51 protein-coding genes (2 of these 51 cut by a window edge) are annotated in these 57,041 nt (G+C 71.4%); 25 read left to right on the forward strand and 26 right to left on the reverse strand.

The genetic code is table 11. From position 1 onward, the window contains the following. Positions 1–97 carry the final stretch of a helix-turn-helix transcriptional regulator gene (locus tag STRBO_RS0130095; RefSeq protein WP_005478384.1) on the forward strand. The gene continues 893 nt to the left of window position 1, outside the view, so 97 of the gene's 990 nt are visible here — the last part of the coding sequence; the start codon falls outside the window, past its left edge; its stop codon occupies positions 95–97. 84 nt (positions 98–181) lie between these two features. Further along, complete coding sequence (locus STRBO_RS0130100; protein WP_020115285.1) at positions 182–706, forward strand: DUF4240 domain-containing protein; 525 nt, start codon at positions 182–184, stop codon at positions 704–706. Between the two features lie 30 nt (positions 707–736). Here STRBO_RS0130100 and STRBO_RS0130105 read toward each other — a convergent pair whose 3' ends face one another. Both STRBO_RS0130105 and STRBO_RS0130110 read right to left on the reverse strand, forming a co-directional pair. Then, the gene (locus tag STRBO_RS0130105; RefSeq protein WP_005478387.1) at positions 737–1,036 is read right to left on the reverse strand and encodes a hypothetical protein; all 300 of its coding nucleotides are present in this window, start codon (positions 1,034–1,036) and stop codon (positions 737–739) included. Between the two features lie 103 nt (positions 1,037–1,139). Then, a complete protein-coding gene (locus STRBO_RS0130110; protein WP_005478389.1) occupies positions 1,140–1,883 on the reverse strand; it encodes a peptidoglycan recognition protein family protein in 744 nt (247 codons plus the stop codon). Between the two features lie 328 nt (positions 1,884–2,211). Between STRBO_RS0130110 and STRBO_RS0130115 the strand changes: the two genes are divergently transcribed. Next, positions 2,212–3,396, forward strand: a complete 1,185-nt coding sequence (locus tag STRBO_RS0130115) for a MarP family serine protease (protein WP_005478393.1) — start codon at positions 2,212–2,214, stop codon at positions 3,394–3,396. 75 nt (positions 3,397–3,471) lie between these two features. Here STRBO_RS0130115 and STRBO_RS0130120 read toward each other — a convergent pair whose 3' ends face one another. Next, positions 3,472–3,969: a GNAT family N-acetyltransferase gene (locus STRBO_RS0130120; protein WP_005478395.1), complete on the reverse strand. Its 498-nt coding sequence runs from the start codon at positions 3,967–3,969 to the stop codon at positions 3,472–3,474. Positions 3,970–4,053: 84 nt separating this feature from the next. On the opposite strand from STRBO_RS0130120, the gene STRBO_RS0130125 reads away from it, so the two are divergent. Both STRBO_RS0130125 and STRBO_RS0130130 read left to right on the forward strand, forming a co-directional pair. Further along, positions 4,054–4,974 carry a TIGR01777 family oxidoreductase gene (locus tag STRBO_RS0130125; protein ID WP_005478397.1) on the forward strand — a complete coding sequence of 307 codons (921 nt, stop codon included), beginning with the start codon at positions 4,054–4,056 and terminating at the stop codon, positions 4,972–4,974. A gap of 571 nt (positions 4,975–5,545) precedes the next feature. Next, complete coding sequence (locus tag STRBO_RS0130130) at positions 5,546–6,943, forward strand: NAD(P)/FAD-dependent oxidoreductase (protein WP_005478399.1); 1,398 nt, start codon at positions 5,546–5,548, stop codon at positions 6,941–6,943. A gap of 113 nt (positions 6,944–7,056) precedes the next feature. Here the strand turns inward: STRBO_RS0130130 and STRBO_RS0130135 are convergent, their stop codons facing one another. Further along, on the reverse strand, positions 7,057–8,496 hold the full coding sequence (locus STRBO_RS0130135) for an NsdA family TPR-like regulatory protein (protein ID WP_005478400.1): 1,440 nt from the start codon (positions 8,494–8,496) through the stop codon (positions 7,057–7,059). A gap of 403 nt (positions 8,497–8,899) precedes the next feature. Here STRBO_RS0130135 and lipB point away from each other — a divergent pair, with 403 nt between their 5' ends. The 4 genes from lipB to STRBO_RS0130155 all read left to right on the forward strand — a co-directional run bounded on the left by lipB (position 8,900) and on the right by STRBO_RS0130155 (position 12,186). Continuing rightward, positions 8,900–9,691: a lipoyl(octanoyl) transferase LipB gene (gene lipB, locus STRBO_RS0130140; RefSeq protein ID WP_063743183.1), complete on the forward strand. Its 792-nt coding sequence runs from the start codon at positions 8,900–8,902 to the stop codon at positions 9,689–9,691. 168 nt (positions 9,692–9,859) lie between these two features. Then, a complete protein-coding gene (gene lipA / locus STRBO_RS0130145; RefSeq protein WP_005478403.1) occupies positions 9,860–10,825 on the forward strand; it encodes a lipoyl synthase in 966 nt (321 codons plus the stop codon). 293 nt (positions 10,826–11,118) lie between these two features. Further along, entirely contained in the window at positions 11,119–11,322 is a 204-nt protein-coding gene (locus tag STRBO_RS0130150; protein WP_005478404.1) for an SCO2195 family GlnR-regulated protein, read from the forward strand. A 162-nt stretch (positions 11,323–11,484) separates the two neighbouring features. Further along, positions 11,485–12,186, forward strand: a complete 702-nt coding sequence (locus tag STRBO_RS0130155; protein ID WP_005478405.1) for a DUF4191 domain-containing protein — start codon at positions 11,485–11,487, stop codon at positions 12,184–12,186. A gap of 119 nt (positions 12,187–12,305) precedes the next feature. Here STRBO_RS0130155 and STRBO_RS0130160 read toward each other — a convergent pair whose 3' ends face one another. Beyond that, positions 12,306–12,773, reverse strand: coding sequence for an RDD family protein (locus STRBO_RS0130160; RefSeq protein ID WP_005478406.1), 468 nt, complete (start codon positions 12,771–12,773; stop codon positions 12,306–12,308). Positions 12,774–12,971: 198 nt separating this feature from the next. Here STRBO_RS0130160 and glnA point away from each other — a divergent pair, with 198 nt between their 5' ends. After that, positions 12,972–14,381: a type I glutamate--ammonia ligase gene (gene glnA, locus STRBO_RS0130165; protein ID WP_005478407.1), complete on the forward strand. Its 1,410-nt coding sequence runs from the start codon at positions 12,972–12,974 to the stop codon at positions 14,379–14,381. Between the two features lie 147 nt (positions 14,382–14,528). Next, complete coding sequence (locus STRBO_RS0130170; protein WP_005478408.1) at positions 14,529–14,786, forward strand: SCO2583/SCO2584 N-terminal domain-containing protein; 258 nt, start codon at positions 14,529–14,531, stop codon at positions 14,784–14,786. A 39-nt stretch (positions 14,787–14,825) separates the two neighbouring features. Here STRBO_RS0130170 and STRBO_RS0130175 read toward each other — a convergent pair whose 3' ends face one another. Continuing rightward, positions 14,826–15,119: a hypothetical protein gene (locus STRBO_RS0130175; RefSeq protein WP_005478409.1), complete on the reverse strand. Its 294-nt coding sequence runs from the start codon at positions 15,117–15,119 to the stop codon at positions 14,826–14,828. Positions 15,120–15,316: 197 nt separating this feature from the next. On the opposite strand from STRBO_RS0130175, the gene STRBO_RS0130180 reads away from it, so the two are divergent. After that, positions 15,317–16,258: a phosphotransferase family protein gene (locus tag STRBO_RS0130180; RefSeq protein ID WP_202498795.1), complete on the forward strand. Its 942-nt coding sequence runs from the start codon at positions 15,317–15,319 to the stop codon at positions 16,256–16,258. 57 nt (positions 16,259–16,315) lie between these two features. Here the strand turns inward: STRBO_RS0130180 and STRBO_RS0130185 are convergent, their stop codons facing one another. Further along, positions 16,316–17,539, reverse strand: a complete 1,224-nt coding sequence (locus STRBO_RS0130185) for an RNA-guided endonuclease InsQ/TnpB family protein (RefSeq protein WP_028796924.1) — start codon at positions 17,537–17,539, stop codon at positions 16,316–16,318. Between the two features lie 25 nt (positions 17,540–17,564). Here STRBO_RS0130185 and tnpA point away from each other — a divergent pair, with 25 nt between their 5' ends. After that, positions 17,565–17,981: an IS200/IS605 family transposase gene (gene tnpA / locus STRBO_RS0130190; protein WP_005478412.1), complete on the forward strand. Its 417-nt coding sequence runs from the start codon at positions 17,565–17,567 to the stop codon at positions 17,979–17,981. A 230-nt stretch (positions 17,982–18,211) separates the two neighbouring features. After that, positions 18,212–19,396: a winged helix DNA-binding domain-containing protein gene (locus STRBO_RS0130195; protein ID WP_020115288.1), complete on the forward strand. Its 1,185-nt coding sequence runs from the start codon at positions 18,212–18,214 to the stop codon at positions 19,394–19,396. 250 nt (positions 19,397–19,646) lie between these two features. Here STRBO_RS0130195 and STRBO_RS0130200 read toward each other — a convergent pair whose 3' ends face one another. Both STRBO_RS0130200 and STRBO_RS0130205 read right to left on the reverse strand, forming a co-directional pair. Continuing rightward, positions 19,647–20,294 (reverse strand): DUF4360 domain-containing protein, encoded by a 648-nt coding sequence (locus tag STRBO_RS0130200; RefSeq protein WP_005478415.1) that lies wholly within the window; start codon positions 20,292–20,294, stop codon positions 19,647–19,649. 274 nt (positions 20,295–20,568) lie between these two features. After that, the gene (locus STRBO_RS0130205) at positions 20,569–20,883 is read right to left on the reverse strand and encodes a hypothetical protein (protein ID WP_028796925.1); all 315 of its coding nucleotides are present in this window, start codon (positions 20,881–20,883) and stop codon (positions 20,569–20,571) included. Between the two features lie 176 nt (positions 20,884–21,059). Between STRBO_RS0130205 and STRBO_RS0130210 the strand changes: the two genes are divergently transcribed. The 6 genes from STRBO_RS0130210 to STRBO_RS0130235 all read left to right on the forward strand — a co-directional run bounded on the left by STRBO_RS0130210 (position 21,060) and on the right by STRBO_RS0130235 (position 27,738). Next, on the forward strand, positions 21,060–21,419 hold the full coding sequence (locus tag STRBO_RS0130210) for an arsenate reductase family protein (RefSeq protein ID WP_020115289.1): 360 nt from the start codon (positions 21,060–21,062) through the stop codon (positions 21,417–21,419). 160 nt (positions 21,420–21,579) lie between these two features. Then, positions 21,580–22,284, forward strand: coding sequence for an RlpA-like double-psi beta-barrel domain-containing protein (locus tag STRBO_RS0130215; protein WP_020115290.1), 705 nt, complete (start codon positions 21,580–21,582; stop codon positions 22,282–22,284). A gap of 326 nt (positions 22,285–22,610) precedes the next feature. Beyond that, a complete protein-coding gene (glnII, locus tag STRBO_RS0130220) occupies positions 22,611–23,639 on the forward strand; it encodes a glutamine synthetase (RefSeq protein ID WP_005478423.1) in 1,029 nt (342 codons plus the stop codon). A 444-nt stretch (positions 23,640–24,083) separates the two neighbouring features. Then, positions 24,084–24,743 (forward strand): winged helix-turn-helix domain-containing protein, encoded by a 660-nt coding sequence (locus STRBO_RS0130225; RefSeq protein WP_005478426.1) that lies wholly within the window; start codon positions 24,084–24,086, stop codon positions 24,741–24,743. A 127-nt stretch (positions 24,744–24,870) separates the two neighbouring features. Then, positions 24,871–25,884 carry an SDR family oxidoreductase gene (locus STRBO_RS0130230; RefSeq protein WP_202498797.1) on the forward strand — a complete coding sequence of 338 codons (1,014 nt, stop codon included), beginning with the start codon at positions 24,871–24,873 and terminating at the stop codon, positions 25,882–25,884. A 279-nt stretch (positions 25,885–26,163) separates the two neighbouring features. Then, entirely contained in the window at positions 26,164–27,738 is a 1,575-nt protein-coding gene (locus tag STRBO_RS0130235) for a DUF1996 domain-containing protein (RefSeq protein ID WP_020115291.1), read from the forward strand. Between the two features lie 126 nt (positions 27,739–27,864). Here STRBO_RS0130235 and STRBO_RS0130240 read toward each other — a convergent pair whose 3' ends face one another. Then, on the reverse strand, positions 27,865–28,317 hold the full coding sequence (locus STRBO_RS0130240; RefSeq protein WP_028796926.1) for a hypothetical protein: 453 nt from the start codon (positions 28,315–28,317) through the stop codon (positions 27,865–27,867). A 115-nt stretch (positions 28,318–28,432) separates the two neighbouring features. Here STRBO_RS0130240 and STRBO_RS0130245 point away from each other — a divergent pair, with 115 nt between their 5' ends. The 3 genes from STRBO_RS0130245 (at position 28,433) to STRBO_RS0130255 (ending at position 34,451) form a co-directional block, all read left to right on the forward strand. After that, positions 28,433–31,561 carry an alpha-N-acetylglucosaminidase gene (locus STRBO_RS0130245; protein WP_005478435.1) on the forward strand — a complete coding sequence of 1,043 codons (3,129 nt, stop codon included), beginning with the start codon at positions 28,433–28,435 and terminating at the stop codon, positions 31,559–31,561. A 179-nt stretch (positions 31,562–31,740) separates the two neighbouring features. Then, on the forward strand, positions 31,741–33,687 hold the full coding sequence (locus STRBO_RS0130250) for a hypothetical protein (protein WP_005478437.1): 1,947 nt from the start codon (positions 31,741–31,743) through the stop codon (positions 33,685–33,687). A 71-nt stretch (positions 33,688–33,758) separates the two neighbouring features. Next, entirely contained in the window at positions 33,759–34,451 is a 693-nt protein-coding gene (locus tag STRBO_RS0130255; RefSeq protein WP_028796927.1) for a TetR/AcrR family transcriptional regulator, read from the forward strand. Positions 34,452–34,499: 48 nt separating this feature from the next. Here the strand turns inward: STRBO_RS0130255 and STRBO_RS0130260 are convergent, their stop codons facing one another. From STRBO_RS0130260 to STRBO_RS0130325, 14 genes are all read right to left on the reverse strand, one after another. Beyond that, the gene (locus STRBO_RS0130260) at positions 34,500–34,850 is read right to left on the reverse strand and encodes a 5-carboxymethyl-2-hydroxymuconate Delta-isomerase (protein ID WP_028796928.1); all 351 of its coding nucleotides are present in this window, start codon (positions 34,848–34,850) and stop codon (positions 34,500–34,502) included. 5 nt (positions 34,851–34,855) lie between these two features. Continuing rightward, complete coding sequence (locus STRBO_RS0130265) at positions 34,856–36,463, reverse strand: fused response regulator/phosphatase (protein ID WP_005478440.1); 1,608 nt, start codon at positions 36,461–36,463, stop codon at positions 34,856–34,858. Positions 36,464–36,546: 83 nt separating this feature from the next. Then, a complete protein-coding gene (gene pulA, locus STRBO_RS0130270) occupies positions 36,547–41,970 on the reverse strand; it encodes a pullulanase-type alpha-1,6-glucosidase (protein WP_005478441.1) in 5,424 nt (1,807 codons plus the stop codon). 113 nt (positions 41,971–42,083) lie between these two features. Next, entirely contained in the window at positions 42,084–43,466 is a 1,383-nt protein-coding gene (locus STRBO_RS0130275) for an alpha-amylase (RefSeq protein ID WP_005478443.1), read from the reverse strand. Positions 43,467–44,034: 568 nt separating this feature from the next. After that, positions 44,035–44,940, reverse strand: coding sequence for a S8 family serine peptidase (locus tag STRBO_RS0130280; RefSeq protein ID WP_005478457.1), 906 nt, complete (start codon positions 44,938–44,940; stop codon positions 44,035–44,037). Between the two features lie 35 nt (positions 44,941–44,975). Then, on the reverse strand, positions 44,976–45,203 hold the full coding sequence (locus STRBO_RS0130285) for a hypothetical protein (RefSeq protein ID WP_005478463.1): 228 nt from the start codon (positions 45,201–45,203) through the stop codon (positions 44,976–44,978). Continuing rightward, positions 45,200–45,400, reverse strand: coding sequence for a hypothetical protein (locus tag STRBO_RS0130290; RefSeq protein WP_020115295.1), 201 nt, complete (start codon positions 45,398–45,400; stop codon positions 45,200–45,202). The genes STRBO_RS0130285 and STRBO_RS0130290 overlap by 4 nt, the downstream gene beginning before the upstream one ends. A gap of 195 nt (positions 45,401–45,595) precedes the next feature. Continuing rightward, positions 45,596–45,787, reverse strand: a complete 192-nt coding sequence (locus STRBO_RS0130295) for a hypothetical protein (RefSeq protein ID WP_020115296.1) — start codon at positions 45,785–45,787, stop codon at positions 45,596–45,598. 141 nt (positions 45,788–45,928) lie between these two features. Next, the gene (locus STRBO_RS0130300; protein WP_005478466.1) at positions 45,929–46,924 is read right to left on the reverse strand and encodes a cyanobactin maturation protease PatG family protein; all 996 of its coding nucleotides are present in this window, start codon (positions 46,922–46,924) and stop codon (positions 45,929–45,931) included. Positions 46,925–47,015: 91 nt separating this feature from the next. Then, on the reverse strand, positions 47,016–47,273 hold the full coding sequence (locus tag STRBO_RS0130305; RefSeq protein ID WP_005478467.1) for a hypothetical protein: 258 nt from the start codon (positions 47,271–47,273) through the stop codon (positions 47,016–47,018). A gap of 179 nt (positions 47,274–47,452) precedes the next feature. After that, a complete protein-coding gene (locus tag STRBO_RS0130310) occupies positions 47,453–49,129 on the reverse strand; it encodes a glycoside hydrolase family 13 protein (protein ID WP_005478469.1) in 1,677 nt (558 codons plus the stop codon). Between the two features lie 197 nt (positions 49,130–49,326). After that, on the reverse strand, positions 49,327–50,238 hold the full coding sequence (locus STRBO_RS0130315; protein WP_005478470.1) for a sugar ABC transporter permease: 912 nt from the start codon (positions 50,236–50,238) through the stop codon (positions 49,327–49,329). A gap of 13 nt (positions 50,239–50,251) precedes the next feature. After that, entirely contained in the window at positions 50,252–51,256 is a 1,005-nt protein-coding gene (locus tag STRBO_RS0130320; protein WP_005478471.1) for a carbohydrate ABC transporter permease, read from the reverse strand. 122 nt (positions 51,257–51,378) lie between these two features. Continuing rightward, positions 51,379–52,650: an extracellular solute-binding protein gene (locus STRBO_RS0130325; protein ID WP_005478473.1), complete on the reverse strand. Its 1,272-nt coding sequence runs from the start codon at positions 52,648–52,650 to the stop codon at positions 51,379–51,381. A 472-nt stretch (positions 52,651–53,122) separates the two neighbouring features. Between STRBO_RS0130325 and STRBO_RS0130330 the strand changes: the two genes are divergently transcribed. Both STRBO_RS0130330 and STRBO_RS0130335 read left to right on the forward strand, forming a co-directional pair. Beyond that, positions 53,123–54,157 carry a LacI family DNA-binding transcriptional regulator gene (locus STRBO_RS0130330; protein ID WP_020115298.1) on the forward strand — a complete coding sequence of 345 codons (1,035 nt, stop codon included), beginning with the start codon at positions 53,123–53,125 and terminating at the stop codon, positions 54,155–54,157. A 132-nt stretch (positions 54,158–54,289) separates the two neighbouring features. Continuing rightward, positions 54,290–55,153: a phosphatase PAP2 family protein gene (locus STRBO_RS0130335; protein ID WP_005478475.1), complete on the forward strand. Its 864-nt coding sequence runs from the start codon at positions 54,290–54,292 to the stop codon at positions 55,151–55,153. Between the two features lie 72 nt (positions 55,154–55,225). On the opposite strand, the gene STRBO_RS40680 is transcribed toward STRBO_RS0130335, so the two are convergent. After that, positions 55,226–55,957: a LysR substrate-binding domain-containing protein gene (locus STRBO_RS40680; protein ID WP_005478476.1), complete on the reverse strand. Its 732-nt coding sequence runs from the start codon at positions 55,955–55,957 to the stop codon at positions 55,226–55,228. Positions 55,958–56,001: 44 nt separating this feature from the next. Beyond that, positions 56,002–57,041, reverse strand: partial view of a bifunctional [glutamine synthetase] adenylyltransferase/[glutamine synthetase]-adenylyl-L-tyrosine phosphorylase gene (locus STRBO_RS0130345; protein ID WP_005478477.1) — the final stretch only. Its footprint extends 1,972 nt past the window's final position; the window shows 1,040 of its 3,012 coding nt (coding positions 1,973–3,012); its start codon lies off the right edge, out of view — the gene reads right to left on this strand; it ends in the stop codon at positions 56,002–56,004.

Genomic DNA, 57,041 nt, shown 5'->3' on the forward strand with positions numbered 1-57,041 from the left:
GCTGGGGGCGCAGGCCGAGGTGCTGGCGCCCGCGGGCCTGCGGGAGCGCTTCGCGGGCGACGCGCGCCGGCTCGCCGAGCTGTACGCGACCCCGTGAGGCCCTGCGGACACCGTGGCGGACATAACAATCCGCCGTTCTCCACGTGCGTCGCACCCGCCCAGGCACGATGCTGGACCCGTGATGGACGAGACGGAGTTCTGGGAGCTGGTGGACACGGCCCGCGAGGATGCCGAGGGCGACCCCGAGGACCAGGCCGACCTGCTCGTGGAACGGCTCGGCCGGCTGGACCCGGAGGCGGTGCTGGACTTCGCCCGGCACTTCGAGTCCCGCTACAACCGCGCCTACACCTGGGACCTTTGGGGCGCCGCGTGGGTGCTGCTCGACGGTGCCAGTGACGACGCGTTCGACTTCTTCCGGTGCTGGCTGATCGGTCAGGGCCGGGAGGTCTTCGAGGGCGCGGTCCACGACCCCGACTCGCTCGCCGGTCTGCTGGACGACTTCGACGACGAGATCGACGGGGACGGTGAGGAGCTGGGCTACGCCGCGGACGAGGCGTACGAGCAGCTCACCGGTGTGGTCGCCCCGGACCTCGGTATCCCGCCCCCGCCCCGCGAACCGGAGGGCACCCCGCTCGACTTCGAGGACGAGACGGCGCTCGCGGAGCGCTACCCGAAGCTCTGGGAGCGTTTCCGGGGCGAGGGCTGAGCCGGGCCGGTTCCGGCGGGGCGGGGTCTCTCAGGCCCGCGAGCCACGACCCGGCGTGCGCGGCAGGTAGGCGTACTGCTCGGTGGTGGAGGGCTGGGCGTGGTGGCGTCGTTCCTGCCCCGGGGCGGGGTGCCCGGGGGCGTGGGCCCCGTGCAGGGGCGCGGCGTTGGCGCGGTCCAGCGCGGACGCGGTGACGGCGGACGGGCCGAGCACGACGACGGCGGTCGCGCAGGCCACCGTCCAGGGGCTCCGCAGGGTCGAGGACCAGGACCTCCGCCGGTCGCGGGACGCGTCGTTCTTCGTACGGCTGCCGAGCATCTTCCCCACCACTTTCCCCATCTCCGGTCGGCGTGACATCACGAAGGTAGGGCGCGGATCTTGGAGTGGTCTGTGAGGCCCCGGCACGCTGTCTGTGAACCTGATGAGATCCGGGTCAGCGCCGGCCCTGCAGGCGGGCCGCCAGCTCCCTGATCGCGGGCAGGCGTTCCGCGAGGGCCGCGCCCGGACAGCTGGTCATGTAGCCGTCGCTGTGGCCCGCGAGGGTGGGCAGCAGGACGGTGGTGCCGGAGGCGTAGCGGCTGAGGCTGTTGCTGGAGGTGAGCCGGACGCTGCCGCGCGGGTCGGTGTCGGAGAGGCCGAGTTTCCAGGCGGCGAGGGCGGCGATCGCGTCGGTCATGGCCTGCGGGACCGGGACGCCGGCGGTGAAGGTGCCGAGGGCGGCGATGCCGGTGGTGCGGTGGTTGAAGCCCTGGGTGTGGGCGCCGGTGACGGCACGGTCGATACCGCCCGCGCGGCCCTCGTAGATGGTGCCGCAGCGGTCGACGAGGAAGTTGTAGCCGATGTCGTCCCAGTCCTTGGCGCCGGTCTGGCCGGCGTAGAGGTAGCGGATGATGCGGGGCGCGTCGGCGCAGTCGTAGCCGTTGGGCGAGTCCGTGTGGTGGATGAAGACGGCGGCGACCTCGTCGTCGTAGCGGGCGGGTGGCTGGCTGGGCGCGTCCTTCTCCAGCCAGCGGGTCCTCGGCACGATGGGCGGCCGGGGTGCCTGGTGCGGCAGCGCGGGCCGGGCCGCGGCGGGCCGGGCCGGGCGTTGCCCCGTACGGTCCACGCCGAACACCAGCATGACCAGCGCGAGGACGGCCGCCAGGCCGGGCAGGGAGGCCAGCAGCAGCAGGAGCACCCGCCGGGGCGGATCCGCACGCTCCCACGCCAGGCGCACGCGGTCACGCGACCGGCGCAGGTGCCGCCGTATTCGCGCCCCCCGCGACCTCCGGAACACACGCATGTCCCCAGAGTCACCCGGATGCGCCCCCGCCGCGATGTGGGGTGGGCCACCCGGTGGAAGCGGAAGGAACCAACGTCGTGGTCCGGGGCGTTTTCACTGTTCCAGGGCGGATGTGGCGCGGTGGTGGCCGGTTCGCGCGGACCGGCGGGGTGCCGCGGGGGCGCAGCTGATCACTGCGGCCGCCGCGCGCGTACTACAGGGTCCCTAGAGAGAGGCGGCTGGAGTGGACGTGCTCGACATCCTGCTGATGCTGGTGATCCTGGCCTACGCGGCGTCGGGTTACCGTCGCGGCCTGGTGGCGGGATGTGTGTCCCTCGCCGGTTTCGTGGGCGGTGCGGCGACCGGCGTCTGGGTGCTGCCCTGGATGATGGAGCTGGTGGAGGCGGGCACGCCCACGGCGACGGTCACGGCGGTGCTGACCGTCCTGGTGCCGGGGGTGATCGGGCACGAGCTGGCGGGCAGGCTGGCGCTGCGGCTGCGCCGGGAGATCGACCGCAGCCCGCTGCGGGTGGCCGACGGCATCGGCGGGGCGGCGGCCAACACCCTCGCCGTGCTCATCGTGGCGTGGGTGGCCGCGAGCGTCCTCGGGGCGTCCTCGTCGGCGGTGGTGACCAACTCGATCCGGAACTCGGCGCTGCTGGGCGCCGTGCAGAACACCATGCCGGACACCACCCCGGCCTGGTTCTCGGACGCCACCTCGGCGCTCACCGAGGCGGGCTTCCCGCAGGTCTTCAACCCGTTCGAGAACGAGGCGACAGCCGAGGTCGCCAAGCCCTCGGGCGACAGCGTCACCGCGGCCGCGACCGGCGCCGCCAAGCGGAGCACCGTGAAGATCGAGGGCGTCGCGGGCACCCAGGGCCGCGAGGGCAGCGGCTTCGTGTACGCCGGTGAGCATGTGATGACCAACGCCCATGTGGTGGCGGGCATCGACGACCCGAGCGTGCGCGTGGGCGGCGTGGGCAGGGCGTACGAGGCGAAGGTCGTGCTCTTCGACTCCGACAAGGACGTGGCGGTCCTCTACGTCCCGGGGCTCAAGGCCCCGCTGCTGCGCTTCGACGACAGCGCCGAGCGCGGGGACGCGTCGGTCGTGGCCGGTTATCCGGAGGACGGCGGCCTGGACCTCCAGGCGGCCACGGTCGCCAGCCGGATCGACGCGACCGGCCGGAACATCTACAACACCGACTCGGTGACCCGCGACATCTACTCCATCCGCTCCACCGTCCGCCCCGGCAACTCCGGCGGGCCCCTCCTCACCACCGACGGCCGGGTCTTCGGCGTCGTCTTCGCCCGCTCCACCTCGGACGCCGAGACGGGTTACGTCCTCACGGTCGACGAGGTCCTCCCGGACGCGAAGCGCGCGGCGAACGCGACGACCCCGGTGGACACGGGTGACCTGGTGACCTCATGACCCGATGGCCGGGCGACCTGGTGAGGTGAGGGCCGGGCGACCTGGTGAGGTGAGGGCCGGTGACGGGCGGTCGGGTCAGAGCCGACGGCCCATCAGCACGTCGTCCACGTACGCCCCGTCGAGCAGGAACTCCTCCGGCAGGATCCCCTCCACCACGAAGCCCTCGGACTCGTAGAGCCTCCTGGCCGCGGTGTTGTGGCCGAGGACCCGCAGGGTCAGCCGGCGGGCGCCGCGGCGGCGTGCCTCGTCCTGGACGGCGCGCAGCAGCGCCCGTGCGACGCCCGCCCCGCGCGCCCGGTCGGCGACGGCGAGGCCCTGGATCTGACGGACGTGCGTGTGGCAGGCGAGGCCGGAGGACAGGGCGAGGCGGACGTACCCGACGACGGTGCCGCCGAGTTCGGCGACCAGGTGGTCCCGGGGGCCGTAGCGCTCGCTGAAGAACGGCGCGTACGGCTGGGTGGGGCGTTCCTGGACGGAGTGCAGCGTGGACCAGGTGTCGCGGTCGAGTCGGCCGAGCGTGTCCTCGTCCTCCGAGGTGGCGAGGCGTATGTGCGGTGCGGGCATGGCGGCCACTGTACGACGGCCGCACCGGCGAATCGCCGCCGGATCGTGCACCCCGGACCCGCCGTCCCGCCGTGCGACGGGCAGGATGGAGACATGACCGTCGAATCGCCCGTTCCGCCCGGTTCTCGTATCGCGATCGCCGGTGCGTCCGGCCTGATCGGTTCCGCGCTGGCCCGCTCGCTCACCGAGGACGGTCACGAGGTGCTCCGGCTCGTGCGGCGGGCGCCCCGGGCGCCGGGTGAGGTGCGCTGGGACCCGGAGGCGGGGCGGGTCGACACGGCCGGCCTCGCGGGGTGCGCGGCCGTCGTCAACCTCGCCGGCGCGGGGGTCGCCTCCCGCCGCTGGACGGACGCGTACAAGGCGACGATCCGCAGGAGCCGGGTGCTCGGCACCAGGACGCTCGCCGAGGCCGCCGCCTCCCTCGACACCCCGCCGAACGTGTTGGTCAACGGCAGCGCCGTCGGCTTCTACGGCTTCACGGGCGACCGGGTCGTGGACGAGTCGGCGGAGCCGGGCTCGGAGTTCCTGTCCGGGCTGTGCGTGGAGTGGGAGGGGGCGACCGAGGCGGCGCGGGAGGCCGGGATCCGTACCGCGTTCGCCCGTACGGGGCTGGTGGTGGCGCGGGGCGGGGGCGCCTGGGGTCCGCTGTTCCCGCTGTTCAAGGCCGGGTTGGGCGGGCGGATGGGCGACGGCCGCCAGTACTGGAGCTTCATCTCCCTGCACGACGAGGTCGCGGCGCTGCGGCATCTGCTGTTCACGCCGTCGCTGTCGGGTCCGTTCAACCTGACCGCGCCGGCCCCGCGCACCAACCGTGAGATCACCGCTGCGATGGGCCGGGTGCTGCGCCGGCCCACCCTGTTCACGGTGCCCGCGCCGGCGCTGCGGCTCGCGCTCGGCGAGGTCGCGGGCGACGTGCTCGGCAGTACGCGGGCCGTTCCGACGCGGTTGCTGGAGTCGGGGTTCACGTTCACGTATCCGGAGATCGACGACGCGATCCGAGCTGCGCTCGGCTGAGGGGGCGGGTGCGTCGTCGGTGCGGGTGCGGTGTCGGGCGCGGGCCCGGTGGGGCTTCTCGCGCAGTTCCCCGCGCCCCTGAGAAGCAGGGGCTGCGCCCACTGCTTTTCACCCGGCGCAGCCGTCGCTCCTCACCCCGCGCAGCCGTCGCTTTTCGGCCCGCACAGACGTCGCTTCCCGGGCCAGCCGCCGCCTTCACCCCCACAGCCGTCGCCTTTCGGCCCACGAGGCCATCGCTTCTCACCCCGCGCAGCCGTCGCCTTTCGGCCCAGGAGGCCGGTCGCCTCTCAGGGTTGCGACGGCCCGACCCGGGTCTTTTCAGGCCCGCAAGGGCCTGGGCATTCAGGGGCGCGGGGAACCGCGCGAGAAGCCCCACCCGGCCCGCGGCCGCCCGACAACCGCCACCCCCCGAACGCCCGGCGCACACTCGCCCCGTCCATGCCCCCGTGCGAGGCCACACGCTCCTTCCCCGGTACCGGCGCCCGCCTTCACTCTCATGCCGAACTCAGGTATTTCAGAAGGATGTTGGGGGCATAACGTCCCCGCAGCCGCGCGACCTCGGGAGGGGCACGTGCTTGAGTCGGTGCACCAGTCGGCGTTCCCGGCGGACACGGAGGACGTGGACGTCATCGTGGTAGGAGCCGGTGTGGCCGGCCTCGCCGCAGCCGCACATCTGACCAGGGCGGGGCTGAGGACCACCGTCCTGGAGGCCGCCCCCGCCGTCGGCGGCCGCATGTCCACCGAGAAGATCGACGGCTTCCGCCTGGACCGGACGACGCGGCTGCTCTCCACGTCGTACCCGGAACTGCGCCGTACGCCCGGCCTGGACCGGCTCCCCCTGCGTGCGTTCGCCCCCGGCATCCTGCTGCACGCCGACGGCCGTCATCAGCGCGCCGGCGCCGCCCCGGTCCTGCGGAGCGCGAGGGGCGCACTCACGGCTGCGCGCGCCCTGGCAAGCGCCCCCAGGCTCCCCCGAAACCAGGGGCGTTCCCCGGCCCGTTCCTCGGGCACGCGGCCCGGTCGGCTGGGCGCTCCCGCCGACCAGTCCCGGCTGGCCATGGCCCTGGCCCGGCTCGCCGCGACCGCGCCCGAGCGGCTCCTCACCCGGGTGGAGGTACCGGCCGCCCAGGCACTGACGGCCCGGGGTTTCCCGCCCCGGACGATCGACGGCTTCGTACGCCCCCTGCTGGCCGCCCTGCTCGCCGACCCGGCGCTGGAGACCTCCAGCCGCTGTGCCGACCTGGCGCTGCACACCTTCGCGACGGGCCGGCTGTGCATCCCGGAGGGCGGCGCCGACACGCTTCCGGAGCTGCTCGCGGCCGCGCTGCCGCCGGGCTCGGTCCGCACGGGGGTCCAGGTCACCGCGATCAGCACGACCTCGGTGACCACGGCCCACCACGGTGAACTCACCTGCCGTGCCGTGGTGCTGGCCACCGACGCCCGGTCCGCCGCCGAACTGCTGCCCGGCCTGCGGGTGCCGAGGTTCCACCCGGTGACGGTTCTGCACCACGCCACCGACGAGCCCCCGTTGACCGAACCGGCGCTGCTCCTCGACGCCGACCGCAGCGGGCCCGTCTCGCACACGGCGGTCGTCAGCCAGGTCGACCCGAGCCGGGCGCCGGCCGGCCGCGCGCTGATCACCTCCACGGTCCTCGGCACTCCTCCGGACCCCGCGCACCTCGACGCCACGGTCCGCGCCCAACTGGCCCGCCTCTACCGGACGTCCACGACCCGCTGGGAGCTCCTCGCCGCGCACCACGTCCCCGAGGCGGTCCCCGCGATGCCCGCCCCGCACGACCTGCGCCGTCCGGTGCGCCTCCTGGCGGGCCTCTACGTCTGCGGCGACCACCGCGACACCAGCACCGTCCAGGGCGCCCTGCACTCCGCCCGACGGGCCGCACACGCCGTCCTGACCGACCTGGACATCCGCCCGTTGCTCTCCGCGGAGCCGCTGGAGACGGCCGCGTGAGGCTCCCCGGGAGACGTCTCAGGGGCGCCCGGCGCCGTGCCGGGCGCCCCTGAGACGGGTACTACGGGTACTACGGGTACTACGGGTCCTACGGGTCCTACGGGGTCGCGCGCCTACCCCAGCGCCGCCACCTTGTCCCGGTACCCCCGCACCGGGGCCGCGTCGCGGTAGGGCTCCAGGCGGCGTTCGAAGTCGCGGACGTACTCCACGGCCCGTACGGACCGCATCTCGGAGGCCTGCCCGGCGGCCTCCGCGCCCAACTGGCAGGCCTGGTCGAGCTCTCCGAGGCCCAGGCGGGCGGAGGCGAGGACGACGCGGCAGAAGAGGCGGCTGCGGGCGTAGGCCGGTGCCCGCAGCTGCAGGGAGCGCTCGGCGTGCTGGGCGGCTGCCCGGTACTGCTGGAGGTCACGGTGGCTGTGCCCGAACTCGTCGGCGAGCTGGGCCTCGTCGAAGAACCGCGCCCAGTACGGGACCTCGTCCCCGGGGCGGGCCGTCTCCAGGGCGCGTTCGGCCCGGACCAGCGCGGCGGTGGAGGCCCGCACCTCGCCGAGCACCGCGTGCCCCCGCGCCTCGACGGAGTGCAGCAGCGACTGCACCACCGGCGGCACGGCCGACCCGACGCCCTGCTGGGCGACGCGGGCGAGCTGCACGGCCTCGCGCCCATGCCCCAGATAGACCGCCTGACGGCTCATCGTGACGAGCACGTACGCCCCGTACGCCCGGTCCCCCGCCGCCTGCGCCAGCCTCAGCGCCTGCACGAAGTACCGCTGCGCGAGTCCGTGGGCGCCGATGTCGTACGAGGTCCAGCCTGCCAGCCGGGTCAGGTCGGCGGCGGCCGCGAAGAGCCGCCGGCCGACCTGCTCGCCGTAGGCGCCGCGCAGCATCGGCTCGGCCTCGTGCTCCAGGTAGCGCACGAGGGCCTGGCGGGCGTGACCGCCGCCGTACGCGTCGTCGAGGGCGCGGAACAGCTCCCCCACCGAGCGGAGGGCGGCGATGTCCCCGCCGGTGACCTTCTGGCCGGGGCCGCGCTCGGTCTGACTGCGCTGCCGGGGCACGACCGGACGGCCCTGCGGGGGGACCCGGGTCGCGCCCGGGTCACCCCGGCCCACCCGGTCGTCGGCGCGGCCGATCAGCCAGTCCCGGCTGGGGACGACCAGCCCGGCGGGCGTGAACGCGATCTTGCGGAGTTCGGCGTGGCTGCCGGAGTCCTTGCGCCACAGGCCGCCGACGATGTCGATGGCCTCCTCGGGGGTCGCGGCGAACTCCAGGCCCGCGTAGACGGGGGCGCAGGCGTCCAGGCCGAGGTCCTGGGCGGTGAGCCGGCGGCCGAGGCGGCGGGTGAACACCTCGGCGATGAGTGCGGGTGTCGTCCCCCGGGGCTGCTGACCACGCAGCCAGCGGGTGACCGACGTCTTGTCGTATCTGAGGTCGAGGCCGTGTTCGAGACCGAGCTGGTCCACACGGCGCGCTAGTCCCGCGTTCGAGAACCCCGCTTCTGCGATGAGGGCGGCGAGCTGGCGGTTGGGGGTGCGCTGCGCGGGTCGTTCCGTCATCTGCGGTGCGGTCTCCTGCCTTCCGGGTGTCGGCGGGGTTTCCCGGATTGCCTGGTGAGAAGCCTTTTGCGGCCTTGTGAACGGCGCGAATGTAGCGGAGAGTAAGCGTCCGATCGCACACTTCCGCAACCATTCATCCGATCGTGTGAGGATTTACCGCACGGCTGACGTGGTCGGCCTCCGTCACGCGCCGGCTGGGCATCTCGTACGCCCGGCGGCCGGGGCGTACGACGAGCGTCGGGCTCCGCTTCCGCGCCCTGTACGACGATCTCCGGCGCCGGCGCCCCGGACCGCTCGAACACCGCCCGGCCGCGCGGTCGTACAGTGGCTTGGGCGCGTCACGCGCCTGACAGGGCTATCGCGGTCCCGCCGCCCGGTGGTACCGCCGAGGGAGGCGCTTGCCGTGAGTGGATTGCGGTTCGTCCGCATGGGGTTCGGCGCGGAGGCCGTCGAGTACCAGGAGGCGTGGGACGAGCAGCGCCGGGTGCACGCGGCGCGCTTCGCCGACGAGGTCCCCGACACCGTGCTGCTCCTGGAGCACCCGCCGGTCTACACGGCCGGCCGGCGCACGGCCGACAACGAGCGTCCCCTCGACGGCACCCCCGTCATCGACGTCGACCGCGGCGGCAAGATCACCTGGCACGGTCCGGGGCAGCTGGTGGGCTACCCGATCCAGAAGCTTCCCCGGCCGGTGGACGTGGTGGCCCACGTACGGCGCCTGGAGGATGCCCTGATCCGTACGTGCGCGGAGTTCGGGGTGGAGACCACGCGGGTCGAGGGCCGCAGCGGGGTGTGGGTGCTCGGCGATCCGGTCGAGCAGCGGCTCGGCGGGCTCTCGCTGGACCTCGACCCCCGGATGACCGACGACGAGTTCGATCCGCGGATGAACGGGCCGGAGTACGCGCCCTCCAACGCCGGGCAGCGGCGCGAGGACCGCAAGATCGCGGCGATCGGGATCCGGGTGGCGAAGGGGGTCACGATGCATGGCTTCGCGCTCAACGTGAACCCCGACAACAAGTGGTTCGACCGGATCATCCCGTGCGGGATCCGTGACGCGGGGGTCGCCTCCCTCGCGGGGGAACTGGGCCGGGACATCGGCATCGCGGAGGTCCTTCCCGTGGTCGAGCGGCATCTGCGGGACGTGCTGGAGAACGCGGAGTTGCAGCCGCGGGTGGTTCTGCGCACAGCGGTGTAGCGGCCGGGGTTCGCGGGCGAGCGCGGGCCCGCACCCGCAAGACGCACCCCCTCGCGGGGCCGGCGCGGGGAATGGCACCGCGAAGGTGAAGGTTGCCCACCCCGGAGAGCGAGAACCGTACGGGCGTACCCTGGGGGACGCCGAAGAATCGAAGCACAGGGAGCCGATGTGTCCGCAGTCGCACCCGACGGACGCAAGATGCTGCGCCTGGAGGTCCGGAACAGCCAGACCCCCATCGAGCGCAAGCCCGAGTGGATCAAGACCCGGGCGAAAATGGGCCCCGAGTACACGAAGATGCAGAGCCTCGTGAAGAGCGAGGGCCTGCACACGGTCTGCCAGGAGGCGGGCTGCCCCAACATCTACGAGTGCTGGGAGGACCGCGAGGCCACGTTCCTCATCGGCGGCGACCAGTGCACCCGCCGCTGCGACTTCTGCCAGATCGACACCGGCAAGCCCGAGGCGCTGGACCGCGACGAGCCCCGCCGTGTCGGCGAGTCCGTGGTCACCATGGACCTGAACTACGCCACCATCACCGGCGTCGCCCGCGACGACCTGGAGGACGGCGGCGCCTGGCTGTACGCCGAGACGGTCCGCCAGATCCACCGGCAGACCGCCGAGCGTGAGACCGGCCACACCAAGGTCGAGCTGCTCGCCCCCGACTTCAACGCCGTGCCGGAGCTGCTCCAGCAGGTCTTCGAGTCCCGCCCCGAGGTCTTCGCGCACAACGTCGAGACGGTCCCGAGGATCTTCAAGCGCATCCGCCCCGGTTTCCGCTACGAGCGCTCCCTGAAGGTCATCACCGAGGCCCGCGACTACGGTCTGGTCACGAAGTCGAACCTGATCCTCGGCATGGGCGAGACCCGCGAAGAGGTCAGCGAGGCGCTGAAGCAGCTGCACGACGCCGGCTGCGAGCTGGTGACCATCACCCAGTACCTGCGGCCGAGCGTCCGCCACCACCCCGTGGAGCGCTGGGTCAAGCCGCAGGAGTTCGTCGAGCTGAAGCAGGAGGCCGACGAGATCGGCTTCTCCGGCGTGATGTCCGGCCCGCTGGTCCGCTCCTCGTACCGCGCCGGCCGCCTGTACCAGATGGCCGTCGAGAAGCGGGGCTCGTACATCGCCTCGCAGGCCGTCTGACCCCTCCACCAGCCCCTCCGCCGACCACTCCGCCAAATGGCACGCAGTGCCATCAGGTCGTGTGAATCCCAGCACAAGAGGCTACTCGCCAGTAATGGCCGATTGACCGCGGTCCTGACCGTCCTCGCAGATGAGGGCCCTGTCAGGGCCGCGTCGAGGTTTGAGGGCCCCCCATCAAGGCTTCACCCTCGTTTGACCGGTCGGTCATGCCCTGGTAACACCAATGAGTGACCCTGGTTTCACACCCGGTACAGGGCCCTAGCCAGAGCAGCCATCCCGAGGGGGGACCTCCCATGCAGGCAGCACCCGTCCGCGCCACACCGATCCCGTCGTTCACCGATGCACTGCGTGCCGTCGAGTCGCTTCTGCTGAGCAGCGGCCAGCGCACCGCCCGTCGCAACGCCTGGACCTCCGTGCTGGAGGACCGCCGCCGCGCCAAGGACCGTGTCGAGGCCGAGCGCGTCCTGGAGGCGGCCGTCTCCTCGCGCACCTCGTAGTCGGATCCCTCCGCACGACCCCGCTCGTCGCACGACCCCGTCCGCAGCACGACCGCCGGCACCGCCGCCGCCCGGCGCCGCTTCCCCGGCGCAGCCGCCGGATCCCGGTCCCCACCGGCACCGCCGTCGTCCTCGCTTCCCCGGACACGTAGACTTCGTGCCATGGCGAGGAAGGAACCCGCAGCGGACGCTGCGAACCCCGGGCGACTCAAGCAGATCGCTCTCACGTACAAGATGACCCGCAGGGCCGACAAGAAGATCGGTCTTGTACTCGCGGCTGTCGGAATCATCACCTTCGGTGTCTTCCTCGCGATCGGTTTCTTGATCGGTCACCCCATCTATCTCGGCATTCTGGGCCTCCTGCTCGCTTTCCTCGCGACGGCGATCGTCTTCGGACGGCGGGCCGAGCGCGCGGCGTTCGGGCAGATGGAGGGCCAGCCCGGCGCGGCGGCCGCGGTGCTCGACAACGTGGGCCGTGGCTGGACCACGACCCCCGCGGTGGCGATGAACCGCAGCCAGGACGTGGTGCACCGGGCCGTGGGCAAGGCCGGCATCGTCCTGATCGCCGAGGGCAACCCGAACCGGGTCAAGAGCCTGCTGGCCGCCGAGAAGCGGAAGATGGCCCGCATCGTGGCGGACGTCCCGGTGCACGACCTGGTCGTGGGCACCGGCGAGGGCCAGACCGAGCTGAAGAAGCTCCGCACGACCATGCTCAAGCTGCCGCGCGTGCTCTCCGGCCCCCAGGTGACCGCCACCAACGACCGGCTGCGCGCGATGGGCGACCTGATGAGCAACATGCCGCTCCCCAAGGGTCCGATGCCCAAGGGCATGCGCATGCCGAGGGGCGGCCCGAAGGCCCGCTGACGGGGCCGTACCGACGCGACGAGACACGTACGACGATGGGGCGCCCGGATCACTCCGGGCGCCCCATCGCCGTACGCCTCGTACGAGCCCTCGTCCCAGCGCTAGATCCGCACCTCGCGCTAGATCCGCACCTCCACCGTGCGCGCCAGCCGGTCGTGCAGGCCGCGGCCGTCGCGGTCCCAGACCAGGGCCGGGATGGCGAGGCAGAGCAGGACCGTACGGACGAGCGCGCGCCACGGGTTGACGGTGCCGACGTCCTGGGCGACCACACGGAGGCCGAAGAGGCGCTTGCCCGGGGTGAAGCCGACCGTGCCCAGGGTGAGGGCGTGGAGCAGGAAGAAGATGAGCAGGGCCCAGTTGCTCGTGGCCTGGTCGTAGCCGTCGGTGATCAGGCCGTATGCGATCAAGAGGCACAGGCCCCAGTCGACGGCGAGGGCGCCGAGACGGCGGCCGGGGCGGGCGATGGAGCCGGGTCCCTCCTCCGGCAGACCGAGCTGTTCTCCCCTGTATCCGAAGTCGACCCCGGCGTCCTCCGCCGCGCTGCGGGGGCCGGAGAGCCACGATCCGAGTGCTTGCCTCTTGTCCACGCGTCCACCGTACTGCGAGCGTTTTGCCATACGGACAGGTGGGGTGCGGGGCGGGATGTCCGGTTAACTTGTGCGAAACAAATGGGTCACGTACGAGAAATCACCCGTCCCTAGTGTCGAGAACAGCGTGTGCCACCGCACTGGCAGCACGAACGAACTACCACCCCGGCAGGTGACGTCGGGAGTAGGAGGAGCTGGATGTTCCAGAACGCCGACGAGGCCAAGAAGTACATCGCGGACGAGGACGTCAAGTTCGTCGATGTCCGCTTCTGCGACCTGCCGGGTGTGATGCAGCACTTCACGATCCCGGCCGAGGCCTTCGACCCGGCCGAGGAGCTCGCGTTCGACGGCTCCTCGATCCGCGGCTTCCAGGCCATCCACGAGTCCGACATGGCGCTCCGCGCCGACCTGTCCACCGCGCGCGTCGACCCCTTCCGCCGCGACAAGACGGTCAACATCAACTTCTTCATCCACGACCCGATCACGGGCGAGCAGTACTCCCGTGACCCGCGCAACGTGGCGAAGAAGGCCGAGGCGTACCTCGCGTCCACCGGCATCGCCGACACCGCGTACTTCGGCCCCGAGGCCGAGTTCTACGTCTTCGACAGCGTGCGCTTCAAGACCTCGGAGAACGAGTCCTTCTACCACATCGACTCCGAGGCGGGCGCCTGGAACACCGGTGCGCTGGAGGACAACCGCGGTTACAAGGTCCGCTACAAGGGCGGTTACTTCCCGACCCCGCCGGTCGACCACTTCGCCGACCTGCGTGCCGAGATCTCCCTGGAGCTGGCCAAGTCCGGCCTCCAGGTCGAGCGCCAGCACCACGAGGTGGGCACCGCCGGCCAGGCCGAGATCAACTACAAGTTCAACACGCTGCTCGCCGCGGCCGACGACCTCCAGCTCTTCAAGTACATCGTGAAGAACGTGGCCTGGCGCAACGGCAAGACCGCGACCTTCATGCCGAAGCCGATCTTCGGTGACAACGGCTCGGGCATGCACGTCCACCAGTCGCTGTGGGCGGGCGGCTCGCCGCTCTTCTACGACGAGGCCGGGTACGCGGGTCTGTCGGACATGGCCCGCTACTACATCGGCGGCATCCTCAAGCACGCCCCGTCGCTGCTGGCCTTCACCAACCCGACGGTGAACTCGTACCACCGCCTGGTTCCGGGCTTCGAGGCCCCGGTCAACCTGGTCTACTCGCAGCGCAACCGCTCCGCCGCCATGCGTATCCCGATCACGGGTTCGAACCCGAAGGCGAAGCGCGTGGAGTTCCGCGCGCCCGACTCCTCCGGCAACCCGTACCTCGCCTTCTCGGCCCTGCTCCTCGCGGGCCTGGACGGCGTCAAGAACAAGATCGAGCCGGCCGAGCCGATCGACAAGGACCTCTACGAGCTGGCGCCCGAGGAGCACGCGGGCGTCCCGCAGGTCCCGACCTCGCTCCCGGCCGTCCTCGACTCGCTGGAGCGCGACCACGAGTTCCTTCTCCAGGGCGACGTCTTCACGCCGGACCTGATCGAGACGTGGATCGACTACAAGCGCACCAACGAGATCGCCCCGCTGCAGCTGCGTCCGCACCCGCACGAGTTCGAGCTGTACTTCGACGTGTGATCGAGCCCGTGAGCCCGCGCCGTAGGCGTGCGGTTCCGGTCGGCCGCTGAGTCGTGCGACGGCGCCCCCGTTCCCGCTTTTCGGGACGGGGGCGCCGTCGTATTGTTCTGCCACAACTGTTCGATGAATGACGGGGGAGGCACGGGGATGCCCGAACAGGACGACCAGGAGCGGGAGTTCGACATCAAGTGGGCGGACGGCGCCGAGCACAAGGAGCCCTCGGCCCGGGCCCGGATGCTCGCCGCCCGCTGGAAGGAGAACCCTCCCGCGCCCCAGCCCTTCCGCGCCGACCCCGGCCCGGCCGGACCGCGCCGGTCCTCGTGGGTGTCGACGCTGATCGTCTTCGGCTGCGTGGCGGGGCTCATCGCGCTGATCGGCTACATCAACTACCGGTCGTCGTACTGAGCGGGTGTGGTGGCGCGGCCGAGGCGAGCCCCGGCCGCGCTACCTGCCGCCCTTGTCGCGGTCCTGTCGACGGGTCGCGAGCGGCCGTTCGCGGCGGTAGCGGCGCTCCCACCTCGCCTGCTGGTCACGGCGATCGCGGTACGCGCGGTAGGAGCCGGGCTGGGCCGGGCCGCCGCCTGCCGGGGAGCCCGACGAGGAGGCCGCCGAACCTCCCCCTGTGCGGCCGTGGCGGACGTACAGGTAGAGCAGGGCGACGGCGGCCAGCCAGAGGACTTGGTTGGAGAAACCCATGACGACCAGAACCGCGGTCGCCGAGAGGATCAAGGTGCCCATGACGGGACTCCTCGGGGCGTGGCGTGGGTGATGACTGTGCGGGGAAGAGTAGCCCTGGCGCCGGGAAGTGATGCCCGCCTTGCGCGGGGCCGGTGTCCGAGGGGCTTCGCTGCGCGTGTCCAGGATGATGGTGTGGCGGGTGCGAGGGCATCCCATTTATCGGGGAACGGCCGGGGTGCGTCGGGGATGCTGGGTCCATGGCATCGGATGATCATGAGTGGGCCGCGACCCGGGCATGGGTGGCCGAGCGGCTCCCGGAGGGCCGCACCGTACGGAACTGGACGGATCTGCGGGGTGGTTGGACCTCCCGGATGCGCGGGCTGACGCTCGACGACGGGACGGGGCTCGTCCTGCGGTCGTTCGTGAAACCGTTCTTCCGGCTGCACGCTCCGGGGCTGCTGAACCGTGAGGCCGAGATCCTCACGCTGCTCGCCTCGTACGACGGCATTCCCGCTCCACGCCTGCACGCCGTCGACCCGACCGCCGAACTCGCCGACCACCCCTCGCTGTTGATGTCCCTGCTGCCGGGATCGTTGCGGATGGCGCAGGACGCGGACCTGGAGGCGCGGCTGGATCTGCTCGCCGGGCAGCTCGCCCGCATCCACGCGGTCGTACCGGAGCGACGGCCCCGCACGTACCAGGCCTGGACCTCGCCCGAGCGGGTCAGCACGCCGGGCGGTGCGCTGTGGGAGCGGGCGGTGGAGGTGATCCGGCGGGAGGCACCCGCGTACGAAGGGTGCTTCCTGCACCGGGACTTCCATCCCGGGAACGTCCTCTTCACGGGTACGGGTGACGGGGCGGGCGGTGGTCTTCGGGTCAGCGGGGTCGTGGACTGGGTCGAGACCTCGTGGGGGCCGGCGGACCTCGATGTGGCGCACTGTTCGACCGCCCTGGCGTTGTTGTACGGGGTGGAGCACGGGCTCGGATTCAGGGAGCGGTACGAGGCGCGGGGCGGGCGTCGGCCGGCCGTGGACCAGGACCACGTGTACTGGCGGCTGCTGGACGCACTGGGCTACGCCCCGGACGCGGAGAAGCTCGCGGTGCCCTGGCGGGAGCTGGGGCGGACGGATCTGACGCCGGAGGTCCTGGGGGCTCGGCTGGAGGGGTACGTGGGCGGGGTGCTGGAGCGGTACGCTTGACTTGCTCTTCGCCCTGAAGGGCGAAGATTCTGGCCTTCTCGGCTGGTTGCCGTGCCGCTACGCGGCACGGTTTCCGGTCGGGAATCCGTGGCTTCCTGTTTCTTCGCGCTGTGCCGGGATCGCTCCTGGTCTTACCGGCGCTCCGCAGGCCGATACCGCCAGTCCGGCGGCCGTTTTGACGTTGATCGCGGCGTTGGTGTCCCGGTCATGGACGGCGCCGCAGGCGGCACAGGTCCATTCCCGGATGTTCAGGGGTTTAGGTCCGTCCTTGACACCGCAGGTGGAGCAGGTCTGGGAGGTCGGCTCGAACCGGCCGATCGTGACCAGGGTCCGGCCGTACCGGACCGCTTTGTACTCCAGCATGCTGACGAACGAGGACCATCCTGCGTCGTGCACGGACTTGGCCAGCCGGGTACGCGCCAGTCCTGCCACCGACAGACTTTCCACGGCGATTCCTTGGTTCTCGGAGATCAGCCGGGTGGAGATCTGGTGGTGGAACTCTTTGCGGGCGTCGGTGACCTCGGCATGGGCGCGAGCGACTTTCAAGCGGGCCTTGGCGCGGTTCTTCGATCCCTTCTGCTTGCGGGACAGTTCCCGCTGGGCCTTCTTCAGCTTCTTCTCCGCCCGGCGCAGGAACCGCGGGGAGTTGATCTTCGTGCCGTCGGACAGGACGGCGAAATGCGTCAGGCCCAAGTCGATGCCGATGTTCTGGTCGGTGTCGGGCATCCGGGTGGCATCGGCCGCGGGGTCGGTGTCGACGACGAAGGAGGCGAAGTACCGCCCGGCCGCGTCCTTGACGACGGTGACGGAAGTGGGGGTGGTGGGCAGGGTGCGGGACCACTTCACCTTCACCGCACCGATCTTCGGCAGGTCCAGACGGCCGCTGCCGGTGATCTTCCAGCGGGCGTTGGAGGTGAACCGGATCGACTGCCGGGCGTCCTTGCGGGACTTGTGCCGGGGTACGCCCAGTTTCGGGCCCTTGCGATCGCCCTTGAGGGAGGCGAAGAAATTGCGGTACGCAGTCTCGACGTCCCGCAGGGACTGCTGGAGCACCACCGCGGAGACCTCGCCCAGCCAGGACCGCTCCACCGTCTGCTTCGCCTCGGTGATCAGCCTCTTCGACAGCTCTGCGGCCTTGGGGAACGGCTGCTTGGCCGTTCTGGCCTTCTCACGGGCGCGGACCGCGTCGTTGAACACGACACGAGCACACCCGAACGCCCTCGCCAATGCCCTCTGCTGGCCGGTGTCCGGGTACAACCTGAAGGAGTACCGGAGCTGCATGACCATCACGATACATACTTGGGTTATGGGCGAGATGCAGAAGATCAGAACTGGCAGGCACTGTGCTTTCGTGATGCACGTCCACTTGGTCTTCGTGACCAAGTTCCGGCACAGCGTGTTCGCCGATGCCCACTTGAGGCGTATGGAAGAGATCATGCGGTCGGTGTGTACGGACTTCGAATGCGAGCTGGTGGAGTTCAACGGTGAGGACAACTACGTCCACCTGCTGGTGAACTTCCCGCCCAAAGTCGCCGTGACCAAACTGGTCAACTCCCTCAAGGGCGTCTCCTCCCGCCGCCTGCGCCAGGAGTTCCCCGACCTGGTACGCCACTACTGGAGGGCCAACAAGCTGTGGTCCGGCTCCTACTTCGCCGGAACGGTCGGCGGCGCCCCGCTCAGCGTGGTCAGGCAGTACATCGAACAGCAGAACCGGCCGGTGTGAACACCGTCCGGCTCCGCCGGACCTGAATCCGCGACGCTCCGCGTCGCCACCATCAGATTCGCTTCACCACCGGCCTGAAGGCCGATGCACTGCGAATGAATTCCGGTAGCCGGGCGGGGCCGGGCGCTGGGGCGTCCGATTGTCAGTGGCGTCCGGAAGGATTGCGTCGGGTGTTCCGGCGCGGTCGGCGCTCCGGATGCCGGGCGCGGTGTGAGGGTGAGGCGGTGGGCATGGCTGACGGGCGGCAGCGGTATGTCGGGGTGGCCGAGCGGCGGGTGCGGCTGGGGCTGCGGCAGCGGTTGGCCGGATCCGTGCGGGCGGCGGGGCCGGAGGAGGTGGCTGATTCCCTGGTGGCCCTGCACGGCTCGGATCCCGCGACGGTGCCGCTCGCGGTGGGCGCGCGGCTCGCCGATCCCGGGCGGACGGTGGCCGAGACCGAGCGGGCGCTGTACGTGGACCGCTCGCTGGTCCGGATGCACGGTATGCGGCACACCGTGTTCGTGTTCCCGACCGAGCTGACCGCCGTGGTGCACGCCTCGACCGGTATCACGGTCGCCGCGAGGGAGCGGGCGGCGCTGCTGAAGGACATGGCCGCGGCCGGGGCGCCGGACGCGGCCTGGCTGAAGGAGGTCGAGGAGTCGGCGCTGGCCGCGCTGGCCCGCCGGGGCCAGGCGACCGCGGCCGAACTCGCCGAGGACGAACCGAGGTTGCGGGAGCGGTTCGCGTACGCGGCCGGGAAGAGTTACGAGGGGACGCACACCGTCTCGACGCGGCTGCTGAGGGTGCTGGGGGTGGAGGGCAGGGTCGTGCGGGGGCGGCCGCTGGGCTCCTGGACGTCGAGCCAGTTCCGGTGGGCCGTGGCCCCCGCGCATCCGGAGCTGGATGTGGCGCAGGCCCAGGCGTCCCTGCTGGGCCGGTGGTTGGCGGCCTGCGGCCCGGCGACCGAGGCGGATCTGAAGTGGTGGACGGGGTGGCGTGTCACCGAGGTCCGCCGGGCGCTGGCGGCGATCGCGGCGCGAGTCGTGGCGCTGGACGAGGGGACGGGGTATGTGACCGCCGAGGACGAGGAGCCGGTTTCCGACCCCGGCGAGCCCTGGGCCGCCCTTGTGCCCGCCCTCGATCCGACGGCGATGGGCTGGCGGCAACGCGACTGGTATCTCGCCCCCGAACTCCGGCCGGCCCTGTTCGACTACAGCGGCAACGTCGGGCCGACGGTGTGGTGGAACGGCCGGGTGATCGGCGGCTGGGCCCAGCGGTCCGACGGGGAGGTCGTGTGGCGGCTGCTCGACACGGAGGGGGTGGGGCGGGAGGCCGAGACGGCGATCCGTGCGGAGGCTGCGCGGCTGCGGGGGTGGGTGGGTGACACCCGGGTCACACCGCGCTTTCGGACGCCGCTGGAGAAGGAATTGATGTGATGCGGGTGCGCGGGCCGGGGTGGGGGGGCTGTTCGTACGTTGGTGGGGGCGGGTGCGTCGGAGAGGGCGGGTGCGTCGGAGAGGGCGGATGCGATGCGTCGGCGGGTGCGGGTGCGTCGTGGTTGCTCTCGCAGTTCCCCGCGCTCCTGAAAAGCAGGGGCTGCGCCACCACCCACGGACGAAACCCGGCCCTCCCCCGCCCACACAAAGCGCCGGGTACCCCAGAAGCAGGGGGCACCCGGCAACCGGCTCACTCCGAGGGGCACTGCTTCCAGGCCAGGTGATAGATCGTGCTGATGTCACCGTCCGTCGAGTCCATGGTCATGAAACTCGTGCTGCTGGCCGGCGACGACCCCCGGTTGACCCTCAGCTCGGTGTTGATGTTGAAGTTGCGCTCCATCCCACAGGGCGCCCACACCAGCTGGGCCCAGTCGGTCTCGTCCGTGGCCTGCCAGTTGTCCTCCTTCGGGCCGCTGAACGTGTGGGTCCTGGAGGCCGTGTCCGGGGAGCCCTGGAAGTAGTACGAGGCCTTCTCGACGCCGCTCGCGCCGCGCGCGAGAGAGGCGAAGCCGCGGTAGTCGACGCTGGCGATGGCGTAGGTGAAGCCACCGGGCACATGGACGATCAGGTTGAGCTGGCAGTTCTTGCGGAACGCGGTGGACGGGGCGCCACCGCCGACCTGGGCGAGGTAGTCGCTGTAGGTCACCGTGAACGCGGTGTTGTCCGGTGAGACGGCGACCGCGGCCGTGCCCTGGGGACAGCCGGAGCCGTTCACCGTGGCGACCTTGATGATGATCTTGTCCGGGGGCGGGTCCTCGAAGGGGGACTCGGCCTGCGCGGGAAGCGCACTGGCGAACAGGGCGGCTACGGCGCCGCCCAGGAGGAGACCACGAACCATGGGGGGTTCTCCCATCAGAGTCATGCACATGTCAATAGACAGGTGCGAGAACCCCACGGCCTGCGACGCCACGGACCGCGCGAGCGCAGTCTGTGAAACAGCTGTGAAGACCGGGGGGCGACCGCATCGTATGGAGCCCGGACGGGCAGGGCTAGAGCGATCTCCGGCCAACCCTGGCGGCCGGAGATCGCCCATTCCCGGTGAACCCCTCGGCTTTCCTCGGCGGATCGACGGGGCGGTCGCGCGGTACACCGCGCCGACCGCCCCCACCGCACTAGCGGCTGTAGCGCATCAGCGCCCGCACCATGTGGCACGTGGTGTCCGACGGCGGATGCACGCCGATGACCTCCGCCGTGCTCCGGATCGTCTCGTTGCGCGCCTGGTTCGGCATGTGGACGCCGGAGTCGAGCAGGGCGATCGCGAGGCGCATGGCCTTCAGGCGCCGGTTGTGGGTGATGTACCACTCACGCGGACGGCCCGGCGGGAGCGTGTGCTTGACCACCGGCTCGTACGGGAGATCGAGCAGGACGGGATGCTGGACGGTCGACTGGGTGGGCAGCGGCTTGGACTTCAGTGCGGCAGCGGGCACGGACATCCTCCTGTCGCGGTCTGGGCACCGCCGGAATCCCCCGTCGGCAACCCTCGAACACTGCTTCTATTTTACTACTCCGCACTGACAATCGCCCCTGGCCAGAAGGCATCTGAGGGGTCCTGTGGCGCAGGTGGAACACGAGTTTTCGCGACCGGTTGACTACCGTGGGCGGCATGGAGATCTGGATCAATCCGGCCTGTTCCAAGTGCCGCAGCGCGCTCAGCCTGCTCGACGCCGAGGGTGCCGACTACACCGTCCGCCGCTACCTGGAGGACATCCCGAGCGAGGACGAGATCCGCGCCGTACTCGACCGGCTCGGGCTCGAACCGTGGGACGTCACCCGCACCCAGGAGGCCGCCGCCAAGGAGCTGGGCCTCAAGGGGTGGGCGCGGGACGCGGGTTCGCGCGACCGCTGGGTCACGGCACTCGCCGAGCACCCGGGGCTCATCCAACGGCCCATCATCACCGCCGAGGACGGCACGGCGGTGGTGGCCCGCACGGAGGAGGCGGTACGGGACGCTCTGTCCAGGTAACAGGTGGCCCGGTCGCCCCGGCTCTCAACCGTGGCGTGACGTGCGTCACTTGAGGGTTTGCTGTGACCGTTGAGTAGCTTCGTTCGACATCTCGTACGTAGCGGCGTACTCGTCCGATCCGGTGGCCGATCCGAAGGCCCGCCGGGAACAGGAGGCGCGCATGTCGCGTAGGAGAACGCTCGGCACGAAGAAGAAGGTCGCGCTGTTCGTGACCGCGGCGGCGGTGGCGGGAGGCGGGGCCTTCGCCATGGCGACCACGTCGAACGCGGCGCAGACCGCGGCGGATTCCAGTGTCTGTCAGGGGCTGGCCACCGCGCTCGGCAACAACGAGCGGTTCATCGCGGACCAGAAGGCGAAGCCCGACGCCCAGTCGGCGGCGCGGATCGCCAACCGCGAGGCGGTCATCGCCCAGATCAAGGTCCAGCAGGGCGCGTCGGACTGCGTGGTCGGGGAGTCGGCTCAGGGCTCCCAGGCCGCACCGCCCGCACAGCCGTCCGCGCCGACCACGCAGACCGGGGGGTCGGCTCAGGACCCCCAGGGCGACGAGGCGGCCGGGAACACGGGCGGCGGCGCGGGGAACACGGGCGGCGCGGGTGACACCGGCAACGCCGGGGCCGGCCAGCAGGTCTGCAACGGCTCCACCGTCACCCTCTCCGGCGAGGGCGGCGCCCCGGCCGCGTCCAGCAACCAGTTCCCGGCCGGCACGAAGCTGCGGGTGACCAACCTGGACAACAACAAGTCCACGACCGTCGAGGTCACCTCGGTCTCCGGCAGTTGTGCCCTGCTGAACAACGCCGCCTTCGAACAGGTCCGGGAACCCGGCAAGTTCCTGATCCGCCGCGCGCTGATCGAGAAGGTGGGGTGACGCCGGTCCGGGCGGCGGCGTGAGCCCGCTCGTAACGGTGAGGTGAAGAGAGGGCGACCGCACTCCGGGAGGCCGGCCACCGCGCACAGCGATGGCCGGCCTCGTCCGCGGGTACGGCCAGTGGGTACGACCAGCGCGTACGACCAACACGTCCGCCGGGACGTGAGTCGCGCCACAGCGACTCCAGGTAACACGGGGTTCACATTCGAGCAACGGCCGGGAAATCGCGTGTTGACAGGCTGCGCGGCATCAGCGCGGCGTTTCAGTGCCGCAGCGCCGCAGCACCCGCACATGCGCCTAGTGACCCACCCCGAAGGATGTGTCCCGTGACCTTCAAGGCTGAGTACATCTGGATCGACGGCACCGAGCCGACGGCCAAGCTCCGCTCGAAGACGAAGATCTTCGCCGACGACGCCAAGGGTGCGGAGCTGCCGATCTGGGGCTTCGACGGGTCTTCCACGAACCAGGCCGAGGGGCACTCCTCGGACCGCGTGCTCCAGCCTGTCTTCTCCTGCCCGGACCCGATCCGCGGCGGCGACGACATCCTCGTGCTCTGCGAGGTCCTCAACATCGACATGACGCCGCACGAGTCCAACACCCGTGCCGCGCTGCGCGAGGTGGCCGAGAAGTTCACCGCCCAGGAGCCGATCTTCGGCATCGAGCAGGAGTACACCTTCTTCGACGGCGAGCGCCCGCTCGGCTTCCCGATCGGCGGCTTCCCGGCCCCCCAGGGCGGCTACTACTGCGGTGTCGGCGCCGACGAGATCTTCGGCCGTGACATCGTCGAGGCCCACCTGGAGAACTGCCTGAAGGCCGGTCTCGCCATCTCCGGCATCAACGCCGAGGTCATGCCCGGCCAGTGGGAGTTCCAGGTCGGACCGGTCCCCCCGCTGGAGGTCTCCGACCACCTGTGGGTGGCCCGCTGGCTGCTCTACCGCACCGCCGAGGACTTCGACGTCTCCGCGACGCTGGACCCGAAGCCCGTCAAGGGCGACTGGAACGGCGCCGGCGCGCACACCAACTTCTCCACGAAGGCGATGCGCGAGGGCTACGAGGCGATCATCACCGCGTGCGAGTCGCTGGGCGAGGGCTCGAAGCCGCTCGACCACGTCAAGAACTACGGCGCCGGCATCGACGACCGCCTGACCGGTCTGCACGAGACCGCCCCGTGGAACGAGTACTCCTACGGTGTCTCCAACCGTGGCGCCTCGGTCCGTATCCCGTGGCAGGTCGAGAAGGACGGCAAGGGCTACATCGAGGACCGCCGCCCGAACGCCAACGTCGACCCGTATGTCGTGACGCGGCTGATCGTCGACACCTGCTGCACCGCGCTCGACAAGGCCGGCCAGGTCTGATCCGTCCGGGCCGCACGGGCCCGAGCTTCGCCGAAGGGCGTCCACCGAACCGGTGGGCGCCCTTCGGCGTCCCCGGCCCGCCCAGGACCGGGCCGGGGCGCACGGGTGCGTGACGGCAGCGACGTGGGTGTGATGTCAAAGAAGCGTCCAAGCAGTGAGAGGAGGCTCCTGCGACGGGCGTGTGTCTGCTTCAATGAACCCATGGCCGGCTTCCAGAATCGACGCGTGACGGGTCGCCATGACCTGGAGCCCTTCTGGCCTTCCCGTCAGCACCACGACTTCGACCGGGTGTGTTGCCGCGCGACGAACGCGCCGGCCCTCTAAAGCCGTACACCCCGGCCTTCGGTCGGCGCGGAACGACGTACGTCCCTCGGCGCGGCCGGCCACGAGCTCGGTCGCCGAGGTCTCCCGGACGAACCTCTCGCGCGAAAGAGCTGACCTCTCATGGCGAACACCCGTTCTCTGTCGACCGCCGCCCCGCTGACCTCCGCGCCGGGCGCCGCGCCCGTCGCCGTCCCCGCGTCCGGCGCCTCCCCCCGGCACCGGCTGCGAGCCGTGGGCCGGGACGAGGTCGTGGACATCACGGACTTCCTGCCGCCGGGCGCCACCTGGCTCCCCGCCCCCCAGCACACCCTGCCCTCGCTTCCGGGCCGGCCGCCGATGGTCGGCTACCTGGTGCTCCTGCCGGCCGACCAGCAGCCGCCGGTGCCGCCGTTCGCCGTCCCGGACGAGCGCCCTCTCGACCACGCGGGCGCCGCCGCGGGTCCCGTCTCCGGTTCCGGTTCCGGTTCCGGTTCCGTCGGGGCCGGGGACGAACTGGTCCGCGTCGACACCGTGCAGCGCACGGCCGAGGTCGGCGGGCGGCCGCTCGACCTCACCTATCTGGAGTTCGAGCTCCTCGCCCATCTCGTCGCGCACCCCAACCGGGTGCACACCCGCGACCAGTTGGTCACCACGGTGTGGGGCTACGGGCATGTGGGCGACGGGCGGACGGTCGACGTCCACATCGCCCGGCTGCGCCGCAAGCTCGGTGCGGAATTCCGCCAGGCGATCCAGACGGTACGGCGGGTCGGGTACAAGTACACGCCTCCGCTGGCCCGTTGACGGCCACCGCGCTCGTCGCGGGGCCGATCCTCTGAAAGCGGATCTCCCGAGAGGATCTTCCGAGAGCGGATCTTCCGAGAGCAGATTCCCGTTCCGTACCGGCCGTCCGGCGGGCAGAGTCGGCGGTATGAGACTTCTGATGCTGGGTGGTACGGAGTTCGTGGGCCGCGCCGTCGTGGAGGCGGCACTGGCCCGCGGCTGGGAGGTGACCGTCTTCCACCGGGGACGGCACGCGCCCGTGGCCGGGGTGCGGTCGCTGCTGGGCGACCGCACCGCGCCGGACGGGCTCACGGCGCTCGCCGACGCCCGCGCCGGCGGGGGCGGGGGCGGGTGGGACGTCGTCGTCGACACCTGGTCGGCGGCACCGCGAGCCGTGCGGGACACCGCGCGCCTGCTGTCCGGCGTGGCCGAACGGTATGTGTACGTGTCGAGTTGCTCGGTGTACGCCTGGCCACCGGCCGCCGGGTACGACGAGCGGGCACCCCTGGTGGACGGCGCGTCGCCGGACGCCGACGGGACGGACTACGCCCGCGACAAGCGGGGCGGGGAACTGGCGGCGGTCGAGGCGTTCGGCGCCGACCGCTCGCTCCTCGTACGCAGCGGGCTGATCCTCGGGCCGTACGAGAACATCGGCCGGCTGCCCTGGTGGCTCACCCGGGTCGCCCGGGGCGGACCGGTCCTGGCGCCCGGCCCCCGCGACCTCCCCCTCCAGTACGTCGACGTCCGCGACCTCGCCGCCTGGATCCTCGGGGCTGCGGAACAGGGGGCGAGCGGCGCGTACAACCTGATCGGTCCCACGGGCACGACCACGATGGGCGAACTGCTGGACGCCTGTGTGCGGGTGACCGGCGGTTCGGCCGAACTCCGCTGGACGTCACCGGAGTTGATCCTCGACGCCGGGATCGAGCCGTGGACGCAGCTGCCGGTGTGGGTGCCCGGGGGGAGCGACCTGCACGACGCGCTGCACCGGGCGGACGTGTCCCGGGCCCTGCGGGACGGGCTGCGTTGCCGGGGTGTGGAGGAGACCGTACGGGACACTTGGGAGTGGCTGACGGAACTCGGCGGAGTCGCGCCGCGACGACCGGACCGGCCGGCGGTGGGACTGGACGCCTCGGTGGAGGCGAAGCTGCTGGGGCTCTAGCCGGGCAAACCGGCATGGGGACGGCGGTTCTCGCGCACCTTGGCCAGAGCCGCCGAAACCCCCCTTTCACGGGCTCCGCCAGGCCCCCTCGCCATGTACACGCCGTAGGGGATCGACAACTCCCGGTGCCGTGTGGGGTGTTGAAACCAGTTTGTCCCACGAATCTCTCATCAATTTCTGAGTCACCTGAACACTCCTGGGACGCACCGCGTACTTGATGGAGCCGCTTCACTCCTGTCGGGCGCCTCGATAGCCCCGCAAGGAAGTCAGAGGAGTTCCATGGGACGCAACACACGCAAACGACGTTCGCCGCTGGCCGTTCGGGCCATTGCCGCATCCGCGGCGCTCGCGGTCGCGGGCGGCGGCCTGGTCTGGGCGAACTTCTACGCCTCAGCGGGCGAGTCGAAGTCCAAGCCCAACGCGACGCTGGCGGCCGCCCAGGTGGCCACCATCGCCTGCCCGGACGTCGGCCAGAAGCTGACGAACGTGCCGAAGAAGGCGCGCGCGGGTGTCGCCAAGGAGCTGGCGCTGCTGGACCGGCAGATCACCGAGGCGTACAAGCGCCTGGCTGACACGCGCCAGGCGCAGGCAGGCGACACCAACTTCGTCAACAACGCCATTCTCGGCCCGCTGAAGTCCAAGCGGACGGCCACCATCGACCGGATCGCCATCAACATCCGGCGCGTGGGCGGCCAGGCTCCGCAGGGCATGGCGCAGCTCGCGGCCTGCCAGGGCAAGGGTGACCAGGCTCAGACCAACGCCGGCGGGGGCCAGGGTCAGAACCAGGGTGGCCAGAACCAGGGCGGCCAGGGTCAGAACCAGGGCGGCCAGAACCAGGGCGGCCAGGGTCAGAACCAGGGCGGCCAGAACCAGGGCGGCCAGAACGGCGGCCAGGGTCAGGGTGGCAACGGCCAGGGCGGCAACGGCCCGGTCGCGGGCGACTTCATCAACATCAACCAGGTCCAGCCCAACGGTGGCCCCAAGGGCGTGAACGGCAACGGTCTCGCCGCCAACGGCAACGGCGGCTCGCGGGGCACCTTCACCACGAGCTGTGGCGTCAACAAGAACGAGCTGCGCAACTCGGACAACGTGATCGTCGCCCCGGGTGTCAGCAACGGCGCCCAGCACCAGCACGACTACGTGGGCAACCAGAGCAACAACGCCTTCGCGAGCGACCAGGACCTGGCCAACGCGCAGACCTCCTGCCAGAACCAGGGCGACAAGTCGTCGTACTTCTGGCCGGTCATCCGCATCCAGGACGGCTCGAACGACATCGACGCCAACAAGCCCGGCGGCGGCGCGGACAAGAACGTCGGCAAGATCGTCGAGCCGAGCCAGGCTCAGCTGAAGTTCGTCGGCAACAAGCGTGGCCCCGTCGTCGCGATGCCGCAGGCACTGCGCATCATCACCGGTGACGCCAAGGCCTTCGTGAACGGCCTGAACAACGCCAACACCAACTGGAGCTGCACCGGCTTCGAGGACCGTGTGGTGACGGACAAGTACCCGATCTGCCCGCAAGGCAGCTCCGTGGTGCGGACGTCCTTCTTCCAGAGCTGCTGGGACGGCAAGAACATCGACAGCGCCAACCACCGCACGCACGTCGACTTCGTCGAGGCGGACGGCAGCTGCTCGAACGGCTTCCAGGCCATCCCCCAGCTCCAGGTCCGCCTGGTCTACAACGTCCCGGCCCCGCAGATCCAGAACGGCCAGGTCGTGCAGCCCTACGCGGTCGACTCCTTCCCGGAGAACCTGCACAAGCCGATCACCGACCACAACGACTTCATCAACTTCTTCAACCAGCAGACGATGAACAAGATGGTCCAGTGCATCAACAACGGCCAGAACTGCAAGTAGTGCCCGAGCGCTTCTGAGCCACAGACGAAAGCCGGCGGTGGGATCTCCCACCGCCGGCTTTCGTCTTTCCCGATCCCCGGCCCCTCGCTTCCCGCTTCGACGTTTCCGGGAGCGGGGCCGGCGCGGTCAGCCGCTGTGGCTGCCGTCGTTGTGGCTACCACCGGGGTTCATGTGCGCGGACCCTTCCTGCATCTCCCCGCCGAGGGTGCCCTGCAGCCCGCCCACGGTCTTCTTCTGGCCGACGGCGACCCACTTGCGGCCGACGAGGTAGTAGCCGCCGTAGTCCTTGGCGCCGGCGAGCCACTCCGCCTGGCCCCGGTCGGTGGCGAAGGTCGCGAGGACGAACTTGCCGTCGAAGTCGCCGTCCTTGTTGGTGCACAGGGCCTGACGGATGGTGTCCGCGTCCGTCTGCATGTCCGGCTTGCAGCCCACCTCGCCCGCGATGTGCTCCAGCGTCCCCGTCGCCGTCTTCGGGACGGCCGCCTCGGCGTCGTCGCCCGCGCCGCAGCCGGTCAGCGCCAGCAGGGCGGCGACCGCGCCGGCCGCGGTTCCCGCAAGCCTCTTCCTCGTCATACTCATCCGTACCTCCGGGTCCGTTCAGGCGACGTGAACGCGCCAGCTCCGTGCGCACCGTTGTTCACGGACGGTCGCCCCGTTAGCGTGCCGCCACTGTCGACACAGGGGGCACACAGACATGAACAGTCCGTCGCGACGCATGGTGCTGGGCTCGGCCGGTGTCATCGGCCTCGGGACCCACCTGCGGTGGTCGGCCCCGGCCCACGCCGCTGAGAGCCCTGGCGAGGGCCCCGCCTTCGATACGGCTCCCGCGCGCTCGGCGCTCAATCGGCTGCTGCCCGGTCATGCCGGACAGTTCCGGCTCAGTCTGCTCGACCGGAGCGGCACGGTCGACCGGTTCCGTGTCACAGGCACCAAGAGAGACATCCAGGTCCAGGCCACCACACCGGCCACTCTCCTCATGGGCGTCCACTGGTACCTGAAGTACGTCTGCGGGGCCCACCTGGCCTGGAACGGCAGCCAACTGGACCTGCCGAGCCGCCTTCCCGCCCCCGCCCGCCCCCTGGAGGGTTCCACCGCCCTCCCCCATCGCTTCGCCCTGAACGACACCAACGACGGATACACCGCCCCGTACGCGGACTGGCCGTACTGGGAACACCAGATCGACCTCCTGGCGGCGCACGGCTGCAACGAGGTGCTGGTCATCGCGGGGATGGAGGCCGTCTACCACCGGCTGCTGAAGGACTTCGGCTACTCCGACGAGGAGTCCCGCGCCTGGCTCCCCGCCCCCTCCCACCAGCCCTGGTGGCTGCTGCAGAACCTCTCCGGGTACGGCGGCCCGCTCTCCCCACAGCTGATCGCCCGCCGGGCCGGCCTCGGCCGGCGCATCACCGACCGCCTGCGCGAGCTGGGCATGTCCCCGGTGCTTCCCGGCTACTACGGGCACGTCCCCAAGCAGTTCGTCGAGCGCAACGGCGGTGACGCGCACGTCGTGCCGCAGGGCCTCTGGCACGGCTTCGAGCGCCCCGACTGGCTCGATCCGCGCACCGACTCCTTCGCCCGGGTCGCCGCCTCCTTCTACGGTCATGTGCGGGACGTGTTCGGCGCGGCGGCCCACTTCAAGATGGACCTCCTGCACGAGGGCGGCACCGCGGGCGACGTGCCCGTCCCCGACGCGGCGCGGGGCGTCGAACGTGCGCTCCACAAGGCCCACCCGGACGCCATCTGGGTGATCCTCGGCTGGCAGGAGAACCCGCTGCCGGAGCTGCTGGACGCCATCGACCGGTCGAGAATGCTGATCGTCGACGGCGTCTCCGACCGCTACGCCAGTGTCACCGACCGCGAACGCGACTGGGGCGGCACCCCGTACTGCTTCGGCACGATCCCCAACTTCGGCGGCCGGACGACCATCGGGGCCCGCGCGCACCTGTGGACCGACAAGTTCTTCGCCTGGCGGGACAAGCCCGACAGCGCACTGGTGGGCACGGCGTACATGCCGGAGGCCACCGACCGCGACCCGGCGGCCTTCGAGCTCTTCTCCGAACTGGCCTGGACACCGGGGAAGATCGACCGGGCCGCCTGGTTCTCCGCGTACGCCGACTTCCGCTACGGCGGCCGCGACGACGCGGCGCGCGCGGCCTGGCGGGCGCTGCACGAGACCGCCTACCAGCAGCGGGCCGTGGAGCGCAGCGACCCGCACGACTCGCTGTTCTGCGCCCGCCCGGACCTCGCCGCGGACCGCGCCGCCGAGTACGCGCCGCGCACGCTGACCTACGACCCCGGCCGCTTCGACGCGGCCTTCGCCGGGCTGCTGGACGTGGCGGGCGGGCGGCGCCGCAATCCGGCGTACCGGTACGACGTGGTGGACCTGGCACGGCAGGCGCTCGCGCACCGGAGCCGCCAGTACCTGCCGCAGCTGCGGGCGGCCCACCGGCGCAAGGACCTCACGACGTTCCGCGCGCTGTCCACGCTCTGGCTGCGGCTGATGCGGCTGTCCGACGAGGTCACGGGCACGGACGGGGCGTTCCTGCTGGGGCCGTGGGTGAACGACGCGCGGCTGCTGGCGACGGACGACGCCGAGCGGGCGGAGTTCGAGCGGACGGCGAAGGTCCTGATCACGGTGTGGGGAGGGCGCGCCACCTCCGACACGGGGGATCTGCACGAGTACGGCAACCGGGAGTGGAACGGCCTGATGGCCGACTTCTACGTTCCGCGCTGGCAGAAGTGGCTGGACGCCCTGGAGGACGCGCTCGCGACGGGGACCGCTCCGGCGGCCGTGGACTGGTTCGCGTTCGAGGAGCCGTGGACCCGGGAGCGCAAGGACTATCCGCTGCGGCCGGTGGGCGACGCGTACCGGACGGCGGCGCGGGTGCGGGACGTGCTGGCGCGGGCGCCGTACCAGGGGACCCTGACCGTCACCGCGGAGCCGCCGGTGCTGCCGCCCGGCGGGAGCGCGCGGCTGTCGGCGGTCTTCCGCAACGTCAACGGGCTGCGGGACACCGGGCGGGTGGACTTCGCGCTCGGCGGCTTCGCCGGTACGGCCGAGCCGGAGGGGCCGACATCGTTGCCGGGCGTCGCGGCGGCGGGGTCGGGGACGGTCCGCTGGCGCGCGGACACGCCGGGTGCGCCGCTCGACCGGCCGCTACGGCCGCTGCCCTACACGGTCACGGTCGTGTACGGGCCCCGGGGCGAGGACCGGGTCGAGGGGCGCTTCGACGGGACGCTGTTCGAGGCGGGGGCGCTCGATGCGGGGTGGCGCACCTACACGAACAACGGGGCCGTCTTCGGGCAGCTCGGGGGCCGTTTCGCGATCGACGGTGCCGGGGCGGACCTGTGGCGGGGGACGTCGGAGTTCGGCACGGTCTATCGGGCGGGGGCCTTCCGGGACGGTACGTCCGTGACGCTCCGGGTCGACTCCCAGGCGGCGACCGGGAACTGGGCGCGGGCGGGGATCGTGGTGCGCGACGTGCTCGGTGAGGCCGGGTCGAAGGGCTTCGTGAATCTGGCGGTCACTCCGGCCAACGGGGTGGTGCTGTCGTACGACAGCTCGGGCGACGGGACGCTCGACACGTACCGGCGGATCACGGGGGTGAGGGCGCCGGTGGTGCTGCGGTTGAGCCGGGTGGGGACGGGGGCGTACGTGGGTGAGTGCTCCGTCGACGAGGGGGCGACCTGGCGGGTGGTGGCGTCGGTGAGTGTGCCGGGGGCGGCGGGTGGGGGGCAGGACGTGGGGATGTTCATGAGCGCGACGAACGGGGGGAGCGGGGCGAGGGGCCTGGTCGAGTTCAGCGGGTGGTCGCTGACGTGACAGACACGGCCCTGTCGCCCCTGAGAAGCAGTGGGCGCAGCCCCTGCTTCTCAGGGGCGCGGGGAACTGCGCGAGCAACCCCCACCGGGCCGCGCCCGGACGACGCACCCCACCCCCCAGCCGCCCCACCCGGCGGAGCGCTGCGGTGACCATCCGACCATTCGCTCGTTCTGCTGAACGTGCAGTCACAGGATGTCGCCCCGCGCCGCCCCGCATCGTCCCGCGCCCAGGAGTCGGTCGTGGACGTCGAGCAGGCGGAGGCCGCGCTCGTCGAGCACTATCCGCGTCTGGTCCGGCTGGCCTATCTGACGTTGCCGTCGAGCCTGGGCCGCAACCGCCGGGTGCTGACGGCACACGCGCTGGCCCAGCGGGCCCTGCCGAGGAGCCGCAGGTCGACGTCTCTCATCCCGGCGCAGGCGACGGGCGCCGACCGGGAGCGCGACCCCGGGTACGCCTTCGTCCGGCTCCAGGTCGTCCGCACCGCCCTGCAGGCGGGCCTGCCCCTGAGGCGGACGGTGTGGCCGAAGCGGTCCCAACTGCCGCCTCTGCTGCCGCGGGTGTGGGGCCTGCGGCTGTTCCCCCGCTCCGGAGGCGCCGACGAGATGGCCCTGGACCAGCGGCTGTCGGCGCTCTCCTCGCCGGGGCGCGCCGCCTACGTCCTGCGGGGCCTGGAGCGGCTCCCCGACGCGGTGATCACATCGCTCCTGGAGGAGGCGGGCGTCGACGCCCCGGCCGCCGCGCTGAAGGAGGCCGACTCGGTGCCGGCGCAGCAGTACGCGCTGCTCTCCTCCCCCGAGTACGACCCCTGTTCGCTGCACGCCCGCCCCACCGATCTGATGCGCCGCCGCCAGCACACGAGGGCGGCGCTGGCCGCGACGGCCGCCGTGGTCGTGAGCGCGGCGCTGCTCGGGCTGCCCGGTGAGAGCTGGGGACCCGACGGCGCGGCGGCGCCCTCGTACGCGCGGAACCCGGCGGCCCAGGCCGCCCTCGACCCGGGGCAGCTGACGACGGCGACGGCCACGGCGTGGCGGGCGACGGGGCGCACCGACTTCACCACCTGGCCCGCGCGCGGCGCTCTCGTCAAGGACAGAGCCCTGCTGCGGCGCGCCCTCGCGGTCTGGGCCCGCCCCGGCGAGTCCGTGCAGGTCTCGGTCACCCTCGGCACCCAGGCCGGGCCCCCGCCAGGCCCGCCGCAGCTGCTGTACGCGGGCCAGGTCGACAACCTCCGGGTCGTCCTGCTGCACGACGGTCTGCGGATCGCCCGGTACGCCGAGCCGCTCGACGACCCGGGCATGGCCGCCCTCGACCTGACCCGGGCCGACGGGGCGACCGGCGCCGGCGCGAGCGCCCTGGTCCTCGGCCGGTCCGACGGCAACGTCCGCTATCTGACGGCCCCTTGGGTGCGTGAGGCGGCCGTACGGGATCTGGCGAGGCCCGGCGCCCGGGTGCGTACGCTCGCGCTGGCGAAGGACGGGACGACGGCGCCGTTCGCCAGCCCGGCGGTGCGGACCGGGGAGTGCCGGTCGTGGGACGTGCTGCGGCTCACCGATGCCTCGGGGGGTACGCGGCTGCTGACCGATCTGCTGGAGGTGACGCCGGCGCACCTCACGATCGGGCGCCCGTCGGCCGCCTCGACCAGGCGTGACGCGTCCGCCGCTCCGGGGGTCTGGGCGCCGTTCGCCTGCTCGCTGGCCGCCGTGCGGTCACAAGGTGTGCGGTCCGTGAACGCCTGGCGGTTCGCCCGTCAGCCGCTGCCCGACGGCAGCGGCACGGCCGACTGGGTGTGCACCCGCACCGAGACCTGGCGGGGCGCGGGAACCCGGGCGATGACCCAGTTCGACACCCCGGCCGGCGCGTACGTCACGGCCGCCGCCGACGAGGTCCCGGCCTGTGGCCCTGCCGACCCGCACGTCCTCGCGGCCGGTCCCTGGAAGTCGGCGACCGGCGACTCGTACCTGCTCGCCGCCGGTGCCAGGGACACCGTCTCCGTCGAACTGAGCGGCGGGGTGAGCGGTTCGGCGCCGGGCAACCTGCTCGCCGTACCGGCGGGGGACGGTGTGCGGGCCGAGTTGAAGGGCACGCTGGCGAACGGCCGGGAGATCAGCGGACTGCAGCCAGCCCGGTGAGCGCCCGCGCGTCGAACGCCCTGACGGAATCTCGCCCATGGCGGGCTGGAATCAATCGGTAGAGTGTTCGTATGCGAACCGGTGCGCGCCACAGGATGAGTGTGGAGGAGCGGCGGCAGCAGTTGATCGGGGTGGCCCTCGAACTGTTCAGCCGGCGCCCGCCCGACGAGGTCTCCCTCGACGAGATAGCGTCGGCCGCGGGTATCTCGCGCCCGCTGGTCTACCACTACTTCCCGGGCAAACTCAGCCTGTACGAGGCCGCGTTGACGCGTGCGTCCGACGATCTCGCGCACCGTTTCGTGGAACCCCGGGAGGGTCCCCTCGGCGCCCGGCTGCTCCGTGTCACCCACCGGTTCTTCGACTTCGTCGACGAGCACGGAACCGGTTTCTCGGCGTTGATGCGCGGCGGCCCGGCCGTCGGCTCGTCCCGTACGAACGCCCTCGTCGACGGTGTGCGCCAGGCCGCCTATGTCCAGATTCTTTCGCACCTCGACGTCGAAACCGCACCCGCGCGGCTCGAACTGGTCATCCGCTCCTGGATCTCCCTCGCCGAGTCCACGGCCCTCCTCTGGCTGGACGGGCGCCGCATCCCCAGGCAGGAGCTGGAGGTCCAACTCGTCCACGACTTCGCGGCCCTGGCGGCGGTGAGCGCGGCCCAGGACGAGGAGATGGCGGCCCTGCTCCGCGGCATACTCGCCGACGAGCCGCGGGACGGCCCGTTCAGCGATCTGGCGGGGCGCCTCGTGGCTCTGGGACGCCCCTAGACCCGTACGGACCGGGTCCTGGCCCGCCGCCTTTCGGGAAGATGGGATCTAGAACTTCCGGTACGAGGGGTCGAGGTCCCGGACCTCCGCCGACGCGTGCAGCGCCAGCCCCTCCCCCACCTGCACGAACTTCCGCAGCAGCTCCAGCACGTTCTCGGTCAGCGTCACCTTCGTGGCGTCGGTCCGTCCCGCGAGCAGGCCGAGCGTGACATGCACGATCGCGTGCCCGTCGGTGTCGGGGCCGACGACCGTGTCCTCGGTCGCCCGGAACTGCGTCTTGCACGCCTCCGGCTTCGCGGCGGCGGTGCGCACGACCTCCTCGTGCAGGGCCCTGGCGAACGCGGGCCGGTCGAAGCCCTCGGAGAGAACGGCGGAGTAGTCAACGGTGATCTGCGGCATGAGGGTCACCCTAACCGCAGCCGCAACGCCAGCAGGGCGATGTCGTCCTCCCGGTCCCGCCCGAAACAGTGCAGCAACGTGTCGCACAGCGCCACCGTCCCGTCCGGGGCGTCGGCCGCGGCGGCCCGCAGCTGCTCCAGGGAGAGCGAGAGATCGATGCCCCGGGTCTCGACGAGCCCGTCGGTGACCATGAGCAGCCGATCGGCCGGCCACAGCGTCGTCTCCGTGGGCGGGGGCCGGTCGAGTCCGAGTCCGAGGAGCGGCCCGGCGGCCTTCACGTACGCGGCCTCTCCGGAGTCGCGGACGATCAGCGGCGGGATGTGGCCCGCGTTGGCGACCCGCACGCGCCCGGTGTCCGGCTCGACGAGGGCGAGACAGACCGTGGCGGTGACGTCGGGGTGGTAGTGCTGGAGCATCCGGTCCAGCCGCCGGGCGAGTGCCGCGGGGTCGGACTCCTCCACGCAGTAGGCACGCAGGGCGTGCCGGATCTCGACCATCACGGTGGCCGCGTCCAGGGAGTGCCCGACGACGTCGCCGACGGCGGTCAGGATGCCGCCGGAGGCGGACAGGGCCGCGTAGAAGTCGCCGCCGATCTCGGTCTCGTGGGACGCGGGCACGTACCGCACGACCACGTCGAGGCCGGGGAACTCGGGTACCCGCTTGGGCAGGAAGCTGTGCTGGAGGGTGAGCGCGACATGGCGCTCGACCTGGTACATGAGCAGGGGCTGGGCGGCCAGGGCGGTGGCCTGGGCGAGGCGGCCGACCAGGCCGGTGGTGCCGGCGGCGGTCCCGGGGGTGCCGCGTACGGGGGTGGCGACGCAGACGGGCGTGCCGCTCTCGGTGCGGGCCAGGACCAGTCGGGCGTCCTCGGTGACGCCGGGCCGGAAGAAGCCGGCCGGCCACAGGGGTGCGGGGACCACGGTGTCGGCGGTCCCGGGGACGCCGTCGGTGACACGGCGGATGAGCCGGGCCACGGCCTCGTGCGCGCCGACGTCGGGGAGGGTGGTGCGGGCCCTGGCCCGGGAGGTGCCGCTGTAGAGGTGGCCGTCCTCGCCGAGCACGAACACGGCGGCGGGCAACCGGGTGAGCCGGGCGGCGCCCTCGGCGGCGGCTGCGGCGAGTTCTTCGAGGGTGCGGGCGGCCTGGACGTCGACGATGGTCTCGGACAGCAGGGTGAGCCGGCGGACGAGGGCCTCGGCGTCGTTGCGCATCCGGGCACCGCGCACGGCCGCGCGGACGACCGCCTGGATCTCCTCCGGCTCGGCGGGGACCGTCAGATAGGCCTCGCCGCCCGCGTCCAGGCCCCGGAAGCGGTCGCCGGGGGCGACGGACGCGGCGGAGAAGTGGACGACGGGCAGGGCGGCCGTCGGGGGTTGTGCCTTGAGCCGGCGGCAGAGTTCGAAGCCGCTCATGTCGGGGAGGCCGACGTCGACGAGGGCCACGTCGGGCAGGGGGCCCGAGCGCAGCCGCAGGTCGAGTTCGGCGAGCGCCTCTCCGGCGGTGGCGACGGGGACCACACGGTGCCCGGCCCGGCGCAGGACCGCGTCCATCGCGTACCGGCCGGCGGGCGCGTCGTCGACCACCAGCACCGTGCTGTTTGCTCCGTCGGCCATCGGGCTCATGAGGCTCTCGTCGTCGCTGAAGCTCGGGTGGTGCGGGCGGTCCTCTCACCGCCCGCACCACCCAAGCTAGCGCTCTAGCGGGCGGATCGTGCGAATACGGCCACGGTCCGCCCCGGAACGACGAAGGTCCCCGATTCTGCTTCGTACGACGAGGTCCGGACGGTAGAGTCCGCGCCCGCCGCCTGGACGCGGTGCAGGGCGTACCCCGTCCCGGCCAGGCCGTCCACGGTCTGCTCGCGCACCTCGGGGGTGGCGTTGAAGACGACGACGAGGTCGCCGAGTTCCATCGTGATCACGCCCGGGGTCTCGTCCTTCCCCGACAGCGGGAAGGACAGTTTCGACTGGACCTGCCCGGTCGTGCCGAGGGAGAACACGTCCTGCGTGGTACGGATCCGCAGCAGGTCCCGGTAGGCCGCCGAGGCCCCCTCGATCTGCTCGCAGCCGACCTCGACGGCGGTCAACAGGGGTTTGGCGTAGGACCACTTGGACCTGTTGTCGGCGGCGAGCGGCAGTCCGCGCCCGAAGCCGTTGCCGTCCCGGCAGTCCCAGTGGATCGCGTTGAACCAGTCGCCGCTGTCGTAGGAGTTGCGGTCGAGGGACTTGGACCGCAGCAGGTCGGTGCCGGCCTGGGAGAGCGCCGGGCCCTGGGAGAGGGCGGCGGTCGCCAGGGCGAGGACCTGCATCCGCGCGCGGTCCGCCGGACTCGTCGACTTCGGCAGTTTGAAGGCCAGGGCGTCGAACAGGGACTCGTTGTCGTGGGCGTCGACATAGGCGAGGGCGTCGCCCGGGGCGTCCGCGTAGCCGGCGGGGGTCCCGTTGTAGTCGACCTCGGAGCCCTTGACCTCCTTGCCGCCGGTGTCGGTGAACCGGTAGTTCGCCAGATTGCCGCTCAGCCCGACCTTGATGAGGTCCTGGTAGTGCAGCAACCGCGCCTTCTGCTCGGCCGGAGTGCCGTTGGCGTCCGAGGAGTTGGGCTCGGTCCACAGGCCGGAGGCGAAGCCCTGGACGCCGGGGTCCTCGTCGAAGGGGCCGCCGCCGCGCACGGCGTCACGGGCCCGGTCGGAGAAGGTCGCGACGCCCGTCCCGGCCATGTTCTTCTGCGTGGCCTGGACGAAGCGCGCGTCGTCGGCGACCTCGCCGAAGTTCCAGCCCTCCCCGTAGAGGATGATCTTCTTCCCGTCGACGCCGTCCTTCTTGGGGGTCAGCGCGTCGAGGGCCTTGCGGACGGCCAGGATGTTGGCCTTCGGGTGGTGGCCCATGAGGTCGAAGCGGAACCCGTCGACCTTGTACTCCCTGGCCCAGGTGACGATCGAGTCGACGACGAGCTTGCCCATCATGGTGTTCTCGGGGGCGGTGTTGGCGCAGCAGGTGGAGGTGGCGACCGAACCGTCGGCGAGGAGGCGGTGGTAGTAGCCGGGGACGACCTTGTCGAGGACGCTTTTGTCGGCCTGGCCGCTCGCCGGGGTGTGGTTGTAGACCACGTCCAGCACGACCCCGAGGCCGTCGGCGTTGAGCGCCTTCACCATCTTCCGGAACTCGACCGTGCGCCGGGTGCCGTCCGGGTCGGTCGCGTACGAGCCCTCCGGGACCGTGTAGTGGTAGGGGTCGTAGCCCCAGTTGTAGGCGTCCTTCGCGGCGGCCTTCGCCACGCACTCCTGCTGCTGGTCGGAGTCGGCGGCGTAGGAGCCGAGGTCGCAGTCGACGCTCGCCTGGTCGGCCTTCCTCTCGGGGATGGTGGCGATGTCGGCGACGGGGAGGAGGTGCACGTACGAGGTGCCCGCCGCCGCCAGCTTCCGCAGGTGCTTCGCGCCGTCGCCGCCCTTGTCGGTGAAGGCGAGGTAGGTGCCCCGGTCCTTCGCGGGCACGGCCTTGTCGTCGACGGAGAAGTCCCGGACGTGCAGCTCCTGGATCCGCGCGTCCTTCAGCGGTACGGCCTTCGGCTTGGTGTACGACGACCAGCCGCCCGGCGCCAGGGACCTGTCCCTCAGATCGACGACGAGGCTGCGTTCGGAGTCGGCGGTCAGGGCGACGGAGTACGGGTCGGTGACCTCGTTGGTGACCATCTCGCGGACGCTGGGCGCCCACACCTTCACGACGTACCGGTAGGGCTTGTTCTTCCAGGACTTCGCGCCGGTGACGGACCAGACGCCGGTGGTGTCGTTCCGTTTCATGGCGATGCGGGTGCCGTCGAGGTCCAGGGAGACCCGCTGGGCCGTGGGCGCCCAGACGGCGAGGGTGGGACGGCCGTCGCGGAAGGTCGGGCCGAGGTCCGCGTCGGAGCCGTCGTACAGGTCGTCGAGCACCCCGGCGATCTGCACGCCGGTCGCCGCGAGCACCGCGCCGTTCGACGCCCGCTGGGAGGCGACGAGCTGACCGCGCAGGGCCTCGCGGACCCGGTCGCGGTCGCGCGGGTCGACGGTCCAGGCGGTGTAGGCCTTCAGGTGCGGGAACCTCGCCTTCTGGGCGTCGGTGAGGGCCGACTTGTTCAGGCGGAGCCAGCGCTCGTCGGTGCTGGTGAGAGCGCCGTCCTTCGCCGTGATGGAGCCGGTGCGGGAGTACAGCAGCTGGGTGGAGGCGGCGGTGTCGTTCCCGTTCCAGGCGACGGTGTTCCGGTCGATCCAGACCGCCTTGGAGGTGGTCAGGTCGAGGGCGGCGGCGCTGCCCGCGGGCTGCGGGAGCAGGTACTTCTCCTGCCCGTTCAGCAGCCACGCCTCATGGCCGGTGGCCTTGAGGTCCAGCGCCTGGTCGGTGGGGAGGTCCTTCTCGTCGCCCTTGTGGATGATGTAGCTGAGGCTGGTCGCGCCCTCGGTGAGCGGCACCTCGTAGACGGCGCCGTAGGTGTCGGTCCGTACCGGCTCCAGGGGCTTCGACCAGTCGGTGGGGTGCGCGGCGCCGGCCCAGACGTGCAGGCCCCAGCCGTCGTACTTCCCGTCGGCGCGGTGGTAGTGGAGGACGGCCTTGGAGGTGTCCGGCGCCGGCAGGTCGGGCCGCTGCGTCGCGGCGGCCTCCTTGCCCTGCTCGACCCAGATCTCGCCCGTCCTCGTGACGTCGATCGAGCGGTCGGCGGGGACGTCCTTGTTCCCGTCCTTGTCGATGACGAGGTAACTGACGTTCGTGGCACCGGGCTTGAGCTTGACGTAGGCGAACGCGCCGTACGCGTCCCGTCCGACGAAGTCGTGGCCGTCCGGCCAGGTCGTCGCCTCGCCGTCGGCGAGGTCGCCCCAGGCGTAGAGCCGCCAGTCGGTGTAGTCGCCGTCGGCGCGTCTGTAGTGGACGATCGCGTGGTCGCGCGAGGTGGCGGTGGGAATCTCGGGGGCGGGCGGGGCGCCGGTGGTGGAGGTCGCGACGGCACTCGCCGTACGTCCGGTTCGGTCGATCACCACCGCTTTGTACCGCAGGGCCGTCCCGGCCGGAACCTTCTCCCCGAGGGTCTGGGTGACCTTGTACGGGGCGTGGTCGGCGGAGCCCAGCGTCCGCCACGTGCCGTTGCCGACCTGTGCGGCGAAGACGACACGGTTGAGCTGCCCTCCTCCCCCGACATCGGCACCGATCTCGACCGTGCCGGTGGCTCCGGCGGCCGGCGCCTTGAGGGTGAGGGACGGCTCGTTGGCGGGCTTCGGAAGTGGGCCGGCGGCCTTGAGGACGATCGCGGACCCGGCCGGGACGGTGACGGTGACCTCGCGGTCGGCGTCGCTCGTGACCGTGGCGCCGGTGCCGTAGAGGCCCCGGAAGGCCGTGCGGGGCGAGCCGGTGGTGAAGGTGGCCTTCTCGGCGTCGTCGGCGTTGTTGAACGCGACGAGGTACTCGGTGGCGGTCCTGGCGTCCGTCCGCGAGAAGGCGTAGACGCCCGCGCCGTCGGCGGCGTACCGCTCGGTCTGGACGCCGTCGGCGAGGGCCGGGTGGGCCTTGCGGAGCTTGGCGAGAGCACTGATCTGCCGGTAGAGCGGTGCTCTGGTGTCGTACGCGTCCGTGGCGTGGGTGCGGTCCGTGCCGAGCTGGTCGTCGTCCAGGTAGTCGGCGGTCTTCGAGGCGAACATGGTCTGGCGGGCGTCCTTGTCACCGCCCGCGCCGGTGAAGCCCTGTTCGTCGCCGTAGTAGACGACCGGGTTGCCCCGGCCGAGGAACATCAGCTCGTTGGCGAGCCTGTCCTTGGCGAGCAGTTCGGCGTCGGAGGCCTTGGGGTTGTCCTGCTTCAGGAAGGTCCCGATGCGCCCCATGTCGTGGTTGCCGAGGAAGGTGACCTGCTCGTACGCGTTGGCCTTGTCGGTCGTGTACTTGTAGTCGTCCCCGAACACCGCGGCGAGCTTCTTGGCACTGCCGCCCTGGGAGGCGTACGAGCGCGCCGCGTCCTGGAAGGGGAAGTCGAGGGTGGAGTCCAGACGTCCCCGGGTGACGTACGGGGAGGTCACGGACGTGTCGGCGGAGTAGACCTCGCCGAACATGAAGAAGTCGTCGCGGCCCTTCTTCGCGGCGTACGCGTCGAGCGCGGTGGCCCACCGCGTCCAGAACCGCATGTCGACGTGTTTCACGGTGTCGATCCGGAAGCCGTCGATCCGGAAGTCCCGCACCCACTTCTCGTAGATCTTCTCCATGCCGGAGACGACCTCGGGGCGCTCGGTCCACAGGTCGTCCAGCCCGACGAAGTCGCCGTGGGTGGCGGACTCGCCGGCCCAGGTGGAGTCGCCCCGGTTGTGGTACATCGTCGGGTCGTTGAGCCAGGAGGGGACTTTGGTGTTCTTCTTCGCGGCGGGGACCACGGGGGTGCGGGGGAAGGAGTCCCGGTCGACGGACGGGAAGCCGGTGCCCCCGGCAGCGTGGTCGGTGTCGTCGAAGGGCTTCCCGTCCTTGGTCAGATAGGGGAAGGCGCCCTTGGAGAGGTAGTCGTAGGACTTCTCCTCGTTGTCGACGACATCGGCGGTGTGGTTGGTGATGACGTCGAAGAAGACCTTCATGCCCTTGGCGTGGGCCTTGGAGATCAGGGTCTGAAGGTCCTTGTCGGTGCCGAAGTGCGGGTCGACCTTGGTGAAGTCGGTGATCCAGTAGCCGTGATAGCCGGCGGAGGCGTTCTCGCCGGTGCCCTGAACGGGCTGGTTCTTGAAGATGGGGGCCAGCCAGATGGAGGTGGTGCCCAGGCCCTTGATGTAGTCGAGCCGCCGGGTGATGCCCTTGAGGTCGCCGCCCTGGTAGAAGCCCTTGTCGGTGGGGTCGTATCCGGTGGCGAGGCGCGAGCCGGTCAGACCGCCCTTGTCGTTCGCCCGGTCACCGTTGGCGAAACGGTCCGGCAGGACGAAGTAGAACTGCTCGCGGGTGAGTTCGTGACGGGCGGCGGTCTTCGCCAGCTTCGCGTCCGACGGAGGCTTGGGCGCGGGCGCGGCCCCGGCCGCGAGGGGCTGGACGAGCGCCGCGGTCAGCGCGGTCACGGTGACCGCGCCGACCGCCGCGGCCCGTCCGGTGTGGGTGGTTCGGCGCCTGGACGGCGTCGGCCATCTCGGTATCACGGATGGACTCCTTGCGATGACGGCTCTGGTGGGTCCGACCCCGCGCGACCGTATCGCCGCCGAAAGCGTTTCAGCAAGAGGCGTGAAAGTAACGGTAAGGCCTTACAAGCCGGTCAGCAGGCGGACTTGCCCGCGTAGAGCGCGAGGGCCGTGTGGGCGCCGAGGGTCGCGGTGAACCGACCCGAGCCGTCGACGGTCACCGTCGTGTTCTTCTGCACGTCGCAGTAGGTGCCGGCCGCGAGGGAGGTCTGGTACGTACGGCTGAGGCTGTTCGACTCGTGGTTGATGGCCACGAAACCCTTGCCGCCCCGCCCGAAGGCGATCGCGTCGCCGCCGTTGTCCCACCAGTCGGTGACGGCCTCACCGCGGGTGGCGTTGCGGAAGGCGACCATGCGCATGATCTCCGGCCAGGCGTGCTGGCACTTCCAGCCGTTCTGCCAGCAGGCGTCGACGCGGCCGTTGTTCGGCGGCCCGGCGTCGGTGGAGGAGAACTCGTAGCCGGAGTTGATGTCGGGCGCGCCGTAGGGGTACGCCAGCATGAAGACGTTGGCGAGGGTGTAGGTGGCGTTGTCCTTGTAGCTGAGGGTGGAGCCGTTGCGTTCGGTGTCGTGGTTGTCGACGAAGACCCCGGCGACGGAGCTGTTCAGGTAGCCCCAGCCCTCGCCGTAGTTCTTCAGGTAGGCGAGGTTCTCGTCGTTGAAGACCCGCTTGAGGTCGAAGGCGTACCGGAACTCCTGCACATCCCCGTTTCCGGTGTACTCGCTCGGCTGCACGGCCTCGCCGGAGCCGTGGATCGCCTCCTGCTTCCAGTACACGGACGGCTTGCCGAGCCGTGCCTTGACGGCGGCGAGGTCGGCGGCCGGGATGTGCTTCGCGGCGTCGATCCGGAACCCGTCCACACCGTGTCCGAGCAGGCTGTTCATGTACGCGGCGATGGCCGACCGGACGTACTCCTCGCCGGTGTCCAGGTCGGCGAGGGTGACGAGTTCGCAGTTCTGGACGTCGGCGCGGCTGGTGTAGTCGCTGATGGTGGCGGTGCAGTCGTCGAAGTCGAAGGAGGAGTAGAGGCCGGGGTAGTCGTACTTCGTGTACGAGGAGCCGCCGGTGCCGGTGCCGCTCCCGGCCGACATGTGGTTGACGACGGTGTCGACGACGACCTTGACGCCGGCCGCGTGGCACGTGTCGACCATGTTCCGGAAGGCGGTGGCGTCTCCGAGCCGTCCGGCGATCCGGTAGCTGACCGGCTGGTACGACGTCCACCACTGCGAGCCCTGTATGTGCTCGGCGGGCGGCGAGACCTGGACGTATCCGTAGCCGTTCGGCCCGAGGGTGGTGGTGCACTCCTTGGCGACCGAGGCGAAGTTCCACTCGAACAGGACGGCGGTCACGTCCTTGGTCCCGGGTGGCGACGCGTACGCGCTCCCGGCGGGCACGGCGAGCGCGACCGACGCGCCCGCCGCGAGGGCGAGCGCGCCGGCGAGGGTTCTGCTGGTCATGTGTGGGGTCCTTCTCCGTTGAAGGGGTCCAGAGGGGGCGAGCCGGAACTCGCGCAAGATCAGTTGCCGAATCTTGCTGCAAGACGGCTGAAAACTTTCAACCGTCAGGAAGGTACGAGTCCACTTGTCGCACGGTCAACCCTCCGGACACGCCTTCTTCACGCGCCCGAAATCTCCTCACGGGGTGGGGAGTTGAGGCGGTGCGGCGTGACGGGGGAGGCGGCGCGCGGCCGGGCCGGGGCGATCCGGGGGACCGTGGCCGCGGTGGCGTCGCGGCACTTCGGTGATGCGGTGGCCCGTGAGGTCGGTGAGGCCGCCGCCGAGCGGGAACAACGGGACGTGGGCTCCACGGTCCGATGCCTGCCTCCTCGCGGGCGGACGGGAGGGCCGCGTCGTCGCGCCTGTCGGCGTGGAGGTCGTGGTGGACCGCGAGCACGGGGCGATCGCGTGGGCCTCGGCGAGATGTCCGGCACCGGCGTCGCCGAGACCGAGGTGCGCCGGCCGCGTTCGGGGCGCAGTCGCGGTTCCGGGTGGGGGTGCGGGCGGGTGGGGGCGAGCCGCTGACGGCTCAGGAGCCGGGGCCGGCGCTTCGGCGGAACGGGCCCCGGACGCCCACCGCGTCGCGCAGTGCCGTGTACGCGGCCCACGCGTCCAGCAGCGGAGGGGTCACCGAACGCCGCGGGGCGGGGCCGTGGGTGACGGCGTAGCGTACGGCCTCCGGGCCGACGTGCGAAAAGGCCGAGCGCAGCAGGGCGAGGGCGCCGGTGACGAAGGGCGCGGCGGCGCTCGTGCCGCTCAGGAGGAAAGGGCGGCCGTCGGGCCCCGGGCCCGGGATGCGGTCGCCGGGGGCGCCGAGACCGTGGCGGCCGATGGACGCGGCCAGGTTGGACCTGGGCATGGGGTGCCCGGCACGGTCGTAGGCGGTCACCGGGACGACCCACGGGTGGTCGGTGAGGACGGAGGAGCCCACCCGGCCCTGGTTCCCGGCGGCGACCACCAGGATCACGCCCCGGTCGGCGGCATGGTCGAGGGCCGCCTCCAGCGCGTGGTCACGGACTCCGGAGGGCGCGGGCTGGGCCATGCTGAGGTTCACGACGTGGGCGCCGGCGTCCACGATCTCCGTGAGCGCCCCGGCCAGCTCCCCGGTCCGTACGCCGGAGAGACAGGTCGCGGGGCCTCCGCCCGCCGGGTGGTCCGTGAAGAGAGGACGGGACAGCAGGGTGCAGCGGGGGGCGACACCCCCTTCGCCGACGAGGATGCCCGCCACGGCCGTGCCGTGCGCGCAGCAGACGTCGGCGCGACCGCAGCTTGCCCGGCCCGCGGACCGGCCCAGTTCCTTGATCGCGCGGCCCGCGAAGGCCGGGTGGTCCACGGCGACTCGTCCGTCGATCACGCCGACGACGACCGAGGGGCGGCCCGAGGTGTGTGCCATGAGTGGCGTGAGGCCGACCAGGTCCAAGGGGTCCACGGACACGCCCCTCTCCTCCGGCCGCCCGGCGGACCGCCGGTCTACTCGGTCACGGGTTCGAGCGGAAGGCAGCCCGCGAGGCAGCTCTCCGCGCAGCGGTTCAAGCAGTCTCCGGCCTCGTAGGGCGGCACGTCCTGGCACTCGTCGGCACAGAGGTTGGAGCACAAGGTGGCGCAGTGCGTGTCGAGTTGGGCGTACAGCCGGTCACCGGCCCCGTCCCGCGGGACCGGCGGGCCGGGGACCGCGGCGGCGAATCCGGGGAGCGTCATGGCGCGCCTCCCCACCACGCCGGATCCCGGCACCGGTCCGCCAGGCAGGAGGCGTAGCACCCCTCGAAGTCGTCGAGCCCTTCACAGCGCGACCAGCAGAGCGGACCCTCGACGCGCTCGCAGGTGATCTCCTGCGGGTGCAGGAGATCACCCGGCCCGGCGGGGGCGGAGTGCCGCGCGAATCCGGGGAAGGTCATGACGAACCCCAGGAGGGGTAGCAGCGCTCCTCGACGCACTCGCGTCGGCAGACGGCGGGATTCCAGGAATGCTCGCACTGGGTCCTGCACGGCGGGCCTTGCTCTTCCTCGCAGGTGATCTGCTGGGGGACGACCCGGTCACCGGCCGTCACACCCGCCGGCGTGCCGTTGAATCCTGGCAGGCTCATCGCGAGGTCACCACTTCTCCGCGCAGAGCCTCGCCACGCACTTCCGTACGCACGCCGCGGGGTTGTGGGCATTCCGGCACTGATGGCGGCAGACCGGCCTCAGTTCCTCCTCGCAGGTGAACTGCTGCGGAACGAGCAGATCACCGGTGTTCGCTCCGCGTGCCGCCGTCGGCTCGACGGCGAATCCGGGGATACGCATGTCCGTTCGCCTCTTCTCCCTGTCGTCTCTTTCGGTGTCTCGTCTCTTTGGTCGTTTCGTCTCTCTGGTTGCTTCGTCGCTCTCGTCGGTCTCGTCGGTCTCGTGGCTCTCGTCGCTTCGTTCCTTCTCGCCTCGTGACGCTCACCGGTCGTAGTAGCGCTGGACCGGGGTCACCCGGTAGGGGAACAGTCCGGAGACGCCTACCCGGACGAACAGCTTCTCGGTGACGTTGGTCCGGCGGTGGGTGTAGGAGAGGACGACCGTGACGACGCTCTGGGCACCCACGCTGAGCCGGGAGGGCGCCGCTTCCACGCCGGACAGGGCGTAGCCCTCGGCGCGCAGCTCACTGGTCTTCCGGTAGATCTCCTGCTCCCGCACGGTCAGGTAGTTGAGGGCCCGGTGGGTCGGGTCGAGGCCGGCGTTGTTGTTGAGCTGGAGCACCCGGTCGAGCACCTCTCTGGCGGTCCTCTCGAACTCCTTGCGGGAGGTGTCCTCGGGGCGGTCGATCGCCTCGATCAGCTCCCTGCTGTCGAAGGCCCAGATCTTCTCGACATGGACGACCGGGACGGAGAGTCCCTGGCACGCGCCCGGCGGCACGAGCGGGCCGAGAGTACCGACGACCACAGCGAGGTCGCGGCAGTCCCGGACCGGGCGCAGGGACTCCAACAGGTCGTCCAGGCCCGCGGATTCGACGGGCTCCAACACGTAGGTGTCGACGCCCTGGACGGACAGGACGTAGCACATCTGCCGGGCGATGTAGCGGTTCTCCGGAGCGGAGAGAACCCGGTACAGCGCGTCGGCGTCGGTGGCGTCACGGCTTCCGTCGGCGCCGGCGACCTGCGAGAACTCCTGCTGGACGGAGAGATCGGGGAACACGGCGCGCACGCGTCCGAGGACGTAGACGTAGGCGGGGCCGGTGTCGCCGTGCCCCGTCCCGCCGCCCTGGTGGGAACCGGTCTCCCCGCAGCCGCAACAGGCCTGGGTGACACCGGACTCCACGGGCACGGGTCGGGCGTCGCCGGGATCGGACGCGGGTATCGGGGCCGGAGCCGGTGCCGGTGCCGGTGCCGCCGATCGTGGCCCGGCCTCCGAGGGAGGACTCGTGTCGGTGACACCGTCGGTGATCTCGGGGTCCATGGGTCACTCCTCACGCACGCTTCGTCGGGCTGGCGGCCCGGAGCGGTCGCGCACCGGGCATCCTGAGTCGTGCACGCGCCTCGCGCGGTGCTCAGCGTTCTCGTCCGCCGTCGATCGTCATCCACCGGTTCAGGGCCGCGGCCCTGCGCTCGCAGCCGCCGCAGGGCCGGACCCCCACCGCCGCGGTCACACGGGCGACGGCGTCGCCCAGCCCGATGTCCCCGTCCTCACGCGCGAAGCCGGGGATGCGGACCCGGTGGCGGGACCGGGCGGGACGGGACGGCCCGTGCGAGTCGCGGGCCACGGTCTCCTCGGCCGGGTCCCGACCGCTCGTTGTACCGTCAACCATCTAGCTCACATCCCGGTGTTGGCCGATCTCCCCGTCGCCCCCACCTCTTTCCACTGTCCTCCTGAGGCACGTGGGACGCACCCCGGCCGGACGACGCGGCAGGGCCCGCCGCCCCGGTGCGGGGCGACGGGCCCTGAAGGCCGGCCGCGGGTGCCGCGCGGCCGGCGTACTGCGGAGGTTCAGCCGGTCGTCCACCAGACCGTCGTGTCCCCCGGCAGCTTCGCCTCGTTCTCGGCCACGGTCACCTCGGCGCTGGCGAGCAGGACACGGCCGTACGCGGGGATCGTGACCGCCTCGCCCGTCGTGTTCGCCGCGCACACGAAGTCGCCCCGACGGAAGGCCAGGACACCCTCGGGTGCCTTCAGCCACTCGACCGAGTCGCCCGCGCCCAGGCCGGGTTCCTCCCGGCGGACGGACAGGGCGGCGCGGTACAGCTCCAGGGTCGAGTCCGCCGCGCCCGTCTGGGCCTCGATGCTCAGCTCGCCCCATTCGGCGGGCTGCGGCAGCCAGGAGCCTCCCGCGCCGAAGCCGTACGACGAGCCGGACCGGGTCCACGGGATCGGGACGCGGCAGCCGTCGCGGAAGCCGTCCTGGCCCGCGCCCCGGAAGTACGCCGGGTCCTGGCGGACCTCGTCCGGGAGGTCGACGACGTCGGGCAGGCCCAGTTCCTCGCCCTGGTAGACGTACGCCGAGCCCGGCAGGGCCAGCATCAGCAGCGAGGCGGCGCGGGCGCGGCGCAGCCCCAGCGCGCGGTCGCCCGCGAGGCGGATCTGCGTGCCGAGGCCCGGCTCGTTGGCGAAGCGGGTCGCGTGGCGGGTCACGTCGTGGTTCGACAGGACCCAGGTGGCGGGGGCGTTCACCGGGCGCATCGCGTCCAGGGTGCGGTCGATGACGGTCTTCAGCTCGGCCGCGTCCCAGGCCGTGCTCAGGTACTGGAAGTTGAAGGCCTGGTGCAGTTCGTCCGGGCGGACGTAGTTCGCGGTGCGTTCGACGGTGGGGGTCCACGCCTCCGCCACGAAGATGCGCTCCCCGGCGTACTCGTCCAGCACCAGGCGCCACTCGCGGTAGATCGCGTGGACGCCGTCCTGGTCGAAGAACGGCATGACATCGTTGCCCAGCAGTTTCAGCTGGTCGTGGGCGCCGAGATCCGGGAGGCCCTCGGCCTTGACCAGGCCGTGGGCCACATCGATGCGGAAGCCGTCCACGCCCATGTCGAGCCAGAAGCGGAGCACGGAGCGGAACTCGTCGCCGACCGCCGGGTGGTCCCAGTTGAAGTCGGGCTGCTCCGGGGCGAACAGGTGCAGGTACCAGGCGCCCGGGGTGCCGTCCGGCTCCGTCACCCGCGTCCAGGCCGGGCCGCCGAAGATGGACTCCCAGTCGTTCGGGGGGAGTTCGCCACAGGCGCCCTTGCCCTCGCGGAAGTGGTAGCGGTCGCGCAGCGGCGAGCCGGGACCCTCCGCGACCGCCCGCCGGAACCACTCGTGCTGGTCGGAGGAGTGGTTGGGGACCAGGTCGACGATGATGCGCAGGCCCAGCTCGTGGGCGTCGCGGATCAGGGCGTCGGCGTCCAGCAGCGACCCGAACATCGGGTCCACCGCGCGGTAGTCGGCGACGTCGTAGCCGGCGTCGGCCTGCGGGGAGGCGTAGAAGGGGCTGAGCCACACGGCGTCGATGCCGAGGTCGCGCAGGTACGGGAGCCGGGAACGTACGCCCTCCAGGTCGCCCATGCCGTCGCCGTTGCTGTCGGCGAAGCTGCGCGGATAGACCTGGTAGATCACCGCGTCGCGCCACCAGTCGCTGCGCTGCGCCTCGGTGGGGGTCGCGGTGGGGGTGGTGGTGGAGTGCTGGTGGCTCATGACGTCCTTGATGCGTGGCGGGTCATCTGGGCGGAAGGATGAGGATGTGGGCGAGACGGCCGCGGTGACAGCGGGGTCGGATGGCCAGCGCGGCCGTCTCGGGTCTTCGGGCGCCCCCGAAGGGGCGCGGTGAACCGCGCGACCGGCCCCCACGAGAGCCGCGGCGAGCGACGGCCCCCTCACGGCCCTGTCGGCGGTCAGCCTTTCGTGCCGCCCGCGGTCAGGCCGGTGACCAGGTTCTTCTGCACGAGGTAGAAGAACGCGGAGACGGGGATCGCGACCAGGACCGCGGTGGCGGCCATCAGGTTGCGCTGCGCGTCGTGTTCGCTGACGAAGCTCTGCAGGCCGACGGCGAAGGTGTACTTGGTGTCGGACAGCATGAACGTCGAGGCGAAGGCGACCTCCCCGAACGCGGTGATGAAACTGTAGAACGCGGCGACCGCGAGGCCCGGCCTGGCGAGCGGCAGGATCAGCCGCGCGAACGTGCCGAAGGGGCTCAGCCCGTCGACGCGTCCGGCCTCGTCGATCTCGAAGGGGATCGTGTCGAAGTAGCCCTTGAGCAGCCAGGCGCAGTACGGCACGGCCGTCGAGCAGTAGACGAGGACGAGGCCGAGGTAGCTGTCGATGAGCTTCAGTTCCGAGAGGATCTCGTACATCGGCACCATCAGGACGGCCACCGGGAACATCTGCGTGACCAGGAGCACCCACATGAACTTCCGGTAGCCCGGAAAGCGCATGCGGGAGACGGCATAGCCCGTGGTCGCCGCGATCAGCACCCCGATGACGGTGGTGCCGAGCGAGACGACGAGGGTGCTGACCAGCCAGTCGAAGAACGGTGTCTCCTGGAGCACGTACGAGTAGTTGGCAAAGGTCATTTTGCCGAAGATGCGTCCGGGATGCAGGTAATCGTCCTTGTCCGGACCCAGGGACAGGAAGACCAGCCAGGCGATCGGGAAGAGCGCGGCCAGGCTCGCCAGCACGAGGATCGTGTGGGAGGCGAAAGCGCCGGCGGGGCTGTTCTCACCGCGTCGGCGTGTCCTGGGCGCCGGGGCGGTCCGCGCGACCGGCCCGTCCTCGCCGGCCGTGGTCTTGACGGTCGTGGTGCTCATGGGGGCTCCTGCCTCAGATCGCGAGCTGCTGCTCATCGCGGTTCAGCCAGCGGCGGTAGACGGAGGTGAAGACGATCAGGATGGCCAGCAGCAGGATGCCGTAGGCCGCCGACTGCGCGAAGTCCCGCGGCTGCTGCCCGAAGCCGAGGTAGTACGCCCAGGTCACGAGGATCTGCGCCTCGGGCGCGGTGTCGCCGAACAGCAGGAAGATGACGGCGAACTGGTTGAAGGTCCAGATGACGCCGAGGAGGACGACGGTGGAGCTGACGGAGCGCAGGCCCGGCAGGGTGACGTGGCGGAAGCGCTGCCAGGCGCTCGCGCCGTCCATCTCCGCGGCCTCGTACAGGGTCGTGTCGATGGACTGCAGTCCGCCGAGCAGCGAGACCATCATGAACGGCACCCCGCACCAGGTGTTGACCATGATCGCGGCGAACCGCTGCCAGAAGGTGTCCTCCAGCCACAGCGGCGTCGGCAGGTGCAGCGCTTCGAGGCCGGCGTTGATGACACCGCCGTCGGCGAGCATGAACCGCCAGCCGAAGACGGTGACGAAGGTGGGGACGGCCCACGGCAGGACCAGGATCAGCCGGTAGAAGGTGCGGCCGCGCAGCTTCTGGTTGAGCAGCAGCGCGAGGCCGAGGCCGATGAGGTAGTGCAGGGCGACGCACAGGGCCGTCCAGGCGATCGTCCAGACGAAGTGCGACCAGAAGCGGTCGTAGGAGGTCGGGCCCCACAGGATGTCGGCGTAGTTGTCGAAGCCGATGAACTCGTAGGTGGCCTCGATGTGGTTGACGCCGATCGTGCGCGCCGAGTTGAGGCTGTTGGCGTTGGTGAGGGTGAGGTAGAAGCCGCGGGCCAGCGGATACAGCACCAGGACGCCGAGCACGACGACCACCGGGGCGATCATCGCGTACGCGTACCAGTACCGCTGGTACGACTGCCTCAGACGCGTGAGCCGGCCCGGGCGCCCGCCCGGTTCACCTCTGCGCTTGCCGGTCGCACGGTCGATGGCGACTGTCATCGTTCGACACCTTCTGGAGGATCAGGGGCTGGGCCGCTCGGGGGCTGGGGCGTGGGGGGCCGGCCGGTGGCCGCCGCGCCCGTCCCCGGTGGTCCGGGGCGGGACGCGGCGGCCACACGGGGTCACTTGCTGAAGTCCGGGACCAGCTTGGCGATCGCGGTCTCCGCGTTGCCGAGGCCCTTGTCGAGGGACTCCTTGCCGCCGGCGATCGCGAGCAGCTCGGTGTCGAGCGGGCCCCACAGGGAGCTGTACTCCGGCAGCTCGGGCCGCGGCTGGGCGGCGGCCAGCACGGTCTGGTAGCCGGCGATGCCCGGGTCGGCCTTGACCTCGCTGGTATAGGCGTCGTCGCGGGTGGGCAGCGTGGAGTTCTTCAGGGCGATGGTCTCCTGCGACTTCGCCGAGGTCATGAAGTTCACGAACTTCAGCGACGCCTCCTGGTGCGCCTTGTCCGAGCCGGCGTACACGGAGAGGTTGTGGCCGCCGGTCGGGGCGCCCGCCTTGCCGGTGGAACCGGCCGGGACGGTGGCGATGCCCAGGTTGGCCTTGTCCTTGAACGCCGAGCCCTTGTAGAAGTTGGTGATCTCCCACGGGCCCTGGACGATCGAGGCGACCTTGCCGTTGACGAAGGCGTCCTGGATGTGGGCGTAGGCGTCGGCGGTGGTGTCCGCCTTGTGCAGGCCCTTGCCGTCGAAGAGGCCGAGCCAGGTGCCGTACGCCTTCTTCGCCTCGGCGGAGTTGACGGTGATCTTCTTCTGCGCGACGTCGACGGTGTCGGTGCCCTCGCCGTGGAGGAAGGACTGGGCGTAGTAGGCCTGGGTGGAGCCCCAGTAGCCGTCGACGCCGGTCTTGGCCTTGATGGTGGCGGCGGCCTTCTTCAGGTCGTCCCAGCTCTTGGGGGCCTCGGTGATGCCGGCCTTCTCGAAGAGGGCCTTGTTGTAGACCAGCGCGAGGGTGTCGGTGACGAACGGGACTCCGTAGGTCTTGCCGTCGTACTGGGCCTGCTCGATCAGGCTGGGCTGGAACTCGCCCTGGTCCTTGAGGGCCTCGGTGCCGTCCAGCGGCAGGAAGAAGCCCTTCTTGGCGAAGGCCGGGGTCCAGCCGACCTCGGAGCGCAGGATGTCCGGGGCGCCCGTGGCGCCGGCGGCGGTGTCGAACTTGTTCTGCGCCTGGTCGAAGGGCACGTTGACGTACTTGACCTTGATGTTCTTGTGGGCGGCCTCGAACTCCTTGACCAAGGCCTTGTACGTCGGTGCCTCATTGGTGGCGTTGGAGGTGTCCCACCAGGTGATGGTGACCGGACCGTCGGCCGAGTCGCCGCTGTCGCTTCCGCCGCAGGCCGTCGCCGTGAGGGCGATCGACGCCACCAGCGCGGTGGCCGCTATGCCACGCCGCATGAGATCTCCTTGAGGGTGAAAGCCCGTGTGCCGGGAGGGAGGCCCCGTCTGCCGTCCCCGCCGAGTGCCGGCGCGCCGTTGCCGCCGCCGGGCGTGGCCGAACGTAACAGCGATGTAAGCCGGACGAAAGACCTTGCTGCAAAAAAGCGCAAGAACCGGTGATGGTTACCCCGTCGTGACCTGCACCTGACCGCCCCGAAACCCTATGTCCGGGCCGCTCAGCGGGGCTTTGCGCGGCCATGAAAGACTCTGCAAGCTCTTGCCACGACACGCGCGTACGGCAATCATCACTCCGTCAGCGCCTTGCGGATCGAGGCAGTCACCCCTTTCCGCGCACGGGCGCCCCCACGGACACCGACCAGAATCACGAGGGACCGCGATGACGCAGCAGCCCGCAGCGGGCCGCACCCCCGCCCGCACCCGAGGCCGGGCCGGTGGGCAAGCGCAGGTGCGGCCGGTACAGTCCAGTGCTGTGACCACACGGCTTGCCGACATCGCAGCCCAGGCGGGGGTCAGTGAGGCGACTGTCAGCCGCGTCCTGAACGGGAAGCCGGGCGTCGCCGCGACCACTCGCCAGTCCGTTCTGGCCGCCCTCGACGTGCTGGGCTACGAGCGGCCCGTACGACTGCGCCAGCGCAGCGCGGGCCTGGTGGGCCTCATCACCCCGGAGCTGGAGAACCCCATATTCCCGGCCCTGGCCCAGGTCATCGGCCAGGCGCTGACCCGGCAGGGCTACACCCCGGTCCTCGCCACCCAGACCCCCGGCGGTTCGACCGAGGACGAGCTGACCGAGATGCTCGTCGACCGCGGGGTCGCCGGCATCATCTTCGTCTCCGGACTGCACGCGGACACCTCGGCCGACATGCAGCGCTACGAGCAACTGCGCGCCCAGGGCGTGCCGTTCGTGCTCGTCGACGGTTTCTCGCCCAAGGTGCAGGCCCCCTTCATCTCGCCCGACGACCGGGCGGCGATGTCCCTGGCGGTGACGCATCTGGTGTCGCTGGGGCACACCCGGATAGGCCTGGCCCTCGGGCCCAAGCGCTTCGTGCCGGTCCAGCGCAAGATCGAGGGCTTCGTCCGCACGATGCAGGACCTGCTGGGCCTGGCGGCCGCGACCGTCGAGTCCGAGATGGTCCAGCACTCCCTGTACACGCTGGAGGGCGGCCAGGCGGCGGCCCTCGCGCTGATCGACCGGGACTGCACGGCGGTGGTGTGCGCGAGCGACATGATGGCGCTCGGCGCGATCCGGGCGGCACGGCAGCGGGGCCTGCTGGTGCCGCAGGACGTCTCGGTCGTCGGCTTCGACGACTCCCCTCTGATCGCCTTCACGGACCCCCCGCTGACGACCGTCCGCAAGCCGGTCCCGGCGATGGGGCAGGCGGCGGTGCGTACGTTGCTGGAGGAGATCGGCGGGACTCCGGCGCCGCACAGCGAGTTCGTGTTCATGCCGGAACTGGTGGTGCGGGGGTCGACCGCTTCGGCGCCCGGGGACCGCAGTCGCACCTAGGGGGGAGAAGGCGGGGGTGGGTGCCATACGTACGGAGGAGAGGGCTCTGTGCCGTACCCCGACGAACGTGCGTGATGAACCCGACCAGAGGATGATCGGTGGAGTACCGCTTATCTGGCAGACTCTGTGCCCATGGGTGAGGCGACCGTGACGACACTGGAGCAAGGCCGGGAGCAGGCCGCCCCGCGGTCCGTCACGGACGCGCCGGGGCAGGGGTTCCTGCACCGGCTGAGGGCTCCGCGCCGTCCCCGTTTCTGGTTCGAGATCCTGCTGATCGCGGTGAGTTACTGGACGTACTCCCTGATCCGCAACGCGGTCCCCGAGCAGAAGAAGCAGGCGCTCGCCAACGCCGACTGGATCTGGAAGGTGGAGCACCACCTCGGGATCGCGGTCGAGGAGACGATCAACCACTCCGTGAACTCGGTGACATGGCTGATCGTCGGCATGAACTACTACTACGCGACCCTGCACTTCATCGTCACGCTCGGTGTCCTCGTGTGGATCTACCGTAGTCATCCGGGTCGCTACGCGGCGACCCGTCTGGTGCTCTTCGCCACCACGGCGGTGGCCCTGGTCGGCTACTACTTCTATCCGCTGGCCCCGCCCCGCCTGATGACCGGCGAGAGCTTCATCGACACGGTCGTCGTCCACCAGACCTGGGGCTCCATGGCCTCCGGCGACCTGAAGAACATGTCGAACCAGTACGCCGCGATGCCGTCGATGCACATCGGCTGGTCGCTGTGGTGCGGGCTGACGATCTTCGCGCTGGCGTCGGTGCCGTGGGTGCGGGTGCTGGGCCTGCTCTACCCCACCCTGACACTCGTGGTGATCGTCGCCACCGCCAACCACTTCTGGCTGGACGCGGTCGGCGGCATGATGTGCCTCGCCTTCGGCTACACCGTGGCCGGCCTCTGGTACGGGGCGCTGCCGTACGCGCTGCCGCGCCAGGTCGCGGGGAAGGCCGGGGAGAGGGAACTCTCGCCGGTCAAGGCGTAGCGCCGAGACCGGGTGCCGCCGATCGCGGGCCCGAGGCGTCTGCGGCGTCCCGCAACGCCCTCATGAACGTGCTCAGGGCCGGCTGCGCCGGAGCCGTCCCGCGGACGGCCGCGGGGATGGAGCGCCGGGGTTCCGGCCCGCTGAGGCGGCGTACGACGGCGTCCGGGTGGGGCTGCCGAGGCCGAGGCCGGGGATGTGGCCGACGCCCAGCCCGGTGGCGACGAAGCCCTGCGCGGTCGTGTAGTCCTCGCTCTCGACGACGAACCGGGGCCTGAACCCGGCGGCCTGCGCGCACGCCTCCAGCTGCGCGTCCAGGCGGGGCCCCGGCCACTCGCTGCGCGCCAGGGCGGGCCGGTCGGCGAGGGGGTGCGCGGCGGGCAGGACGGCGCAGTAGGTGTCGTCGAGCAGGCGCAGCAGCGTGACGCCCTCGGGGTCGGCGCCGCCCGGCCGTACGACGAGCGCGAGGCCGGCGCGGCCCCCCTTGACGGCCGGGAGCGGGTCGTCGGGGTCGGCGAGCCCCGGTTCGACCCGGACGCGGGGGTGCTCGGCGCGCGGCCGGGCGACGGCGGGGGCGACCAGGGCGGCGCCGGCCGTGGCGAAGTACCGCACGGACAGCCGTCCCGTGCGCCCCGTCCGCAGGTCGGCCGGCGCGGTCTGCGGCTCCGCGAGCTGCCTGCCGATCGCTGCGGCGGACGCGGTGAGCGGGATGGTCGTGGTTCTCGTGGGGGTGGCGTTGACGCGGCGGCGGGCCGAGGGGGTGGCCGCGACGGTGCGTTCGTCGCGGGGCCCGGTGACGGGTCCCACCCGTGGAGAGGCCCCACCGGTCGCACCCCACCCCGGCTCCGGCCTCACCCCCCGTAGAACAACACCTCCACCACACCCCGAGCCCGTCGCGTGATCCGGCGGTAGTCGTCGAGCATGTCGCCCACGTGTCCGGGACCGTAGCCCAGGTAGCGGCCCACGGCGGCGGCTTCGCGGCCGTCGGAGGGGAAGGTGTCGCCGGCCCGGCCCCGGACGAGCATGACGGCGTTGCGGACGCGGGTGGCCAGCACCCAGGCCTCGTCCAGGGTCGCCGCGTCCTCGGCGCTCACCAGGTCGGCCGCGAGCGCGGCCGCCAGGGCCCCGCGGGTGCGGGTCGTGCGCAGGCCCGGCACGCTGCGGGCGTGCCGGAGCTGGACCAGCTGGACGGCCCACTCCACGTCGGACAGGCCGCCGCGGCCGAGCTTGGTGTGCAGGGTCGGGTCGGCGCCGCGCGGCAGCCGCTCGGACTCCATACGGGCCTTCAGACGCCGGATCTCGCGTACGGCGTCGTCGCCGAGCCCGTCCGCCGGATAGCGCAGCGGATCGACGAGGTCGATGAAGCGGCGGCCCAACTCCTCGTCACCGGCGACGGGTTCGGCGCGCAGCAGTGCCTGCGACTCCCAGCCCAGCGACCAGCGGCGGTAGTAGGCCTCGTACGACTTCAACGTCCGTACGACGGGACCGGACTTGCCCTCGGGGCGGAGGTCCGCGTCGATGAGAAGGGGCGGGTCGGCGCTCGGGATCTGGAGCAGGCGCCGCATCTCGGCGACGACCGCGTTCGCGGCGCGGGCCGCCTCCTGCTCGTCGACGCCCTCGCGCGGTTCGTGGACGAACAGGACGTCGGCGTCGGAGCCGTAGCCCAGTTCGTGGCCGCCGAAGCGGCCCATGCCGATGACGGCGAAGCGGGTGGGGAGGGTGTCGCCCCAGCGGTCGCGGACCACCGCCCGCAGCGTGCCCGCCAGGGTCGCGGCGGTGAGGTCGGAGATCGCGCCGCCGACGAGGTCGACGAGGGCGCCCTGGTCGGCGGAGGCCGGGGTCTCCTCGGTGCCGTAGGAGCCGACGATGTCCCGGGCGGCCGTACGGAACA

Origin of the sequence: Streptomyces bottropensis ATCC 25435 (genome assembly GCF_000383595.1) — a bacterium.
Lineage (GTDB): Bacteria > Actinomycetota > Actinomycetes > Streptomycetales > Streptomycetaceae > Streptomyces > Streptomyces bottropensis.

Coding starts and splice junctions, on each gene's coding strand:
- STRBO_RS0130245 (WP_005478435.1), top strand. CDS start 28,433: ATGAACAGTCCGTCGCGACGCATGGTGCTGGGCTCGGCCGGTGTCATC.
- tnpA (WP_005478412.1), top strand. CDS start 17,565: ATGGGCGAGATGCAGAAGATCAGAACTGGCAGGCACTGTGCTTTCGTG.
- STRBO_RS0130100 (WP_020115285.1), top strand. CDS start 182: ATGGACGAGACGGAGTTCTGGGAGCTGGTGGACACGGCCCGCGAGGAT.
- STRBO_RS0130275 (WP_005478443.1), bottom strand. CDS start 43,466: ATGACCAGCAGAACCCTCGCCGGCGCGCTCGCCCTCGCGGCGGGCGCG.
- STRBO_RS0130185 (WP_028796924.1), bottom strand. CDS start 17,539: ATGCAGCTCCGGTACTCCTTCAGGTTGTACCCGGACACCGGCCAGCAG.
- STRBO_RS0130310 (WP_005478469.1), bottom strand. CDS start 49,129: ATGAGCCACCAGCACTCCACCACCACCCCCACCGCGACCCCCACCGAG.
- STRBO_RS0130225 (WP_005478426.1), top strand. CDS start 24,084: ATGGCGAACACCCGTTCTCTGTCGACCGCCGCCCCGCTGACCTCCGCG.
- STRBO_RS0130180 (WP_202498795.1), top strand. CDS start 15,317: ATGGCATCGGATGATCATGAGTGGGCCGCGACCCGGGCATGGGTGGCC.
- STRBO_RS0130135 (WP_005478400.1), bottom strand. CDS start 8,496: ATGACGGAACGACCCGCGCAGCGCACCCCCAACCGCCAGCTCGCCGCC.
- STRBO_RS0130215 (WP_020115290.1), top strand. CDS start 21,580: ATGTCGCGTAGGAGAACGCTCGGCACGAAGAAGAAGGTCGCGCTGTTC.
- STRBO_RS0130230 (WP_202498797.1), top strand. CDS start 24,871: ATGAGACTTCTGATGCTGGGTGGTACGGAGTTCGTGGGCCGCGCCGTC.
- STRBO_RS0130155 (WP_005478405.1), top strand. CDS start 11,485: ATGGCGAGGAAGGAACCCGCAGCGGACGCTGCGAACCCCGGGCGACTC.
- STRBO_RS0130320 (WP_005478471.1), bottom strand. CDS start 51,256: ATGACAGTCGCCATCGACCGTGCGACCGGCAAGCGCAGAGGTGAACCG.
- STRBO_RS0130285 (WP_005478463.1), bottom strand. CDS start 45,203: ATGACGCTCCCCGGATTCGCCGCCGCGGTCCCCGGCCCGCCGGTCCCG.
- STRBO_RS0130170 (WP_005478408.1), top strand. CDS start 14,529: ATGCCCGAACAGGACGACCAGGAGCGGGAGTTCGACATCAAGTGGGCG.
- STRBO_RS0130240 (WP_028796926.1), bottom strand. CDS start 28,317: ATGAGTATGACGAGGAAGAGGCTTGCGGGAACCGCGGCCGGCGCGGTC.
- glnA (WP_005478407.1), top strand. CDS start 12,972: ATGTTCCAGAACGCCGACGAGGCCAAGAAGTACATCGCGGACGAGGAC.
- STRBO_RS0130255 (WP_028796927.1), top strand. CDS start 33,759: ATGCGAACCGGTGCGCGCCACAGGATGAGTGTGGAGGAGCGGCGGCAG.
- STRBO_RS0130125 (WP_005478397.1), top strand. CDS start 4,054: ATGACCGTCGAATCGCCCGTTCCGCCCGGTTCTCGTATCGCGATCGCC.
- STRBO_RS0130265 (WP_005478440.1), bottom strand. CDS start 36,463: ATGGCCGACGGAGCAAACAGCACGGTGCTGGTGGTCGACGACGCGCCC.
- STRBO_RS0130305 (WP_005478467.1), bottom strand. CDS start 47,273: ATGGTTGACGGTACAACGAGCGGTCGGGACCCGGCCGAGGAGACCGTG.
- STRBO_RS0130150 (WP_005478404.1), top strand. CDS start 11,119: ATGCAGGCAGCACCCGTCCGCGCCACACCGATCCCGTCGTTCACCGAT.
- STRBO_RS0130175 (WP_005478409.1), bottom strand. CDS start 15,119: ATGGGCACCTTGATCCTCTCGGCGACCGCGGTTCTGGTCGTCATGGGT.
- STRBO_RS0130195 (WP_020115288.1), top strand. CDS start 18,212: ATGGCTGACGGGCGGCAGCGGTATGTCGGGGTGGCCGAGCGGCGGGTG.
- STRBO_RS0130260 (WP_028796928.1), bottom strand. CDS start 34,850: ATGCCGCAGATCACCGTTGACTACTCCGCCGTTCTCTCCGAGGGCTTC.
- STRBO_RS0130315 (WP_005478470.1), bottom strand. CDS start 50,238: ATGAGCACCACGACCGTCAAGACCACGGCCGGCGAGGACGGGCCGGTC.
- STRBO_RS0130295 (WP_020115296.1), bottom strand. CDS start 45,787: ATGCGTATCCCCGGATTCGCCGTCGAGCCGACGGCGGCACGCGGAGCG.
- STRBO_RS0130290 (WP_020115295.1), bottom strand. CDS start 45,400: ATGACCTTCCCCGGATTCGCGCGGCACTCCGCCCCCGCCGGGCCGGGT.
- STRBO_RS0130235 (WP_020115291.1), top strand. CDS start 26,164: ATGGGACGCAACACACGCAAACGACGTTCGCCGCTGGCCGTTCGGGCC.
- STRBO_RS0130300 (WP_005478466.1), bottom strand. CDS start 46,924: ATGGACCCCGAGATCACCGACGGTGTCACCGACACGAGTCCTCCCTCG.
- STRBO_RS0130325 (WP_005478473.1), bottom strand. CDS start 52,650: ATGCGGCGTGGCATAGCGGCCACCGCGCTGGTGGCGTCGATCGCCCTC.
- STRBO_RS0130210 (WP_020115289.1), top strand. CDS start 21,060: ATGGAGATCTGGATCAATCCGGCCTGTTCCAAGTGCCGCAGCGCGCTC.
- STRBO_RS0130200 (WP_005478415.1), bottom strand. CDS start 20,294: ATGGTTCGTGGTCTCCTCCTGGGCGGCGCCGTAGCCGCCCTGTTCGCC.
- STRBO_RS0130335 (WP_005478475.1), top strand. CDS start 54,290: ATGGGTGAGGCGACCGTGACGACACTGGAGCAAGGCCGGGAGCAGGCC.